Below are 57,671 nucleotides of genomic sequence, written 5' to 3' on the forward strand. Positions count from 1 at the left end.
AGAACATCAAGTATTGTTCTTAAAAAATCATCATCTCACCGCAGCATAATTTCAAACATCACTTTTTATAGTTAACTTTTCCATTGTTCGTGTTTTGATAATGGTTTGTTTGCTATACTAAAAAACCGATAATAATATTTCTTAAAAAAATTATTGACAAGACTTAGCTGGTCTTATCACCTTATTCAACAATTGGCACAAATTCTGAATATCGTTGATTTAATGCATAATCATCGATACAAAAACCTATAACAAAATCCTTGTTCGGTAAATCCATCAATTGAATTTGTGGTTTTTCTTTTATTATAAAAGGTTTTCCTTGGACATCTTCTGTTTCTTTTGTGTTTGTATTGTAGATTTTAAATAAAGGCTTAATCACATCCCCTTGATTTATAGGAATCGTCTCTTTTCTTACTGCCATGCTTTCTGGTATAACTCCGTGCCACGCTCCTATGATTTTGTATTCCTCTTCGTCTTCATACTTGGCTACTCTTATATTTGCATATTCTTCGTTGAGGATCACAGGAAGAGAATAGATAATATAATCCTCTTGAATATTTGTCGGACAAGTATATACTAAATGACCATTTAAGCTCATCCATTTATTATTAAAGTCTACCTCTAATTGTCCTATTTTTTCGTCGTATATTGTCTTAGGATTACCACCATATAATAAAATTTGTTCTTCGTCTATTTCTTCTCCTAATACTAGCACGGAATTGCTGACATTCCTTGCATCTTCTTCTTTTACTGCCAGACGATAATTTCCACCTCTATTTTGGATACTTTCACTTGCTAGCTCTACTCCTGTTTGGTCATTTGACGCTACTTCTGTATATCTGCTTAAGAATTGATTGTACTCTTCTGAAAAGCCTATGGTTTGATATATTGGTAGCTCATATACGAGGTTTTCTTTATTGTAATAAGGAAAATAGACCGATATCCCGCTACTATCCTGCTTAGATTTTCCCTTTACTTGATAAACCACCGCATCTCTTACGTCTTCAATAATACGTTCCTTATCCTCTGCATACTGAGAATCTAAGTTTTTTGCTAAGTCTCCTAAATCAATCATATTGCTATATCCCTCTTCAGGAGATTGTCCACCATAGGATTCAGATCTGCTTACACTATTGGAAATCTGATTGAAGGTCCCTAAATCGGTTATGGTTTCGCTGGCTTTGCCTATAAATTTTTCAAAGGACTTGGTTAATTCGTCTGTTTTTCTTAAGTCGATGATGGATAAAGTGACAAAGTCCCCTTGAGATCTGGCTTGAGCATCTTTATTAAATCCATCTGCAATGGCTTTACCAAGTTCAATTTTATCTATATTGCCTTTAGCGGCTTCTTTTAAAAAGGAGCTATATTCCCAACCCATAGCCGGCTCTAATTCCGTTGAAGCCACAAGATAATTAGAATAAGGCGCTGCCATATTAGCCGTTTCTAAAGAAGCCATCAGGCAAGCATCGAATCCGATAATCTCTAGTTTTTTATTTGTAGTCTTATACGCTTCATCTAGACCTCGTCTTAATTCTGCTAAAAGAAGTGTATCATAATTATACTTTTCATCGTATCCAAATCCCGATATTGCTCCACCACCATGATTCCATAAGATCAAGACATGTTTTTGTGCAGGATAATTTTCTACTCCCCAAGTGATAAAGTCTCTTAGGGTATCCCCATCGCCCATATTCTTTTGACCTAAGTCTGCCAAATGTGTCATATTGCTCTTTTGTACTAGCCATCTTTGATTTTGGCTAGGGTCTATATAGTAGTTATTCCACTTATTTGTGCCCCCTGTTTCAATAACGATGTTTATATTGTCATTTGAGCCTACTTTCATCATTTCATACAAGTCTTCAGTCCCTGCACTATATTCGCTCTCTAGGTCAGAGCCATTCATATAAATTAAAAAGGTGTATTCTTTTTCTTTATCACCTTGAGATTTTGTATTCCCTGATGCGCAAGCAGTGCAAAACAGCAAAACAAAAAGCAACAATCCCGTTATTTTCTTCAAATCCAAACCCTCTTTCTAAAGCATATGGTTTAGTATTTGCCAGTTTAGGAAAAAAATTTATGCTGTTACTAATATTGTTTTTTTAAGGTGGTCAGGTGGTCAGGCGGTCAAATATGCGACTTATGTCGCAGTGAACAATGAATATTGAACAGTGAATAATGAACAATTTAAAAGACTAATAAAACTCGCATATTTGTACTGTTCAATGTTCACTACTCATTCTTCATTGTTCATTAAAACTTAATTATTTAATACCAACCGTCCACTTTCCGCAAAAAGCAAGAAAAGGCCAGCCTTCGCTGACCTTTTCCATTGCACATAAAGATTATTATAGGGGGATAACCTTAGTGTTGATATGTAGTATTTTAAGGTATAATTCTTAAATAAAGCTTAAAAATAAAGGGTAAGGAGAATTGTTATGAAACTTTTTAAATATATGTACACAAATTATAAAGAAAATGACTTTGCTTATTTATCAGCTCAAACATCTTACTTTTTGCTATTGTCTTTTATCCCTCTTTTGATATTTATCTTTACTATCTTAGGGAGTTTTAACTTGCCTACGCAAGATCTCTACACCTATTTAAAATCGGTGCTGCCTAGTCCATCTTATACTACTGTTACCTCTATTCTCTCAGAGGTATTATCTGCTGAGCCTATTAATATTATGTCTCTATTACTTGCTCTGTACTTTGCATCAAAAGGTGTTCGTGCTTTAATCGTGGCATTAAACAAAGCCTATTGTGAGGATGAGTGTCGGAAATTTTTTCACTTATATACCTTGTCCCTGATTTTTACTCTTTTATTTGTACTTACCTTGGTGCTTATGCTTTTTTCTTTGGTATTTGGAAGGGTAATCGGTGAGATGGTGTTTGATTTTTTAGGAATTCATAGTAATTTTAATGTTATTTGGGTTTATATAAGATATATCATCACCATACTCTTTTCAGTGGTAACTTTTTCTTTTATTTATAAATACGCACCCAGCTGCAAAAGCTATAAGTTAAAATTTAAAGATGTCATTGGAGGCGCCATATTTACTACTGTCAGCTGGACAATAGCCTCTACATTATTTGCTTATTACGTAAACAACTACAATAATAGTTATTCTACTCTATATGGAAGTCTAGGCGGATTTTTTGCACTACTCGTTTGGCTGTATTTTTCGAGTACGATTATCATTTTAGGTGGCGAGGTGAATTCGTATTTTTTTAATCGCTAATTACGAGTCCATAGTCTCTAGTACCCAGTGATTCCTTTAAGGTCAAGACAATCTCTTCACGCGTTGAGCTGCCGTTGAACGATAATTAGCTGCTACTGCTGTAATGCAAGAAGAGCGCATTAGTCGCTAGTCATTAGTCTTTAGTTAGTCACTAGCATTTGGGTATTCCTTTTGGGTCAAGATCCTTCGCTTACGCTCAGGATGACTGAACTAGAAGTTAAGGTTAAAAGTAGAACTTTCCTAATATACAAGAAAGTGCCTCTGGCACTTTAGCCATCAGCAATCAGCTACCAGCCATCAGTGCTAGGGTCGAATCTCATAGGTCAAAGATTCAACTACACATAAAGATAGCTTATATAATAGTTAAATTTAAAAGTAGAACTTTCCTAGTACATAAAAACAAGCCACAAATAGTGGCTTATTACGGACGAACACTGTTCTCCCTATGTGCTGAGATATGAGAAGTAAGATGAGGGAAGTGCAACCTAACTCGCCTAAAGGCGAGAAAGGTTTCGCTGACCACCTGACCACCCGATCACCTGACCACCTTATTTCAAAATCAGCAGCGGCGCATAATCTGCAACTTGCTCTTCCCCGTCTAACTTATTATCCGTCAATAATTTATCTACTGTAGTGCTGTTTGCTTTAGCGATTTCCCATAGGCTTTCTTGTGGTTGCTTGTAGTGAGCTTTTATGCTGTAAAATTCGCCTATTTCTTCTACTACCTCTTCTTCTACTTCATTTACTGATTTCACTAAATTTAATTTAATTTTCTTAAAGAAGTTTCCTTTTACTATGATATTTGATTCTACTCCAATAGAATTACCTCTTAAAGTAGATTGTAGTTGATCTACAGCAATGTTAAAATCAAATAATTCCTGCTCATCACTCTTAATGTCTATACTGTAAGAGAATGGGATTTCCTGTTCTACTTTTTCAATCATTTCTATTTCAGATAGAAGAAAGGATGTTTTAAGTACTCCATCAATCTTCAATTGATTATCTGCTATTTCACTAGAGCTAACTAATATTTGGGCATCAGATAACAATATTTTTTCTACAGGCATTTCAGTTTCAAAGGTGATTTCGTCATTGATTGCTATATCACCTTGAAAATCTTCTGTTAAGCAATACGTCTTTATAACCTCTTTTTCAATATTGCTTTTAACTTCTGGGCTATATAAGTCCTGTATGTTTTCAATTTCTATACTTTCATAGAAAGTAATATCTGTGCTGACTACAAAGTCATAATTTAAAGATAGCAATTCTGTTTCTGGGTCTAATGCAAAGTCAATGTTCTGGCTTTTAATTTTGGGTGCATAGAAGAAATCATCAATATTTTCCACACCATATTTTTCAATAAATTGGCTAATATTCACACTATGGTGAATATTTTTATATTCTTTTCTTTCCTCTGTATCTTCTGAATATAAAGTATCAATATTTACTTTTCCTGTAATTAGCACTCCACTAGGAGATTTACTTGACTTCATTTCTGAAAATACAAATGAGCTGTCAATAACCTTTAATGACAATTCATCTTTTTCATCCATAGTAACGGATTCATTAAAGGATAGTTCTTCCATGTCCTTTAGTGCAGATACGGTAATGGTGATTTTGTCTTGTAATTTTTGAATATTGGCCATTTCTTTTACATCTGCTAAAAGAGGGAAATTGCTCTTTTTAATCATCTTGCCCTCAACCTGAATGATGCTTCGAATATTTACTTTACGGCTATTTGTAATTCGATAATCTACATGCTCAAGATTGGCTTTGATGAGACACTCTACGTCTCCTTCTAAATCGCTAAGTTCTGCTGAATACTCAAAAGGCGCCACAACTTCCGCACAATCTAAATAACCACCTTCTGCTACATAATACACTTTGTAATTTACGTCTCCCTCAATATTCAGTACATTTCCTTCAATGATTTGAGAAGATGGATCTACTTCTCCATTAATGTGGAGAATACTTCTCATATTAGGTTTAAAGTCCGGTATCTTTATAATTTCTTCTAAACTTGTCTGTGTATTAAAAGCATTTACTTCTTGATCTAGAGTAATGTATTCTCTAACCAATTCAAAAGGCATATTATTTCCCCCTTAATATTTTCACGATAATTTCTTTCTTAATATCTTTATTAAGGAAAGGGACAAAAAATGACCAAACAATAAAAATATTTATTATTTGGTCATTTTTAGCTGCCAGTCACTAGTCTCTAGTCACTAGATTTTGTCACCTTCGGTGACATATCGCTAGGGGCTAGCGTCTAAAGACTCCCTTTGATTGCTTCGCAATCAAAGGGTAGCTACCATGACTGCTTTAATGGTGTGCATGCGATTTTCTGCTTCGTCAAATACTTTTGAATGGTGGCTTCTAAACACTTCATCCGTTACTTCCATTTCTTTGATACCGTACTTTTCGTAAATATATTGTGCAAATTCTGTATTTAAGTCATGGAAGGAAGGAAGACAGTGTAAAAAAATCACGTCTTTATTTCCTGTTTTCTTTATAGTGTCCATTGTAATCTGATATGGAAGTAGTAATTTAATTCGCTCCTCTTCTTTTTTCTCTTCACCCATAGAAATCCAAACATCCGTATAAAGGACATCTGCGCCCTTTATACCTTCTTCTATATTGTCGGTTATTTCAATGGTTCCGCCAGTTTTAGCTGCTACTTTTTTCATATCTTTTAGAAGCGTTTTATCTGGATACAATTCCTTAGGAGCTACTTCTACAAACTTCATGCCCATCTTTGCCGCACCAACCATCAGCGAATTTGCCACATTATTTCGAGCGTCACCTATGTAAACAATTTTTACATCTTTTAATGGTTTATTGACATGTTCCTTTATTGTTAGAAAATCAGCTAATATTTGAGTAGGATGATATAAATCTGTTAAGCCATTCCATACTGGCACTCCTGAGTATTTACTTAATTTTTCAACGGTCTCTTGTTTAAATCCCCTAAACTGAATGCCATCATAAAATCGACCCAATACTCTAGCTGTATCTTCAAGAGATTCTTTTTTTCCCATTTGGCTATTACTCAAATACGTTACATTAGCACCTTCATCATAAGCTGCCACCTCAAAAGAACAACGGGTTCTTGTAGATGCCTTCTCAAAAATCAGCACGATGTTTTTTCCTGATAATCTCTTATCTTGTATACCTAATAACTTTTTCTTTTTAAGGCTTAATGCAAGATTTAATAAATAATTTATTTCATCTTGAGAATAATCTCTCAATGTTAGTAAACTCCTATTTTTTAAATGAACCGCCATATTGCTCCTCCCCCTTTTCAATGCATAATATACATCAATATTCATATTTAAAGCTTTAAACCCTGCTAAATATGAATAACTTTACATATTTTTTTATAATTATACACATTTCAGAAGAGAAATGCAAGAGTTTTGTTGTTCATTTAAGAAGAGCGCCTGCGGCGCATTAGTCGCTAGCAATTAGTCTTTAGTCACTAGCATTAGGGGATTCCCTCTGGGTCAAGATCCTTCGCTTGCGCTCAGGATGACTGAGCAGGAGCTAATGTTAAAAGTAGGATTTTCCTATTACACAAGGTAAAAAGAGCCACCAATGGTAGCTCTTTTAGGGTGAATAGGATCATTCGCAGGTGGGTATGAATTTTTAGCCGTTACCACTCATTCTGCAACCTTGGCAGCGATGAAACTGCTGCTAAGGTCGCGACATTCGTCAAATGAAAGCGTACGCTTTCATTTGCGTGTTTTTGTGCTTATACAAGCAAATTAGCAAGCTATTTGCTTGTATAAACAAAAAACACTAATAGAAACTTAGTGTTTTCGCTTGCCTCTTTGTTACACGAAAAAAACTGTATATTATACAGTTTTTATCCATATACTATATTCTGTTCGCTATCACATAATGTCAATTCTACATTACGGGTTAATAAGTCTGAATAACAAAATGACATTTTCCTTGGACTTTTGTTTTCTTCCTCAACTTCGATAACAAATATACTAGGATATGCTCCTTCTATTATTCCCTCTTTTATAACAACTCTTTTTCGACTTTTGCTTGCTTTTAACATTACTCTGTGACCTACATACGATGACAATCCTTCTTTAATTTCAGATATAGTCATATTTTTACTCATTCAATCACCTCTATTTTTAAATTATAACACATCAAATTGAATAAGTCAAATTAAAATATTATAACAGATTCATGCAAACCATGTCAATAACAAATTCTATTTATTATTTGCAGTTTTTTTACATTATATCCATAAAACATTTTATAAATACTTTTTTGTTCTATTTTAATATAAATCTGCACAATTTTTTTAATAATTATACGTCTATAATAAGACCAGTATAATATAGAGAAGCCCTTGCTGTGCATTAATCGCTAGTCTTTAGTTACTAGCATTGGGGTGTATTCCTTTTAGGTCAACATTCTTCACTAGGGCTCAGAATGACCCGCGTAGGAGCTACGTCTAAAAGTAGAACTTTCTTAGCTAAATAAAAACGCGAAAGCATTTTTACCTTCGCGTTTAAACAATTATCTAAATATGTTCTCTAATTTATTCCAATCTGCATTAAGAGTATCGCCTGTACCATTAATAAATTCTTCTATTCTATCTCGATCTTCCGTAAAGTACACTCTGGTAATACTTGGATCTTCTCTTTTTATTTCATTAGAAAGGGCTTCTTTTGTTTTTTCACTTAACTGATTATTATCTAAATCCAAACCTACGTAACAAGTATCATCATTGATTACAACAGTGGAATCCTGAACTTCATCTTTTCTATTACAAATTTCTTCGATACGATTTGTTAAAGCTGAATCCCCTAATGCAGAATTTCTATAGTTGTTGTTTGTTCCATTGTTATTTGTATTTCCATTATTGTTTGTGCGGTAATTATAATTACTAGCTCCGTTATTCCGCACCATATTATCTATACCATTAGAATTACCTAAGCCATCGTAATTGGTATTTGTATCATACTGATTTACAAATCCCCTCTGTCTGCCATTAGTACTAGAATCATCCACATTATACATACCCTCACCATAAGAATTGTTTCTTGTAGTATTATTTCTTGCAGCATCATCTCTATTCGTAGTACATCCAACACCTAATAAAGCTATTAAAGAAACGATTGTTACTACAGTAATAAACTTCTTTTTCATATTATTTATGTCCTCCTTCTTTTCAGTTGATAGTATTATTGTGATAAAATAGAGGACTAAATATGCTACCAATTTTTATTAATAATTTTTTTACAAAAAATTAAGGCGATAAGTTGGTAAGGTGATAAGGTAGTAAGCAAAACACATTAGCCACCGTTGATGGCTTTAATGAAGGAGAACATAGTTTTCTCCTATTATTTATTTTTACTTTTTAATATCAACTAGTCCTGTGACTGTTGTAGTCACAGGACTAGTTTTCTCTTGTTACATATTATTATGCATAATTTGCTTATTTAATGGCGGCTTTACTGGTCTTCTCGGAATGACAATCTTTCCTGTATGTACATCTACATAGAGTAGCCAATAACCCATGGGTTCGCTTTTTACTACATCTTCAGATTGCCAATACAAATATCCTGTACTGCCCCTAAAAGGTTGCTCTTGCATATAAAATCTTCCTGGTATGCCATACACAAAGTATTTTAGCAACTTTTTATCTCCTGAATCTTCTGTTACTACGCCAAAAATCCAGTCTCTTGAAATAGCATGAATATTTTTATAATTCATAAAGGGATAAATCATAGGCATTAAATAGCCATTGTACAAAATACAATAGTATTGAATATCTGTATCAAATTCCTTGACATACCACCATTTATGATTTTGAATACGTTGTTTAAATGGATCTGCTAGTTCAAGAATATTATCTAATTTATCTAAATTCTCCCATAGATAAAAAATAGTATTATTAAAAATCCCCCCTTTATTTTCTGTTTTATCGCATCCTTCCGTCTCAGATTTTGGAGTAGATTCATTTATTTTGTCCGCATATTTTTTTTCTATTGTTTCTTTTAATATTTCTCTATCTACCGTAGGATTTTCTTCCGTAGTTTCAGAAAAATTTAAATCAGGAGTAATGATCTCATCTTTATCCTCATTTTTAAGCTCATCAGTGGAACTTTCTTCTAAAGGCTCCTTAAGTTCTTCTACTTTAATTGGCTCTTTAACTTTAACTACTTCTGATTCGTTATTCTTAACTTCTTTTTTCCCTTCGATAGCCTTAGAGACATTCTTTTTTTCCGATACTTTTTGATTTCCTTTAAAGTAAACAATCTCTTTGATATTAATAGAATCTCTATTCACTAGATAGGCTACAAGGACAATGCTTCTAGGATCTCTTAAAGGATAGATTGCAATAGCTTCAATCTTTTCTAAGCTTTCTTCTACGGTAATAATGTAATCCACCTTATTTTGACCAGTAAAGTTGCCCACATTCTTTACTTTTTGCCCCTCTAAAAACACATCTATTCCGTATTCTTCAGACTTTATTCCCTCAATAAATACTTTAGCTGTCGTTTTACCTTTACTCTCATTTAATTGGATATGTCCCTTTAAACTCTTAGAATGAACTGCATATCCTGAATCTATTACTTCAAGAAAAATGAATTTTCTCTGTTGCATGTCTATACCCCTCTCATAACTTGTTTATTTATTATTATGAGGGGTGTGTATTTTTTAGAATAAACAAAGTATAAATTTCTAATTATCTTTTTATATTTTCTTAAATGCTCGTAAAGCCTTATTCTATGTGCTTTCGAGTATTTTTACTGTAGGAAGATACTTCACGTTTCTTTGCATATTTCCTCATGTCTTAGCTGTCAGAAGTGGTAAATAAGTAGTAAATTCATTTGTACTACTAAGCAACAAGACGCTCCTGTTGCTTCTCTTTATTCAAGCGTTTCATTTCTGCCATTGCAGAATCGAATGTTGCATGTGCGTAATAGTTCAGCGTCATGGCTATATTAGCATGTCCCATAATGTACTGTAATGCCTTTGGATTCATTCCTGCATTTGCATAGTTGGTACAGAATGTATGTCGCAAACTATGTGGAGTGATGTGTGGCAATTTATCCTCGTTATACTTATTGTATTTCTTAACAAGACCTTTCATCATGCCGTTGTAATCACTTGCCACTTTTGGATAGTTCTTTCTATTAAGAAAGAGGAAATCACTATATCCATCAATCTCAACACGCTTATCATTCTTTCGATTCGCTAACACTCGCTTAAATGCTTGATAGGCTTCTTCAACCATAGGAACTTGACGTTCGCCACTTTTGGTCTTTGGTGTTTCAATGTAGTACCCAATTTCAGTATCTCTCAATAGCTGATGGTCTATATTGACAAGACGATTCTCAAAATCTAAATCTGGAAGTGTCAAACCACCAAACTCTGAAATACGAAGACCTGTTTTTAAGAGTATCAGAATTTCATCATAATTTTTGCTGTAGGTTTTATCAGCTTTTGCAAAGGCTAACAGTTTTTCTTCCTGTTCTTCTGTTAGTACGGTCTTAGGGACAGTATCATCATCAAGAACTGCTTTCAGTTGAAAGTCAAATGGATTCTTCCGAACACAATCATCTTGTATAGCAATATAGAATGAAGCCTTTAAAGAACGTTTGTAGTTATTGATGGTTTGATAAGCATAACCATTTTCACTCATTCTAATAGCCCATTCTTTAGCGTCTGATGGCTTAATACTGTCAATACTTCTTACACCTAACTTGTCTTTCTTCAAAATATCCATAAGATATTTGCGTCCAGTTTCAGTGTTTTTTCTAACCTTTGGTCTTTGAGCGTTCTGTTTTGCGTAAAGCTGGCAGAGTGTCATTTTCTTTCCTACAACATCAATACCATCATGAATGTCTTTCTGTAACTCTGCGATTTTCTCTCTAAGTGAGATACAATCACGCTTTCCTGCTGGTACTCGGTCTGTAGCCACAAGTTTCCACGAGTAAACAAATTGCGGTTCTCCAAATGAATCTATATATTTGTATAAGTATCTTCCGTCTTTTCGTTGGCTCTCTCCAGTCTTTAAGATTCGACCTTTATTGTCACGTCTTTTTTCTGACATGGCATTTGCTCCTTTCCTTTATGGAAAGAGCCTTGATACGACTTAATACTATTTTATCATATACAAGACCCTTTGGCGACGCTAGATTGCGTCCAATGTATCTATAATTTTTTCAAATTGTTTTCGTTTAATCTGAATACGATTGCCATTCATAATCAGCCAATTTGCATTTTTATTTTCCTCTGCCAAGCGTCGTAGCTTGTTTTCGCCAATACGAAAATATTTTGACGCTTCTTCAATGGTTAGGGTATAACGTTCCCAAATAGGAATGTCAGTCTGCTTCATAAAATCCTCCTTTCCAAATCACTTATTTGGATTTCATAAAAGTTGTTTTACCAGCAATCGAACAGCTTTAGCAAAGCTCACGGGAGTTCCACCCCTGCATGGTTCTCATGTAGCCATACTCATTGCCTGCGACGGTTTTATCACGCTCGGACTATTGACTGTATGGGAGTATCATTATCACGATAAGAATGTCGTTGCAGGCAATCCTGCTAAAGATTGCTTCTCGGATCACTAACATGAATCGCTCGCTATCTTTATAAGATAGGTCATGGCGGTTAGTTCCGTTGGCTCTTTTCTTATCGAAACGTATTCGATTACTTTTATTCAGTTTTCAAAGAACAATGGCTCGTTAGCCTATCAAAACACATTGAAAGCTCAATATGCTTTGGTGGAATAACAAACCTCCCTGTTCGGGAAGCGTGGAATGGTTTAGCACGCTTCCACGAAAGGAGAGAGGATATTACTTAATTTCAAATGACAAAATCTTTGTAATCAGTCTGGTTTCCATTCTTCCACGTAAGACTTCATCAACGACCATACTTTGATTGCCATATTCATCTTTCATAAGTCGTAGGGAACGCTTCGTTATGTACCCTCTGTAATGATGTAGAATCTGGTTAATCGCTTCGGTATCGCCATCTGTTGCCTTTACAATGAGAGGAAAGGGAATCATAGGATATTGTGTTTTCATTCTTCAAATTCCTCCATAAACTTTTTAATTAAGGCTAGTCCACTGGTTCTATGCCGATAGACAGTAGAACGGTTCAATTTCAACAGGTCTGCAATTTCTGAATCGCTCATGTCCATAAAGTAAAACAGCAGTAGAATTTCACGTTTCTTGTCTGGCAACTCACGTAATGCTTCACTCAACAAATCATTTTCAACGCCTACTGATAACCCATTGAGTGTAAAAATCTGAAAGTCAGTTGAATAGTTATCTGTTGTCGCAAACTGGCTAACAAGATAATCGCCAACATCCGAAAAGGACACCTCACGCTTTGCAATCCTTGAAAGATAAAGCATATAATTCTTTCGCTCGTCTTCCATAGCACGTTTACAGATATAGTCAAACTGATTTTCTATTGTGGTCTGAAAAGAAGATGGTTTCATGTTTCTCACCCCCTTTCTGTCTAGGAAAGGAAGTGAGCCTTGCTCGTTTATCTCCTTTCACTCTTAGTCCCAATGTGAAAGGGGGATTTGTTGCATTACTGATAAATAAACTTTGTAAAAAAGTTCTGAATAGCCAAAAAAGCATATAAACAGATTTATTTCTCTGTTTACATGCTTCTGTTATTCTATCTATATGATTTATAAAACCACATTGGTGGACGTACTTATCTATTGCAGATAGACGACTTTTTTTGACAAGAACCCAATGTAAGGAAATTTATTGTATATGATGTACTTCATGGCGACGTTGACCTCCAACAAACCGCCATTTGGAAGTAATATACAATATTTTAACAGCGTAAATAGCACTACCATATAACGGTTTTTTTTATTGGCGTTTAGTAGTGCTTTTTATTAAATATAAACCTATAAACCATATAACACGTTTTTCTATACCTGTTTTTAATTCAGTAGGAACAATAAAATGTATAGAGGTGGTCTACTATGCGTAAAAAAGAAGATAAATATGATTTTAGAGCCTTTGGTTTAGCCATTAAAGAAGCTCGATTGAAACGAGGTTTAACTCGTGAACAAGTGGGAGCATTGATTGAAATTGACCCACGGTACTTAACTAATATTGAAAATAAAGGGCAACACCCCAGCATACAAGTTCTTTATGACCTTGTATCGTTACTTCATGTTTCCGTTGATGAATTTTTCTTACCTGCTAATAACTTGGTAAAAAGCACCCGACGATTACAGATAGAGAAATACATGGATAGCTTTACAGACAAAGAACTATCCTTAATGGAATCTTTAGCCAGCGGTATCAACGAAGCAAGAAACATCGAAGACTAATTAAAAGAATCCATACATAACGGAAAGAGCCGATAAAATGAGATTGTATTAATCTCATTTTATCGGCTCTGCGTCTTTGCGTCTGGCTCTGTAATCACAGTTACTTTGAACTGCTTTATTTCAATTAAATTTTCTTGTCTGCATTTCGGACAATAGAGGGGGAATTTTTTTAATTCAGTATCTTCCCTTATCTTTAATCGTGTTTTATTTCCACATACAGGACACAATATCCACTTGTAGTTTATAATAACTATCTCCTCCTTTACACTTTAATTCAAATCTTTATTAAAAAATATTTCATCTTATTTAACAAGAAACCATATTTATATAACAACATAAAATACACTAAGTTATTTTATTGAACATATATCGTACTTTATCTATCCGACTATTTGGACGACGGGGCTGGCAAACAGGTTCACCGGTAGTAACATGGTACCCTTTTAACTCTGTTAAACAAACACTACGTCCATTTGTAAAGAAAGTTAAATCACTACGATATTCTTGAATACACCGAGCAGGGATTTCTCCACTAAGAATGACCTCATTATTTTTCAATTGAGTGTCTACGATGTTCGCACAATATTTAGGAGCATCGTTGTATGCTCGTGAAAGATATTCCTGTGGCGCATAAATTTTAAAACTAAGATATGGCTCTAACAATTCTGTTCCAGCTTTTTTTAAGACTTGTTCCAATACAATAGGAGCAAGCATCCGAAAATCTGCTGGGGTACTAACAGGGCTATAGTATAAGCCATACTTAAAACAGATTTTACAGTCCGTCACATTCCAACCATACAATCCTTGTTCACAGCCATAGCGTATCCCCTCCATAACTGCATTTTGAAACGATTGATTTAAGTATCCAAGAGAAACCGAGCTCTCATACTGTACTCCGCTCCCTAATGGAAGCTGTGCTACAGATAGACCAATGGAAGCCCAGAAAGGATTCGGTGGAACTTCGATGTGAATGGTATACTCTGCTTTTTTTAACGGTCTTTCCATATAAATGACTGTAGGCTCTTTTATTTCTATCTCCACATGATACTTTTCTTGCAGCAGAGCACAAGTCACTTCCATTTGTACTTTCCCTAAGAAAGAAAGTATGATTTCATGTGTCGCAGAATCCACATAATATCGCAGAAGCGGGTCACTGTCGGAGATTTCTAAAAGTGCATCAAGTAACATTTCCCTTTGTTGAGGTTTGCTCGGTTCAACAGTCGTTTGCAGCAGAGGGAGGGGATTTTCAATTCTCTCTCTCTGTGGCAATAGCTTTGTATCTCCAAGAACACTATTTAACTTCAAAAACTCATTCTGCAAAATAACAATTTCCCCGGAATAAGCCTTATCGATTTTACATAATTCACCATTTATTGAAGTATACATTTCTGTAATTTTTATTTTTTCCTTTTCCGATATTCTAACCGAATCTCGCAAATGCAGTACGCCACTATAAAGACGTATATATGCAAGACGCTGTCTTTTTTCCGAATACTCAATTTTGAAAACTTTTCCGCAAAGTTCAGACTGACCTCGATGTGTTGATGAATAAAATTTATTCGTAATCACTTCTATAAGGTTATCAATCCCTATATTGTTTTTTGCACTTCCGTGATAAACAGGGAACAGGGAACAATTATGAAATCTTATGCTTTCCTCTTGTTCGAGTTCTAATGCTTCCAATAATTTCCCAGACGTATATTTCTCCAAAAGGTAATCATTTCCTTCTATTACCATATCCCATTGTTCAGATTCGGTAAAGTTCATTACACGCATATTAGGATGCAGTTCTACCTTCTGTTTGATTACAATTTCCGCAGAAAGTTTCTCTTTAATATCCTGATAAACCGTTGATAAATCAATTCCATTTTGGTCAATCTTATTGATAAAAAAGATTGTGGGAATACCTATTTTCCTAAGTGCATGAAACAATATACGAGTTTGTGCTTGTACGCCATCTTTTGCAGAAATCAGTAGAATTGCCCCATCTAATACTGATAATGAACGATATACTTCTGCTAAAAAATCCATATGTCCTGGCGTGTCTATGATGTTCATCTTAGTATTTTTCCACTGAAAAGAGGTTATCGCCGTCTGAATTGTAATTCCTCTCTGACGTTCTAAAAGCGTATTATCCGTTTTCGTTGTACCTCTGTCCACGCTTCCTAATTCTGTAATCGCTCCACTGTTATATAATAAGCTTTCTGTTAAGGTAGTTTTTCCCGCATCAACATGAGCTAAAACTCCAATATTAATAATTTTCATGTGATTTTCCTCCATTCAAAAGCCCAAAAGGGCATAAAAATCCCAGTGATAAATACTCTTATCACTGGGATTTTTATGCATAACCATAGGCATACAAAGCATACAGATATTCTCCGGATACTTTAGAATCACATGATAAAGGTATTCTTAAACTGGGTACAAAAAACTAAGCCCTCCTAAAAAAGGACATCCAATTATTTGTTCCCACTATCAAATTGACAGTTTATTTAAGAATACCTTGCCGCATATTTATTAACTCCTTTTAAATAGATACTTAAATAATAGCACGTAAGAGCATATTTGTAAAGGAATCTCCAATTTTTTATCAAAGAGAGTACGTGATTACAAAATAGCTGTAATAATGTACCAATATTTGTTATTCTATAATCTTCCAATTACTCCCGTTCTTTTCAAGTACCAAATCAAATTGAGATACCTGCGTTGCTTTGGTCTGCTGGTCGATATACTCCACTGTCAGCGATACCGTGACTTGATTATCCTTACGATTGTGAATAGGATTTACCAGTTCTTGAAAGATGTACTCTTTTCCGATTGGTTTTAATATCCCGTCATTCACATAGTAGGAAAGTTCACTGGCTGTCGCTGTAGGATAGAGCTTGAAGAACGTCGTTAAAAACTCATTGATTTCATTGGTTGTAATGGAATCAACCGTCCCCTCACTTTCAATGGCTTTTGGTTTATAACTTGATTTCTTAGGTATGTTGGTAATGGTCGGATTCTTAACCAGTACCATATTTCCAGAACCATCTACATAGACACTCACTATATAAGCAGAGTGGACGGTCTTTGTATTTTCTCCCTCTGTAATGAGCTGGTCTACACTGTAGGTTACATTAAACTCATTGTCGCCAGTTGGCTCTACCGTCCATATCTGAAATCCTCTTACAGAAGACGATACAGGAATATCTTTGCGTACTGTATCAACATTGAGAGCTTGAAGTTCATCTGTCAGATAGCCTTTTAGACTTTCCATTCGATTATCAATGGACTTATCGGATTGCTCCCATGAATAGTAGACTTTCGCAAAGTTCTCTACAAAATTTTCTACATGATGAGTATCAACGTATTCCTTTTCTATGATAGTTGTTTCGTGAATAGTATGAGTATCTATAGCTGTAAAGTGCTTGAATATCGCAAAGCTGAAACTAAGCCCTAAAAGTACCCACAAGGCAATCACAACCTTTTTATGAGGATTGACCTTATAGACACGAGGTTTCTTTTCCTTTGGTATCTGTTTTTCTTTATTCTGATTTTTTCTAAATTTCATCATTAAATCTTCCTTTCTCATTGTTTGATTCGTCCTGCTCCCACTAAATGCTGTTGCCAGTAGGGGCTTGTTAAGTCGGCATAACCGATTGGGTCGCCTGCATGAAACATACGGTTATTGCCAAGGTATATCCCAACATGAGTAATATAAGAGCCAGCGTTATAGGTAGAATGAAAGAAAACCAAATCGCCAGCTTGTGCTTCCGATAGTGGGATATGCTGGGTCACATCATATTGCTGTTGTGCGGTTCGTGGTAAGTTAATTCCAGCTTTTCCATACGTCCATTGTGTCAGTCCGCTACAATCAAAAGAAGTAGTCGGGGAAGCTCCACCGTAAACGTATCGCCAGCCCTCATATTTCAGTGCTTCGTCCATGATGGCTTGTACCGTATCATCATCAAACTCTGTTGTGACAAGATACTGCGTTACCAGTTGCACATAAAACATATTGCCATAGTTGTATCGCCAGCCCCCATTGATAGGTATGGCTATGGGATTGGGGTAAGACACTTTTTCGCCACCTGAATACTCTTTTGAGAAACTTTGAGCCAGTTCAAAGGTATATTTATTTCCACGATTAGCCACATACCCTAAGAAACCACCACCATAATTGTAGGACTGGATAACCGATTCTAAATCTACACTGAGCCTTTCGCTACTGGCTAATAATTCACTGAAATACTTCACACCTTGCTTAATGGATTCTTCTGTACTCAATGAATTAGGTGGAAGACCGAGGGATTCCGAGGACTGCATAACATCTTCCGCAGTACCGCCCGATTCCACCTGTATAATCGCAAGAAGTATGTTGACATATTCTTCAACGCCATATTCTTTGGCATATTTTTCTACCATAGGCTTATGAGCCAGCACTTCTGCGGAAACATTCACACCTCCATAATGAATATTGGAAATTCCGCTGTCCTGTTCATCTGAAAATAAAATGGCAACAAACAGAAGCAGTGAGAAGACCATCAAGAATAATCCAGAACCACCAATCACTAAAGTTTTCAACTTCATGGTTTCTTACCGACTTTCTTAATGGTGGCGGTTTTGATTGGTGGTCTACTTCTTGTATTTTGTAGTGGTACTCTTTGAACAGTAGACGGACGTTCTTTTGTGATTGGACGTTGTGAAGTTCTATCTGCTGTAGTGGTTGAAGTTGCTGGCTTTTGAACGGTTTTTTCTTGAACGGTATTGCCTTGGCGTTCCACTTTTGGACTTGAAAAATCGGACTTAACTGCTGGACGCTCTTGTTTGGCTTGTTGAGATTCCTTATATGAAGTCTGAATATTAGACTGTTTTGAGGTCTGTTCATCATGATATTGTTCTTGTCTTGTAGTCGGTCTTTCATGAACAGAAGAAGCAGGCTGTTTTTTCTGTTTGACCTGTTCCATTTCAGAGCGACGCTTCGCAATGGTTTTTCGCCTTTGTTCCTGCTGTTCCTTGCGTCCACTGGCTCTGTCCGCTTTGGTTTGAGAAATACTACTGGTTAAATCACGGACATTCTCTTTTACTTTGGATTTTCCTTGATATACTGCATATCTTGCATTGGTCGGCAAATCTTTAACCTGTTCTTTCAAACCACTAGCAGTGTCTACCATTCTGTCTTTGGTATCAGCTACTGTACCGATGGTTTGACCGATACGTTTTCCAAGTGTTGATTTTTCCTTTCCGTCTGGTCGGGAGTGATCTGCTTGTGTCCTTGCAGAACTCCCCGAACCCGACTGTCCTTTTTTACCTGTAACAATGGCAGACCCAGCCCCTAGAGTAGTCATGGAACGTCCAAGTTTCCGCTGTAGACGGTGCATGTGAGCGTGCATAAGCATACGAGGTTTTCTCATCACACGACTTCCCACACTTTGAGAATCGTTACTCTGTAGAGAAAACATACTCATTAAATCGCCCAGCTTGAAGTAGATTCCTGCAAAGGTCACAATCTGTAGAAAAGCAATCAAAAAGAACGGATAACCAGCCGATAAGGTATAGAGCATGGTTGAAATACTAAATGCTGTCGTAATAATCAATGTGATTCCAGCTCGTGTCAAAATGGTATTAAAGAGCTTTGTTATGGCTCGTTTTGACATACCATCAAATGATGGAATCATGCTTAAAATAAAGCTCACAGGCAGAAACATAGCATAGATGATAAAAAGTACCTGCGAGAAAATCATGATTCCTGTTAATAGGAATACAAATATGGAAATCCCAATATTGAAGACAAATAGGAAGAAGACTGTACCTAAACGGTTAATGGTCTTTGTAATGGTTAGATTGGTATTGCTTCTGTCTTCAATTTCTTCCGCAACAATTTTTTCTCTGTCTTCGCCATTGTTGGAATCTGGGCTGGTGGAGAGCAGGCTTTCCACACGGTCAATACCGATACTTTCAATGTCTGAACTGTTGTATTGAAGCAGTAGCCACGGTTGCTGAACCTGTATGGAAAACAGGCTATCTCTGATTAAGTCCACGCTGTCCTTGCCTTGACTATCGGAATGGGGCATGACAATCTTCGTGCCAAGTGATAAACTGGCATTACTGATGTCTGATGAAAAGTCATTGATTTTTTTAATGTAGTCGGGAGCGTAGGCAATAAAGGAAGCCGATAGGATAAACACCAGCACAAAATTCATAATGGCATGAATTGCCTTTGTGGTTTCTCTCTTTATCAGTCCCGTATAGGCAACATAAACCCCAAGAACCAAAATCAAGAGTAAGAGGAATCCAACATAGAAACCCTCTGTTGAAAATCCGTTTGCACTCACACCAGCTAAGGTCTGCATATTCTTACCAATGGAATCTGCTGTAGCGGAAATGAAGTCTAAGGAATAGGCTTCCTGTACTAAGTAACCTGTCGCATTGGAAACATACAAACTGATTGTCCAAATAAAATTGGTAATGGCATATAGTCCATACATGACCTGTTTTCCAATCCCGTCCGACCAGTTCCACGGAAGCCAGCCCCAGCTATTATCCACATAAAAATCCAGTTGATAGTTTTCAAGTGGGTATCGGCTGTATTCATTTGCCACATTGACCGTATCATCTACCAAGCCCGCAGCTTGAACCACCGTTCCCAGCATGGCTAAAAGAAAAATGGCAATCACAAGTGTGAAAGCCACTGTCATTGCCACTTTACCTAGACGTTTCAGCGTCCAGTTTGATTTTATTCTGTTTACTATTGATGGTTTCACATTTACACCTCTTTTCGCACAGGTGGTCTGGTATCAAAGGCATGGAGCAGTTCTTCAAATACAGGGTGGAACTGTATCACACCGACACGACCATATAAATCACTGATAAGGCATTGCCCGTTTTCCAAATCACGCAATCGCTTCTGATTGTTTTCGTCCTCTGGGTCTACACCAAAAAAGGCTAAGGTCTTTTTAATCTCGTTAAGGTCAGTGGAACGAAATGCAAATTTTAAGCCGAGGTTATTTTTCAGTTTTTCATCTAAGAGGTCGTCTGTATTTTGGGTCACGAAATATACCCCAGCGTTCATAGCACGACCAGCCCGAACCAGCTTCATAGATAGTGTTTTTCCTTGTGCTACCTGTAAAAAGCTCCATGCTTCGTCTAAATCTACAATCTTGAAAATGCTTCGGTCTGTATGGATAAAGTCTAAAGCAAAGGTACTAATGACAATCAGCATAGCAACGGATAAAAGCTCCATAGTGGTATATTCCTCAAAGGAAGTTTCCTTGTCGGGAAGTACCAAGTCCGCAACCTGTATAATGTTCAGTTGTTTTTCTAAGCTGATAGACTGCTCCACATAACCATTACTGAATAATAAATGTGCAAAGTCATAGTCTGTAAAACTTTCGATATGGTCGGCTATACTGGTACTTAGTGGCGTATTCTCAACCCGTAATTCCTCAATCACTTTCATCAACCCTCGTACTTCACTATTGGTTACTGCACGAATGGCTTTTCTAAGGATTGGGAAGCGTTCCCCATCACGAGAGGAAATCCCCGTAAGGAATGTCAGAATATCAATAGCCAGTGATTCAGAATCTTTGGGATTTTTCATAATCACATAAGGGTCAAGTAAGCCTTTGTTTTTCTCATCAGAAGTCAGAGTGACGATATTGATTTCATGGGAAATCTCTGGCAAGGTTTCTTTCCATCTGCCACGTTCTGCTTTTGGGTCTACAATCACTGCTTGTGCCCCATAAAGCACCGCATAATAGACGATAAGGTTATTCGCAAAGGATTTACCACCACCCAGCGAACCAACAAAAGCCGACGCTAACGCATTGGTTACTGAACCCTTAACCCCTTGACTGGCAAGAGCAGGTTTCAGATAGACATTGCGTCCAGTATCTAAGCTGTAGCCAACATAAATCCCCTCATTTTCCCCCAGCATTTGAGTAGCACCAAAACCTAAACCAGCGAGGAAATCAGAGGTCACGTATTGAATATAATCATTCATATAACGCTTGCTGGCAGGTAAAAATTCTTCATGTAAGCCGAGCATATCCCCAAATGGTCGTACCAGTTTTACGCTTAAATCGTCATAAAAATCTTTCACTTCATTACAACGACGTTTGAGTTCGTCAAGATCATTTGCTGATACCCTTACCACATAAGACAGCTTGTACATAGATTCCTTGCTTTGGTCTAAATTGGTTTCCAGCTCATTCACACTTTCCAGAGCTTCCGCCACATTGGAGCTGGTTTCATTATCACTTTGCCAAGCGTGGTTATCCAAGTCTTTCAGTTCTTTCTTTTTATTGCGGACAGTAGATAGGGCTTTACGATTCGCTACAATTTCCACATTCATTGACGTATCAATCGGGAATGTAAATTGCTGTTGCTGGTAGTAGAAGATTTCAGAGGACGGGAAGTCCAGTTCTCCGACAATGCTGTTAATGGTAAAGTAAGCTACATAGACGGTTTCATCTTCCTGCTGGATTTTCAAATATCGCTGTTTTTCTTCCACCAAACAGCGAGTAGGCTTAATCAAGTCATAGTATTTAATCAGCGTTTCATTATCCAGCTTTTTCTTTGATAGATGGTACTCATACTCTTCATAGGCAGTGCCTGTCTGTCCGTAAAGGTGTTCAATCAGATAGCCGAAGTCGTCCTTATCTAACCTGCGGATTTTGAAACGACGAGAGATTTTATTTTCTAAGAGCTTTTCCATCTTCTGAAAACGCAGGATTTCATCATTACTCATACTAACAAAATCGCCCATCAGCTTATGGTTCACATCATAGACAAAATCAGACAAAGCATTTTTTGCTTCAACGGTAAGACTTTTCATAGAAAACTCCTGATCGTTGAGAAGCAACTTAAAGCCGATAAAGAAACGGTAGTTCACTTGATTTTCGCCAATCATGGATATTAAAGCGTCTGTCTGTTGGTCGATTTTGTCATAGGCAACCGCTTTGAGCTTGCCAGTGACTTCATTTTTGGAACGCTCTTGTGCAGAACGTATGCTGGATTCTGTACTGATTTGTAAAGCATGAATTTTGCCATCACGATTTTGTGCGATAAGCTGTCTGAAAGAATCATGCACTTGTATTTTCTGTTCTGGACTTAGAAATGAGTAATTGTAAGGAACAAGCTCATAGTAAGCATAACATTCCCCGTCTTTATTCCAGACGAGATTGTTTTCAATGTATTTAATTGGATATGCCATAAAATTCACTCCTAACTGCTGTAATGGCTTCTTGTGGCTGGTTTCTGCCAAGCGTTACTTTTTTTCCTGCATAGGTCAGCTTTGGTCGCAGTGCATAAGCAATGACAGACTTCAAAAATCCATAAGGCTTTTTACCATCAAAAGTTTTTGTAGACATAAACCATGTGAAAGCCACAGGAATCCCAAAGTATTTGAGAAATGCTCCCTCTATCATGGAAAGAGGGGGCAAGTTGCCAAGTATCATCACTGCAAAGAGTGACACGACAAACCATGTCATTTGCGTAAAGGTTATGGGAAACGGAAGTCTAAAATCATTGATAGAATACAGTACCTTTTCCACAGACCAGATACTGGTATAGCTTCGTATTTTCTTCATGTAATCAATCCTTTCATAAAAAATAGGGGTAGCTGATTGAGCCACCCCGTAAAATAGAAAATCTGCCAGTAGTAATGTACCGACAGATTTAATAGACGATTTCAAAAATCCCATGATTGGTTGAGATAAACGTTCCTGAAAGGTCTAAATCCCGACCATAGGCTTGATAATCAATATAGTTTTGAAGACTAGCTGGTACTTCGCCTAAAGCACCCGTTTCTTCAATGTAGTAGCGTGCCACGTCATACATATCATCACAATCGGAATGAATGATAATATCCTCTTGATGTTCGCTTAGTTCTTCAATGCTTGAAAAATGAGTGAGCAGAGCAGATAGCTCCGATTGTAATTCTTCGGGTAATTCCGATACCATTTCCCATAGTCGATTGAGTTCGCCAATGGAAGTGTATTCGTCAACCGTAAAGGGTAACTCGTAGTCATGAATGGCGTATTCCTCATATTCATCATTCAAGCCGATTTTCTCTTTGACTTCCTCAAAGTCAATGGGAAAGGTAAACCACGCACCGACCAATTCGCCCTCATTGTATTTGCCTAAATTCGCAATATAGACTTGCATATCGTCCATATATTCACGTCCTTTCTTTGTAGAGATTCAAAAATCCCTACCGCACTTCGTTTGGTGTACCATTCCTTTGCGGAACATAAGAAAACCACTTATATTCCACAAAAGAACGGTTTTATTTAAGCACCAATAATGCGATTGAATAGCTCTAGTAAAATGTCTTTTACTCCAGCAGCGTTGAAGACTAAGCCAACCGCAATAATCGCAATAATTAAAAAGCCAATCAGTTTGCTAAACTCACGCTTGAAGCCAAGATACAAGCCAATCACAACGATTGCTAAAAGCACCAGTGATTGAGCGTTTGATAGAAACCAGTTATAAAGGTTTTGTCCAAAATTCATAAAAATGTTCTCCTCTCTATATTCAATGAATTTGTATTTGAGTTATTTTTTTGTTGTTATCACGTCCTGTTCTTTTACTGACTGTTGCTTCAAAATCTGCTTGTGTCGGTCTGTCAGTTTCGCATGGTCGAGAATGTCTTTTACAACCTGCGTCTGGTTGATTTCATCAAGTTTAATCGCAACCTTTAAGGTCGGGGCAACTTGATGAGATAGCCAGTTCAGCGTCCTTTGGAAGGAGTAAGGCTCTGGTTTTGTGGTTAGTTTTAATCGTTCACGATTGTTCCCAATAAACCAAGCCCATTCTTCATTCAGTTTCCAATCAGAACGAGGTTTGGAATCGTCTTTATCTACAAAACGGATATACCGATTGATAATTTTAAAGGCGGTATGCTCTGGATTGTCATAGACGAGTAAATCACGGACTGCATAATAGGCACGCTCATTTTTCAATCGAATCTCAAAACGGTTTTTTACTTCTGCGTCTTCAATGGGAATATCATTTTTCTTGTACTGCTCGTAGTCCTTTTCATAGATACAGAAATAAACTTCACTTTGTAATGAACCGATATAGAGGGTGTTTCCCATACATTCCTTTTCCTCTTTGCGTACCAGTTCGCCACTGCGATAGCTTTTAAAACTGCGGAAGACGGAGATACATTCTTCCTGTTGGCACTTTTCAGTGAGTACAGGGATATTTAAAATCCCTGTCTTATCGTTAATGGCAAGGTCAAGGCGTTTCATCACACCGCCAGCCACCAAAACGTCCATAAAGAACTCATACCAGCTTCTTTGTTGTGCCAGAAGATAGCTTTCAAATTGTCTGCACCCACGACCTTTCAATTCCACCAGAACTCCTTTGTCCAGTTCATGGGAGCAAAGGACGAATATGTCGCCTAAAGCATAATGCTCTGAATAAGAATAGAAACCATAGTCCTCATGAAGAAAATAGGACAGTTTCAGTTGTAAGATGTTTTCGACCACCTGCTGTACGTCTGTTGTCGGAAAGCGAATTCTTACATAATCAAACAGCATTTCAAGGGGAGCGTCGGGATTGAAGCGTTCCAGAGCTTCCCAAAGGGACTGCTGTAAATCCTCTGATGGCTTGACTTTTCCTGTTTCAATATCGCTTAGATACTGCCTTGTAATACCAGTCGCAACAGCTAAACGGTTTTGAGATAGTCCATAAGCCAAGCGTTTTTCTTTTAAATGCTGTAACCAAGTTTGTTCATTCAGTAAAAATCCCTCCAATCAAAAAGGCGTATGTCAACTTTTAAAGCCCATTTGACATACGCTGAAATTTTGTAAATCCCTTGTAACCAAAGGATTTTCTAATGTTTTTTTGACTGTTTCCTGTCGATTTGTACCCCCCTGTTAGATACGGGGGGTTAAGTGCTGGCGTGGCTATTGCCACACCAGCCAGCAAGATCAGTCCACACCTGCGACTTCCGCTTCGCACGTCGCCTGCGTGGACTGTCTGCTGTTGGATAACTTTTTAATTTCCTCCAAGAAATCATATCCTTTTGGTACAAGGGGAGTATAAAACTCTGATATGACACTTGTTCCTACATCAACATAGCCACGACCTTTGATTCGCTTTAAGAAGAAATCCTTTTGTACGTCACTGCCAAACATCATGCCATAGCCCATTTCAGACATACGACCTAAAGCCACTCTGAAATTAAACTGATCACGGATTCCGTCGCCTAAATATTTTGCGTCTGGACGTTGACAAGCCAGTATTAGAAAGAAGCCAGCTTGACGACCTAACATGACAATCTGTTTCAGCTTATTCATAACTGCGGTGTTTTCTTTTGTTCCCAGCATTTCCATGAAAGCGACGTATTCATCAAAGATTAAGAAGTGTGCCGGGAGACCTAAGTAAGCATAATTTTTGCCAGTCTTATAGTTCTTCATCTGCTTCATTTCCTCACTACGTTTCATCATTTCTTCATAGAATGTTTCAATGCAAGAAAGCAAGTCTTCTTTTCTATAGTAGACATTTGCCATCACAGAACCTAAGTCCGCAAGATCAGCATTTTTCGGGTCAAGAATATACAGTTTTGAATCTGTATGAAGCAAGGCTTCAATCAGTGTCAGTATAAAGTAAGTTTTACCGCCACCTGTACCACCAGCAATCAACATATGAGGGAGCTTATCATATTCCCACCATACGTTTTTCATTAAGCGAAGTTTACCATCTTTAGCTTCTACTTCATCAATAGAAATACGACTGGCTATGGTGTCATAGAGCAAAGTATATTCCACATAGGAATCCTTTAACTCTTTATCCGTCAGCTCACAGTACAAGCCACTCTCTAATTTCTTTTCCAAGTGTAAGAGTTGGTCTTGATATTTTCCCAGCGTGATTTCCACCCGTATCTGTATCAAGCCATTTTTAAGTCGATAATACATTTTAGGGAAGTAGGTTATCTTTTCCTTTGTACGACCAGCACTATCTTTAAAGAAACCCTCTGTTTTGACCTGTTCAGATTCATACCACTTGTTTTCAAGTATCATCTTTGCCAGTTTTTGACGGTGGTAAAGTTGTTTAACCGTATCATAGCGAACCCGTTTGAATACAAACGCTACCAGCAAGCAGATAAGAATTGCGACACTGAAACTGATAATTAAATAGGGAATGTCAATCTTATCTGCTTGTGATAGGTTAAAATCCTGCCAGTTGATCTGCTGGATTGTCTTCACATGAAACAGTCCGACAACCAGCAGGAAAACAGGCAGGAGTGACGCTATCGTAAAATGAAAGACTAAATCTTTACCAGATGGGCGAATCCTTTTACCACGCTGTTTCATGCGAAAAAGTCTCCTTTCTACCTAGCGACTATTTGTCTTGTGTCGGTTCTTTCTTTGCTTGTGGTTGAGCTTTGAATGAACTAGAATCCTTTGTCAGCACAATATCGTCTGCCTTGATATACCAGTCAACATCTGCTCCTTGATAGGTGGCAGTAGCAACGGTGTCCGCAATGGGATTGATAAGTTCCACCCGTGCGTTATAATCAAACTCTTTCAAAGGCACGCTGGCAGGAATACTTACTTGAATCATGCGTCCTTGTCCTTTGGATTTTAAGTCATAGGTACGTTCCTTGATTTCATCTGAAACCGACCCGTCTTCATTTTGGATTCTCACTTCACGACGTAGAGCAGAGAATTTCAATTCTCCAAAAGTCGTGTCTTTATCTAATACAATGCCATTTGCTAATCTCATCATTTTTCCTCTCTTTCTTTATTCTTTTATCATGTCGTCAGCATGTAAAAGGTAATTTGTAAAACCACGAGTGCCGATTTTGTAGCCCTCTGCGGTAATACGTGGATTGACTAACTTCACACGTTCCTCAAAGCCGAAATGTTTTTCGCCAGCTTCAGCAGGAAGCACCACCACAATATCATCTGCTCTTTGAACATCAGAATAGAGATTATAGCTTCTTGATAAGACAGTTAGCCGTCCGTTGATTCTTCGCTGAACGACTTTATCCTCGCCAGCAAATTCTAAATTGCCGAATGTTTTTTCCATGTTGGGAATCACAAATTTAAGTTCCATATTTTTACCTATCCTTTCTTTTTTATTGGCTGAATGAATGTTTGATGGTCTTAAAGAGTGGGGAACGACCTTTTGATTCTTGATTTTTTGTTTTCATAAGTTCACTTCCTTTCAAAATCGGGTAAAAAAATAGACACCTCATTTTTTGAAGTGTCTACCTATTAAATATTCAAATTTTATTGGAAGTATCTTTATATCTTCACTTTTCAAGGATAAATCGTCGTATCAAAGCTCATTCATAAGTAGTAAATTAGTAGTAAATTGAGTGGTTTTGACCTTGATAAAGTGTGATAAGTCCAGTTTTTATGCGGATAACTAGATTTTTATGCTATTTTTATTTATAAAAAAAAGCAGAATGCGGAATGCTGAAAGCTGAAATTTCTCACCCAAAGGCGAGCATTGCTTTCCGAAGCAACAAGACAACCCATAAGTTTTCCAACATTCCAACTTCGTAGTTTTCCGCTTTCTGCTTTCCGCAAAAAATCACGCCAAAGCGTGATTTTTTTTATATATTTCCTAATATAATTTGCGTCATCTCTTTTGTAGATAGAACTTTTTCATCTTTTGTAGCAATATCGGATGTTCTGTGGCCATCGTCTAATGCTTTTCTGACAGCTGTTTCTATATTTTCTGCTTCTTCACTTAAGTTAAAGGAGTACTTTAACATCATAGCTACAGACATGATAGTCGCGATTGGATTTGCTTTCCCTTGCCCTGCAATATCTGGTGCTGATCCATGAACAGGTTCGTACATACCTTTGTTATTTTCACCTAAGCTTGCAGATGGTAACATTCCAATAGAACCTGTTATCATACTAGCTTCATCTGACAAAATATCCCCAAACATATTTTCCGTTACGATAACATCAAATTGCTTTGGATTTCTTACCAATTGCATAGCCGCATTATCTACGTATAGATGATTTAAGCTTACATCTGGATATTCTTTTGCAATTCTCTCAACCGTTTTTCTCCAAAGTCTTGAACTTTCTAAGATGTTCGCCTTATCTACGCTTGTAAGTACTTTACCTCTTTTCTGAGCCATGTCAAAGGCAACTCGTGTAATTCTCTCGATTTCTTTTTCGGAATAAATAAGCACATCATAAGCTGCTTTTCCCATGTCTTCCGTTTCTTTATATCCTTTTTCACCGAAATAAAGGCCACCAGTTAGTTCTCGAACAACTAATACATCTAATCCCCCTTCGACAATTTCAGGTCTTAGTGGACATGCATCTGCCAAAGAATCAAAAAGGATAGCAGGTCGTAAATTAGCATATAAACCCAATCCCTTCCGTAAACCTAGTAGAGCGGCTTCTGGTCTTTGATCTCCAGGAAGGTCATCCCACTTAGGTCCGCCTACAGCCCCTAAAAGCACTGCGTCACTATTATTTGCCACTTCTAATGTCTTTTCTGGCAGTGTAGTTCCATAAGCATCGTAAGCAATACCACCTGCTAATACTTCTTCAAATTCAAATGTGTGATTGTATTTTTTCCCAATTGATTGAAGAACTTCAACAGCAGAATCTACAACCTCTGGGCCAATTCCATCGCCTTTTATTACGGCAATTTTATAATTCATATTGATGACAACCTCCTGTGTGAAAAATAATTTATTTTGATTTTATCTTCTGGTCTTTAATTAATTTATAATCTATAGAATCTACTAAAGCATTTACACTGGCTTCGATAATATTAGTAGATACCCCTACAGTAGTCCAATAGTCTTCTCCGTCTGTAGATTCAATTAATACCCGAACCTTTGCTCCAGTATTGGTTCCATCTAGAACTCGTACCTTGTAATCGGATAAATGAAATTCTTTAAGATTACTGTAAAATAAGCCAAGGACCTTTCGAATAGCTTTATCAATAGCATTTACTGGACCATTTCCTTCTGCTGCTGTCATTTCTGTTTTGTCATTAACAGAAACCTTTACCATAGCAGATGCCGTACAGTGTCCATTGGATTCCGTAGCCTCTTCAATAATCTTATAATACTCCAATTTAAAAAATGGTTTGTATAATCCTAGATGCTTCCTAATGACTAACTCAAAAGAAGCTTCTGCACCTTCAAATTGATAGCCATCTGCCTCTAACGTCTTTAATAATTCCACAATTTCAGCCGTTTCAGGAGACTCCTTTGTTATAGAATAATCTACCTTATTAATTCGATTAATGACTGTATTTTTACCTGAGACTTCAGACATAAGGAATCTTCTTGTATTTCCCACTACTTCAGGTTCTACGTGTTCAAAAGAGCCTTTTGCCTTCATGATGCCATCTATATGCATACCACCCTTATGTGCAAAGGCATTTGCTCCAACATAGGGCATAGAATGATCTAATGGAATATTTGAGATTTCGGCAATATATCTAGCTGAAGGGGTCAATTCGCTCACCTTGTCAGCGCTGATACATTCGTACCCCCACTTGATTTGCAAATTAGAAATAATAGTAGATAGATTTGCATTTCCGCATCTTTCACCTATTCCAAGAAAGGTACCTTGAACGTGGCTTGCTCCACCTTTTACAGCTAGCATGGAATTCGCTACTGCAACTCCACTATCATTATGACAGTGAATGCCTATAGGTACTTTTAATGTACTTACCAAATCTTTTACGATGGAATAAATCTCGTTAGGAAAGCAACCTCCATTTGTGTCACACAATACTAAATAGTCTGCTCCTGCCCTTTCTGCAGCTTTTAAGGATTCAAGGGCGTATTCTGGATTTGCCTTATATCCGTCAAAAAAATGTTCTGCATCGAAAATAACTTCTTTCCCTTTGTTTTTCAAGTAGGATATCGTATCATAAATCATATTTATATTTTCTTCTAAACTTGTACAAATAACATTTTTTACGTGATAGTCCCAGCTCTTTCCAAAAATACTAATGGCTTTTGTATCAGCGGATAACAAGTCGTGGACATTCTTATCCTCTTCTACCTGTATATTTTTTCTTCTAGTACTTCCAAACGCCACTAGGGTTGCATGTTTTAGCTCACATTGTCTCATAGCATCAAAGTACTCACGGTCCTTAATATTAGACCCTGGGTTTCCTGCTTCTATATAATCAATACCTAGTCGATCTAGCTCTTTTGTTATTTTTATTTTATCATCAAGAGAATAGGATATACCGCTTCCCTGGGCTCCATCCCGTAAGGATGAATCAAATATTTGAATCTTTTGCATCTATCTCACCCCTTTTACGCTATAAAAAACAACTCTTAATCCGCTTCTAAAATAAGCGCCTCTAATGATTGTCCTGCTGGTACGATTGGCAAAACATTATCGTCTTTACTAATTCGACATTCTAATAAAACTGGTTTTGTTAAATTTAAATGACTTAAAAAATCATTTAAACCTAACATATCATTTACCTGTCTACCTTCTATGCCATAAGCATCAGCTAATTTTATATAGTCTACTACGTCCGTATTGTCCGTTTCCATATATCTTTTTTTGCTAAACATCTTTTGCCATTGCCTTACCATTCCTAGGGCGTTGTTGTTCATAAGAACTATGAGAATAGGTAATTTAAACTTTGCAATAGTGAGAAGTTCGTTGCAGGTCATTCTAAATCCGCCATCTCCAACAAACAGGATTACAGGTTTTTCTGGAGCACCAATCTTAGCACCTGCTGAAGCACCTATACCAAAGCCCATGGTTCCCAAGCCTCCAGAAGTGACAAATTTAGTATCTTGATTAAATTTCCAATACTGCGCTGTCCACATTTGATGTTGCCCTACATCCGTAACGACAACTGCTTGTTCATTAAACTTTTCATTAATAGCCTCTATGATATTCTTTGCCACAAAATCTTTAGATGTGTAGTGGATTTTAACTTCAGTTTGTTGAATTTCCTTCAGCCAATCTTCTCGATTATTTTGCTCAACACTATCAACTATCATTTTAAGAGAATTTTTGACATCACATATGTATGATAGATGCGTTTCAACATTTTTGTCAATTTCCGTCTCATCAATATCTAAATGAATAATCTTTGCTTTTCGAGCAAACTTCTTTGGATCCCCAATAACCCGGTCACTAAATCGAGCTCCAATCGCAATAAACAAATCACATTTTGTCACAGCGATATTAGCTTCTTTAAAGCCATGCATACCTACAAGCCCCAAAGAAAGAGGTTCTGTTCTATCAATAGTAGATAGGCCCATTAGAGAATTTACTACAGGTATTCCTGCTTTTTTTGCTAATTCAACCATCTCACTTGATGCATTTGCTGTCTTTACACCTCCACCAGCGTAGATGATCGGTTTACTAGAAGAATTAATCAAATCTGCTATCTTTTCAGCATCCTCAGTACTAATGGTATCTGCAAACACAGAATCCTTTTCTTCAATATCTGTAGGTTCAAAATCTATTACAGTCGTGAACACATCCTTTGGGATATCAATTAATACTGGCCCTGGTCTATCAGAATTAGCAATAGCAAAGGCCTTTTTTACTGCCTCTTCTATTTCCTCAGCAGTCTTAATGAGAATATTATGCTTTGTAATTGGCATAGTTACTCCAGTAATATCGATTTCCTGAAAAGAATCTCTTCCCAATAGAGAATTGGCGACTTGACCTGTAATGACTACCATAGGTATAGAATCCATATAGGCTGTTGCAATTCCTGTGACGGTGTTCGTAGCGCCTGGTCCTGAAGTAACTATGCAAACACCTGTTTTACCTGTTACCCTAGCGTATCCATCTGCTCCATGAGCTGCCCCTTGCTCATGAGCTGGTCTGTATACTTTAAAATGATTTGTCTCATCATATAATGCATCAAATAAGGGTATTACAGCTCCCCCTGGATAACCAAAGATCGTATCTACATTTTGTCCTTTTAAACATTCTAATAGTATTTGAGATCCGCTCTTCTTTCCCATAATTTGACCTCCCTAAATCTTTTATTCGATTCGCTACTGCCTCTTTACAACTATTCATGCTACCATTTCTAAATCTTAAAAAATAATGATAAGTGGGGGATTACACCCTTACAAAATAAAGTCTCATTTTATAAAAAATGCTGAATAGATAATATCTCATTCAGCATCTTCAACATAGTTTAATTAAACTCTGCGTTTAATTATTTTTGCAACCATGACATCATAGATCTTAATTTTTTACCTACTTTTTCTACTAGATGTTCTTTTTCTATTGCTCTTGTAGCATTAAAATATGGTCTGTTTACAGTGTTTTCTTGTAACCAGTTTCTAGCAAATGTTCCATTTTGAATTTCTTCTAATACTTTCTTCATTTCTGCTCTAGATTCTTTGCCAATGATTCTTCTACCCGTTACATAATCGCCATATTCTGCAGTATCACTGATAGAGTGTCTCATTTTTTCAAATCCGCCTTCTACGATTAAGTCGACGATTAATTTCATTTCGTGAACACATTCAAAATATGCGCTTTCTGGCTCATATCCTGCTTCTACTAATGTTTCAAAACCAGCTTTCATAAGCTCTGTTACGCCACCACAAAGAACAGCTTGCTCTCCAAAAAGATCTGTTTCTGTTTCTTCTTTAAAAGTAGTCTCTAGAACACCCGCTCTAGCTCCACCAACACCTGCAGCATAAGCTAAGCCAAGATTGAAAGCATCGCCTGTTGCATCTTGGAACACAGCGATTAAGCAAGGAACACCTTTTCCTTCTTCGTATTGTCTTCTTACAATATGTCCTGGTCCTTTTGGTGCAATCATAAATACATTTACATCTGCTGGTGGTACAATTTGCTTGTAGTGAATATTAAACCCATGTGCAAACATTAAAGATTTTCCAGCAGTTAAATTAGGTAGAACATCGTTATTGTATATTATTGGTTGTTTCTCATCATTGACTAACATCATGATGATATCTGCTTCTTTTGCAGCTTCAAAAGTAGTTTTAACTGTTAAGCCAGCTTCTTCTGCTTTTGCTTTTGATTTGCTACCTTCGTATAATCCAACTACAACATCTACGCCGCTTTCCTTTAAGTTTAAAGCATGTGCATGTCCTTGGCTACCGTATCCAATAATCGCTACTTTTTTTCCTTTAAGATAATCTAAATTACAGTCTTGTTCATAGTACATTTTTGCCATTTATAATTCCTCCCAAATTTTGTTTTAGTATATATAGAATATATCCTATATATAATTTATAAAAGGGTGTCCTTGACGCAGTGGTACTGCCGGAGATCTTTTTGTGAGCTTTCTCGTTGTACAAAAAAGCCTCGCTCCTATAAGCATCTTAATACTCATAGGGACGAGGCATTTATAACATCGTGGTACCACCCTAGTTTACAGTTAAATAAAACTGACTCTTTTCAGGTCAAATCTTTTGATTGAACCCTTATTTATATATCGGTAAAAACCGCCTTAACCTACTCGCATTAACTTTCAGCAAGGTACTCAGAAGTGATCTATTACATACCTATCCAACGCTAATTTTCACCAAACATTAGCTCTCTAAATTTGAATTTATAGTACTTTTGTCTTCGTCATCGCATTCTTATATCAAATTATTAGTTCTATTTTAATCCCTTCTAAATTCTATGTCAAGGAATTTTTCAGAAAATTCCGATTAAGATTTTGTTAAGTGGAAAGTAGAATGTGGAATGCGGAAATGGAAACCTACTCGCGCGAAGGCGAGACAAGGTTTTTCTCGTCCAACCATCAAATAATTAGAGAGTTCCGCCTTCAGCATTCAGCTTTCCCGTTCTACTATTGTTTAACCATTGTTCGTGTCGCCAAAGCTCGTCTTATAAAGACTCCTGCCGTCTAAAGAGTAATTCTTTTCTGCAAAAGACCCGCCCTCAACATTAGATAATGCTTTATTCATGCCGTACATTCTAGCGTCGATTAAATCAATATAGTGAAGTAGTTCTGCCTCTGGAATCAGGGGCATTTTAGGGCTACCATACTCTGCATGATAATGATGAGATAAAATCATATGCTGAAGAACCATTTTTATTTCGTCATCTATTGAAAGTTCTCTACAAACTCTGTCTATTTCAGTGATGCCCTGAATAATATGACCTAGAAGCTTTCCCTCTGTAGAATAGTCTTCTACAATACCTAGCTCGTCTGCTATCATCTCTTCTGTTTTAGAGAGATCGTGTAATACAATCCCAGCGTAGAGCAAGTCTGTATTTATAAAGTCATAGATAGAACTAATCTTCTCACCTAAATCTAGCATGGTTCGAATATGATATAATAACCCGCCTTTTATATTGTGATGATGAGTTTTAGCTGCCGGATAATAGGATAATTTCACCTCTTTATCCTTAAATAAGGTCAAAGTAAGTTCCTTTATTTGAGGATGAATAATTTTATCAATAAAACTATAGATTTCATGAATCATTTGATTAGAAGATACAGGAGCAGCAGCAATATAATCCTCAAAATTAACATCGTCCGATTGTTCTACTAATCTAATTTTTTCAATATGCAATTGCATCTTATTATTAAACTTTTGAACTTGGCCTCGAACTTTAACTAAAATGCCAGATTTATATGCGTTTAAATCCATCCCTTGAGCATTCCATATCTTTCCATTAATTTCATCTTTATTTTGATCTGCAATATTTATATCGATATAGGTACCCCCATTTTTAGAGGTCCTCTCTTCTATTTTCTTAATCATATAATAACCTTGTATCTTTTGATTGTATTCAAAATCTTTTATATTCATTATTATCCCTCCACAAAAGCGCCTTCGGCGCTTTTCGTTCTAAGTTCTATGTTCTAAGTGAAATCAGCAGGTCGCTCCGCGACCACTGATTTCACCTGACCACCTGACCACCTTAATATTTTCCACTTTCAGCCAAAAAACAATCGCGACCGTCTCCAGTCGCTGATTATTAGTTTTTAATGCTATTTGACAGTCTTGAAATCTCTTCCTGACCCATTAATTTTACTGTTGCAGTGGAAGATTTTTGTCCTCTAGTGTACTTAACCTTAACGGTATCTCCCGGAAGTTTATTGTAGATAACTTCCCTCAGTTTTAACATCGTATTGACCTCAACTTCATCAATATGAGTAATGATATCACCTTTTTGTAACCCAGCTACATCTGCTCCGGAACCCTTTTGAACATCCATTATCAGTATTCCTGCATCAAGTTTAAGATCTTCATCGCCAACATAATATTTAGCAAATTCTCTGTCTGTACCGCTTATGCCAAGTAATGTAGGTGTAAATTTTCCATTTTGGATGATTTGTTCTACTATTGGTTTGACAATATTTATTGGTATCGCAAAGCCCATACCTTCACCGCTGTCTACTTTAGCCGTATTGATTCCAATGACCGTTCCTTCATTGTCTAGTAGGGGGCCGCCGCTGTTCCCGCTATTTATAGAAGCATCTGTTTGAATTAAATCCTCTGCTATATTGCTTTGGCTGATGGCAATACTTCTATTTAATCCACTGACAATACCAGATGTTACTGTTCGTTCAAAAGTTAAACCTAAAGGATTTCCTATAGCGATAGCCATCTCACCTACAGAAAGATGATCTGAATCTCCTAGTATGGCAACAGGTAGATTATTTGCATCTATTTTTATAACTGCCAGATCTAAGTTTTCATCGGACCACACTACAGAAGCCTCTAAAGACCTGCCATCCTTTAAAGATACTGTAATCTTGCTTGGATTATTTGTTACTACATGTTGATTGGTAACAATATAACCATTATCAGTTACAATAAATCCAGACCCTACTCCAGCCCTTTCATACTGTCTCATAAAGATATCCTGGGTCATTTCAACTGTAGTTATTCCCACAACTGCTGGCGTAACTAATTCTGCTACAGCTTCAACGGTAGTTGGTGGGTCGTCCTCAATGGTAAGAGATTCTACAAGACCGCTATTTGAGTTATTTGTAGAATTGTTTTGCACAATTGCATTGTCTATATTATTTATATATTGGATTGCTATGACTCCAATTACAAGTCCACCAATTAAGGCGCCTACTAAACCTACAGCTAAAATCTTTAAAAAACTGACTTTACCATAGTTTCCATCATCCATACTCTTTCCTCCTCTACTTAAAAGCTAAACACTGTGCTTGGAGTAAATCGTGATGCAACTTCTAAAGTTACATCCTTTTGTATTTTGATTTTATTTTTAGTAAGAAGAGAGCTTGTCGTTTCAAATGCTAATTCAGGAAAATTATTTTCATCACTTAAATGAGCTAGTAGTACTCTTCTAAGGCCTTTCTCTACTAATTCTAAAATAGCACTAGCCGCTACCTCATTTGATAAGTGCCCCTTATCGCCCAGTATACGTCTTTTTAAAGGGTATGGATAGGGTCCTGCTTTAAGCATATCTACATCATGATTTGATTCAATAACGGCTAAATCAGAATTTTCAATACGCTTCATTATACTGCCGTTGATCTCTCCAGTATCCGTCACAATGGAAATTTTGTTCTTACCATTAGTTATAGAAAAACCGACAGGTTCACCAGCATCGTGACTTATGGAAAAAGGTAGTATCGATAATCCATTTAGAATAAGCTCTTTATCTGATGCAAAAACCACTCTGTTTTCAGACCTGATTTTCCCTAGACAGGTGGATGCTGCATTCCATGTTCCACCATTAGCGTAAATAGGAATATTATAACGTCTAGATAGGACCCCTGCTCCTTTTGTATGATCAATGTGATCATGAGAAAGAAACAAACCAGTTAATTCCTGTGGATTGACTTGAATCTTTTTTAAATTCTCTTCTATTCGCTTTCCGCTTACTCCAGCATCAATTAATATCTTTGTATCTCCATCCTCTAAATATGAACAATTGCCACTGCTTCCACTATATAAGCTACAAAATTTCATTAAATTCTCCCTTTTTTTATTTTCACTTATATAATCATATCAGAGTTTATGATTATATAATAATGTAATTTTCTTAAAAATAACTTAAAAATCACTTCGCACTTTTGTTCTAAGTTCTAAGTGAAATCAGCAGGTCGCTCCGCGACCGCTGATTTCACCTGACCACCTGACCACCTGACCACCTGACCACCTTATTTGCTTTTACATAGAACTTGCATCTTACAACTTAGAACTAATAACAGCATACCAAAAAGCACTACATGTCTTATTTTAAAAAGAATATAGTGCTTTTAAATACGTCTCATACAACTAATCTACTACTTTTTTAATTTTTGCGCCTAGGCTTCTTAGTTTTCCTTCTAAGTTTTCGTAGCCTCTTTCAATATGTTTTAATTCTGTAACTTCTGTTATTCCATCTGCAGCCAGTCCAGCAATGACCATAGCAGCTCCAGCTCTTAGGTCTGTAGCTCTTAATGTTGCACCACTTAATTGCTTACCTCCACTAAAGATCGCCACTCGTCCATCCACAAGAATATCTGCTCCCATTCTTCGGAGCTCGTCTACATATTTAAATCGATTCTCAAAAATACTTTCTGTGATGGTACCTGTACCTTGGGTCAAACACATGAGCACTGCCATAGGCTGTTGTAAGTCTGTTGGAAAACCAGGGTAAGGTAGAGTCTTAACATTAATGGAATTTAAATCTTCTTTTCCAATCACTCGAATAGCATCGTCGTATTCAATGATTTCTGCGCCCATTTCTGTTAATTTGGCGGAGATAGACTCTAAATGTTTTGGTATGACATTTTTGATCAAAACATCTCCCTTTGTTGCTACAGCAGCCACCATATATGTACCTGCTTCAATTTGATCTGGAATAACCATATACTCGCAGCCTCTTAATTCCGTTACGCCATTGATTTTTATAATATCTGTGCCTGCGCCTTTAATATTTGCACCCATTAGATTTAAAAAGTTTGCCACATCTACTACATGTGGTTCTCTAGCAGCATTTTCAATAACCGTCATGCCTTCAGCCTTAACCGCTGCTAACATAATATTAATTGTAGCACCCACACTCACTACATCCATGTAAATTTGGGCTCCTATGAGCTTTTCTGCATACATATTAATAACACCATGTTCAATTTCTACTTTAACACCTAATGCTTCAAAACCCTTTATATGTTGGTCAATAGGTCTTACACCTATATCACATCCTCCTGGAAAAGGAATGGTAACCTTTTTAAATCTTCCTAATAGTGCTCCTAGTAGATAATAAGATGCTCTCATTTTACGAGTCTCATCGTCTAGCATTTCATATTGCTCAATATTTTGAGCATCAAAAGTAATTGTATTTTCATTTATTTGAGTTGTCTTAACGCCTAATTTTCGTAATATATTAATAAACCGGTTAACATCTTTAATATTGGGTATATTTTCTAATTTACATACACCTTCTGAAAGGATTGTAGCTGGTATTAAACCTAAAGCTGCATTCTTTGCACCAGCAATGCTTACTTCACCTTTTAAAGGAGTACCTCCCTCGATTACATATCGCTCCATAATAACTTCCCTTCATTATATTGTTCTATTCAACGGTTGATTATATCATATTTTTTTTCATTCTCAAAACATTATATTAACATTAAAGATATAATAATTGGAAACCTCGACCTTTACTAATATTATGTCTTTAATTTCATCTTGTATTAAACTGTTTTCAAAATAATATTATCTCTAATATATGGCAAGTACAAGCCATAAAGGCAAATCAATCGTATTTGTGATATAATCTTTATAATCGTTACTGTAATAAAGATGCAAAAACTTGTTCATAGATTGAGAGGTGTGATAATGAATAATTTTGAGTTATATATTAATAATGACGATTTGGGCGTTACTGTGTTAGAAAATATTTTTATCAATCATTATATGCCTACTGCCCCAGGAGACTATGTAAAAGTGTATCTATTAGGACTAAAGTATTGTAGCAATAAAAATCTCTCCTCTATTTCAAATAAGATTATTGGTAAAACTTTAGGTATATTGGAGAGCGATGTAAGAAAAGCATGGGAGTATTGGGAACAACAAGGCATACTGACTTGTGAGAGAAATGGAGACGACAATTATCATATAAAATATCTTCATATTTCATCCCTTATGCTTGAGGGTAATAATGTGCATACTGAGGAAGATCATTCAAATCAAAAAATAATAGAAGAATTATATAAGACAATAGAATTTATGTATGGTAGGCCTCTTAGCTATAAAGAGTTACAAATTATTGCCAGTTGGATGAATGATTTACTCTTCAACCCAGAAATGATTACGCTCTTAGTAGAATACTGCTTTAATTTAAATAAAAAAGACATTAACTATATCAACAAAGTGGCCTTAAATTGGTATGATAAGAAAATTAATACCTACGATGAAGCCATGGAGAATATTAATTCTTTTAGAGAAAAACGGGATATCTATTATAAGATTATGAATTACCTTGGCTTTAAACGTTCACCAACGAAAGCTGAAATTGGAATTATGGACAAATGGATATCTACCTACAATATGAGCATGGATCTAATCATTGAAGCTTGCAAAAAGACCCTTGCTATCGACAGGCCAAACTTTAAATATATAGACACCATACTTACAGAATGGCATAAGAAAAACTACACCAAACCAGAAGATATAGAAAAAGAAGAACTGCCTAAAAAGCAAAAATCAGAAACGAAGCCAACCCAATACAACCAAAACGGTTATGATTATGACTTACTTGAGAAAAAACTAGAAGAAAAAATGTGGAGAGAAAATAAATGAGGGATGATATATACAATGAAACCATTATTGAATTTGAAAAGAAGAGAACCTTAAAGGAAATCAATCAGAATAAGCGCAAACAGGAAATGTACAAGTCCTATCCTCGGTTAGAGGAGATTGCGAATCAATTAAACTACATGGGAATCGAATTAGCTAAATCCATCTCTACTGGTCCAAGTAATATGAATGGAATAAAAACTTTTGAGAAGAAGACACAAGAGCTGGTAGAAGAGAGAACACAAATCTTAGTAAATGCTGGTTATGCAAAAGATTATTTAGAAATAGAGTATGACTGCCCTGCTTGCCATGACATGGGAATAATTGAACAAAATACCTGCTCTTGTTTTACAAAAGCTTTAATTCGAAAATACTATCAACAATCTAATCTTGATAAGGTCTTGTCTATAGAAAATTTTGATACCTTTCGCTTGGATTGCTATGATGAGGACAAAAGTAAATTTGGTGTATCCCCTAGATTGAATATTCAAAACATTTATTTGATGGCCGTAAACTTTGTAGAAAAATTTGATTCTCAGTATGAAAATTTATACTTGTATGGAAACTCTGGCTTGGGAAAGACTTTCATATCTCATTGCATTGCAAAAGAACTTTTGGATAAGGGAAAATCTGTAATCTATCAAACGGCTACAGACTTAATTGACTCTATTAGAAGAAATAAATTCAATCAAAATATCCAAGTTAACACACTAAGTTATTTGTATCAATGTGACCTTTTAATCATCGATGACTTAGGCACAGAAAGCTTAACGGAATTTGCTAACAATGAGCTCTTTAATTTGCTAAATAGAAGATTAATGGATCAAAAGAGTACTGTAATCTCAACAAATTTATCTCTGAAGGAACTTCAAAAAAGGTATAGCACTCGACTAACCTCAAGAATTATAGGGAATTTTACATTTCTAAAGTTTATAGGAGACGATATTAGGTTAAAAAAAGCCAAGCTTTTATAAGAGCTTGGCTTTTTTTGTTCTACGTTCTAAGATGTAAGTTCTACGTAAAACCATTATTGCTACCAATGGTGGCTAAGTGTTTTTACATAGAACTTAGAACGTACAACTTACATCTGCAATAAAAAAACACCTTCGGGTGTTTTTTTATTGCAATACCTGTACTTGAAGACTTTTTCTTCCAAATCTTACACATTCTTCACGGGTATTGAAATAGATATCTATTTTATTTCCTGTAACAGCTCCACCTCGATCTTCTACAACATAGGTGTTTCCTAGAGCTGGAATATACATTTTTGTACCAAAGGAATAGCTACTAGATGCCGCTATGGTCCGATTTGCACTTGGTTTTGTTCCTGATGCCGTTCTATCGCCTACATAGTAAGCTGTAGCTTCTACGGTTATAGTCTTTACAGATGTTTGACTTCCTCTAGAAGCTGGCACACTTTTATTTGAACTAGTAATTGTTTTCTTCACAGGTACTTTTGTTCCAATTTCTTTGATTTCATCAACTGGTTTTTTAACATTTTCTGAAATTACTTCTCTACTTACTTCTGTACCATCTTCTAAGACGACTTTTTCTTCTATTGTTTTTAGACCAGTACTTCCTCTTTGGACTAAATTGGTCTTACCTTGTAACAAATTGCTATTCTTCTTTTCGATTTTTTTATAATCTAATGACGTTTCTTTTACTTCAATCTTTTCCTCTACGCGAACAATTTTTATGCTATTGTTTTCTTTATTAATTGTAGATGATAGACTAGGCTCTACCTTATCATCTTCATCAACTTGTAGCTCTAATTGTCCTAAAACATCTTCTACTTTATTAAGAGTAGTATTGATTTTGTGCTCTGTTCCATCGGCTACTACTGTAATAGGTATAGCTCGTTGAATTTTGATAATATCTCCATCTTCAAGCTCTGTATGAAGTGCTGGCTCTATCTTATCTTCTTTTTTTAGACTAATATTTTGATTTTTTAATACTTCTTCTACCGTTTGAGTACCTCTAAAAGATGTAGATACCTCTTCGTGATCTATCTTTACGATGATATGATTTTTGTCAAATAATATAAATAGCGTCATTGTCAGTAAAAAGAATATTATGCCTATGATAAGTTTCTTCTCGTGCATTAAGCCCTTGATTTTACTTAGACTCATCTCTTCTACCTCCTCTGTTTTCAGAAGTCATACGTCCTTTTTGCATAAAAGTATAATATAACCACTGAGTTATTAAATTTCATATAAATAGATGAATGTATAAATGAAATTCAATCTATTATTTGTCGCTATAATACACTATATTGATAAATTTGTCAAATTTTCTAGTGACAATCGTTACAATTTGTATACATATCCAGAGTATGTACACAAATTGTAACATTTATATTTTGAAATTTATGTCTAATTGAGGATATAGAGTTAAATAATATATCTAATTTTTCAAAGGCATTTTAAGCAAATCACAAACCTATTTACATTTCTATTTTAGTAAATAAGGCTAAAGTGTTCTCTTTTATCTGTAGAAGCAGTTCTTCAAACTCAATATTTCGTAATCTACAGATTTCTTCAGCTACATATCTTACATAAGCTGGATTGTTGACCTTGCCTCTATAGGGCGCAGGAGTTAGATAAGGACTATCTGTCTCTATTAATATTCGGTCTAAGGGGACTTTTTCCGCTACTTCTGGCAGTTTATGAGCATTCTTAAAGGTAATAGGACCCGATATGGATAAATAAAAACCTAAATCTAAGTATCTCTTAGCCATTTCCCAGCTTCCACTATAGCTGTGAAGTACTCCCGCCAATCCTTCTTTATTTCTTTCTAATATGTCAAAGGTATCTTGATGGGCTTCTCTACTATGAATAATTATAGGGAGCTTTTGTCTTTTCGCTATATCGATTTGCTTTTCATAGATTTCCTGCTGGATTTCTCTAGGCGAAAAATCATAATGATAATCTAAGCCAATTTCTCCAATAGCCACTACTTTAGGATGAGTGCTTAGCTTTTCTATCTCCTTTAAATCCTCTTCACTAGCATGACGTGCCTCATGGGGGTGATACCCCACTGCCGCAAATATAAAATTCCACGATTCTGCCAATTGGATTCCCTTTCTAGATGTATCTAAATCTACTGCAGGATTTATTAAAATCTCCATCCTATTATTTTGTAAACCCTCAATGATTTCGGAGCGATTTTCTTCGTACTTTTCATCTATCAAATGAGCATGTGTATCAATTAACATAATTACCTCCTATAAAATCAGCCACCAAAGGTGGCTGATGTAGTTCTACGTTTTAAGTTGTAAGTTCTAAGTAAAACCTTTAGTCACTACGTGCGCTTTGCGCACAATTGAGAATTGGGGATTTAAAATTATTAAAAACTCAATTAATATATAGTATATTCTCAATAGTTAGCAAGTAGGGATCCTTCGGCTAAAGCCTCAGGATGACATATGCAGTAGCTAGGGTCAAAACATTGTACCTACGACACTTAAATACCCAAGATTAGCTACCCCCGTCATCCTGAGCGCAAGCGAAGGATCTTATGCCTTTACCCAAACTCGCTCAAATCGAGTATTGCCTTTCCCGTCCAACGAACCAACCATCCAACCAATAGCATTCTAACTAAAAAGTTTCAGCTTTCAACCCTCCGCTAGATCAGCTTACCGTATTTCCTGCTTCCATATCTCCATCTATCGTAACTAAATTTAATTCCTTTTTATTCGCTGCAGCTAAGACCATACCTTGAGATTCTACGCCTCTAAGTTTTACTGGTTTTAAATTGCAAACTACTACTACTTTCTTTCCTACTAATTGATCTGGACTATAATATTTTGCAATTCCCGACACAATTTGTCTTGTCTCATGCCCTATCTTAATCTGTAAAACCAAAAGCTTATCTGCATCTGGATGAGCTTTGGCTTCTATGATTTCACCAGTTTTAAGCTGTACTTTTGCAAAATCATCGATGGTGATTTCCTCTATCTCAGGATTTTTTTCTTTTCCTTTGTTCTTTTCTTTCTTTTTTTCAACTTGCTTTTCTTCTTTTTTCTCTTCTTCTTTTATATCAATTCTTGGGAAAAGTTGTTGACCTTTTTTGACTTTTGTTTCTTCTGGGTAAAGGCCAAATTCACTTAAACTATCCCATGTAGCAAGATCTTTATTAACATTGATTTGCTCTAGGAGTTTCTCGGATGTATGAGGCATAAATGGAATAATCATGATGCCAACCATTCTAAGGATTTCACTTAAATTGTAAAGGACTTGTGCAAGTCTTGGTGCCTTTTCTGGATCTTTACCTAGAATCCAAGGTGTCGTCTCATCAATGTATTTATTTGCTCTAGAGACAAGTTTCCATATACTAGTTAAAGCATTGCTAAACTCTAATTTGTCCATATACTTTTCAACTTCTTTTGAAGTCTTTAGGGCCAATTGGGAGATTTCTTTATCTAAGTCATCTCCCTCCCTTGTAGAAGGTATTACCCCATCAAAATATTTTTCCGTCATACTTACTGTACGACTTAACAAATTACCCAAATCATTTGCTAAATCGGAATTCGTACGACTAATCAAAGATTCTTCATTATAGCTCCCATCAGATCCAAATGGCATTTCTCGAAGGACATAATATCTCAGCGCATCTACACCGTATTTTTCAACTAATTGCACAGGGTCAATGACATTCCCCTTAGATTTAGACATTTTCCCACCCTTGAGCAATATCCAGCCATGTCCAAAAACTTGTTTAGGTAGTGGTAAATCAAGAGCCATAAGCATAATAGGCCAGTAAATCGTGTGAAATCTCAGTATATCTTTACCGATAAGCTGAACATCAGCAGGCCAGTATTTTTCCATTAACTGAGGTCTTGAGTTTAGATATCCTAAAGCTGTAATATAATTAGATAAAGCATCAATCCACACGTATACTACGTGACCTGGAGCAAATTCCACAGGGATTCCCCAATCAAATGTAGTACGTGAAACGCATAAATCCTGTAGACCTGGTCTTAAAAAATTATTAAGCATCTCGTTTTTTCGAGACTCTGGTTGAATAAATTCTGGATGACTTTCGATGTATTCAATAAGGCGACCAGCATATTTTGACATTTTAAAGAAATATGCTTCTTCTCTCTCTTGGCTCACGTCTCTACCGCAATCAGGACATTTACCATCTTCTAATTGAGACTCTGTCCAAAAGGATTCACAAGGCGTACAATACCATCCTTCATAATAGGATTTATATATATCTCCTTGATCATATAGTCTTTTGAATATTTTCTGTACAGATTCTATATGATAAGGATCTGTTGTTCGGATAAAGTGATTATAATCAATATTCATCACTTCCCATAATTTTTTAATATCAGCTACAATAGGGTCTACATATTCTTTAGGTGTAATCCCACTTTCTTCAGCCCTTTGCTGAATCTTTTGACCGTGTTCATCCGTTCCCGTCAAAAAGAACACATCATACCCCATTAACTTCTTATACCTACTCATAGCATCAGCCGCTACTGTAGTATAAGTGTGCCCTATGTGAAGCTTGTCACTTGGATAATAAATTGGCGTGGTAATATAAAAGTTTTTGCTCATTGTTAATCTCCTCTACTTGCTATTAATTTATTTTTGTTTTTGTAGTTAAGCTCATTAATTTCGATAGAAAGTGGATTGCTGAAAGCTGAATGCGGAAAGCGGAACTCAATACAAAATCTTCAATGAACAATGAAAAACGAACGTTGAACATTGAACAGTACAAATATGCGACGCTTGTTACTCTTCTAAATTGTTCATTATTCATTGTTCCATATTCATTGCGACGCAAGTCGCATATTTGCTGACCACCTTACAGCTGACCACCTGACCACCTGCTTTTATAAAAAAAATCTCCCATCCTACAAAGGACGAAAGATTTGCTTTCGTGGTACCACCTTATTTTACAAATACATTGCTGTATTTGCCTCAATTGTGCATTCACATGACTTAACGCTGCCGGCGGTATGGGCTTAAAATTGGTAAAATATTCTCACCCAAACAGTTCAGGGGCCATCTTCTATTATTCATCGATTATCAGCTTTCACCTAACCTGACTCTCTTTGTATCGATTCCTAATATACTCTTCCCATCATTACTTTTATACAATATATCTCTATTCTATACCAAATCCTATCTTTCATTCAAGTAGATTGTATTATTTATTCATATCATGCAATTTTTTTATGAATAGCCTTACTAAAAGGCTTTTATTCTTGCCTTAATGCTTCTAATACACTAATCTTTGCTGCACGATTGGCTGGATACAATCCAGCTAGTATTCCAACGACAACGGAAAAGATAATTGCAAACAGAGCAAGGCCTGGTGAGATATAAGCAATGCTTATGGTTTCTGTCGTTCCTGCCTGGGCACTTATGGCTATTCCTGCAATAAGATTAATAAGATTTGCGACAAGATAACTTATTATAAGCCCAGCTACTCCGCCCATAAGTCCAATGAAAGAAGCCTCATACAAAAATTGAGTTCTTATATCATTAACGGATGCGCCAATAACCTTATTTACGCCGATTTCTTTTGTCCTTTCGTAAATAGACATAATCATAGTATTCGTGATTCCAATTGCTGCTACAAGTAAGGCAATGCTTCCTACACCACCTAAGAATATTTGCAAATACTTGAATACAGAGCCAATGGATTCTAGCATATCCTTAGTAGAATAAGCCATGTAGCCCATTTCGTTAATCTCCTTACTCAGACTATCTACAACCTCTGTATCCTCTGCTATTACTCGAATAGAAGAGTAACCTTGGGTTTCTATAATTTGGCTACTACCCGTCATTTTTATAAGCGCCTCTATATCCATAATAGCTGAATAATCTTCGGTGCCACCAGAAGCTGTTAAAATACCTGAGATTTTTGTTCTGTTCTTATTTTCTACCATTTCTGTAGGACTCTGTTCTGACTGAAAATCAAGACTTTCCTCTGCGTCTTCATCTTGAGCTATTTCGTCTGCCTTAACTTCTTCCTCTTCTAGAGATTCTTGTATCATATTCATGGTAATGATTGTAGCAGGTTTTCGTACCATATTTTTATCACCAATAGTCTTTTCGATCTCTTCTAATAATGCACTACCTATTAAAATCTCATTATTTCGAGGGAATCTTCCATCCTCTAATTTATATCCTAAATCATCAGCTTGATGCATATCTACTCCAACGAGCTGTATGCCAATTCGATCCCTGCCTACACTTAGCTCCCCACTTGTCATATACAGGGGTGTGACTGCTTTTACACCATCTAATTTTTCTAAATCTGCTACATCTTTTTTCTTTAATTCCTTTATCTGATTTTCACCAGAAGTACCTGCCATATCGTAAGGGGGATATACTTCAATACTGGTCATATTAATTTCTTCAAGCTCACCAGTGACGCTTCTCTCAAGACCTACACCTAATGAAATCATAATGACAATTCCAGCAGTCCCAATCATGATTCCAACCATAGTGAGGATTGTTCGCAGTTTTCTCCTCCACAAACTCATCCAAGCTAATTTTACGATATCTTTATCAAACATGCCTCTCATCTAAGATAAACCAAATATTCCTTTTATAAATTTTACAAACCCATTGTCTTGAGAATCGGCACCTTCTGTACTATTTCCATCTTCATTAGAAAGTACATTATAAGTAATTTCTTTTTCTACAGTTGTCAATTTATTGAGGCTATTGTAATATTTTACACCAACTTTAACAGTATGCTTACCAGGTTCCTGTCCTATAATAGTAAAGCCATAGTTATCATAATCTCCACTATTAAAGTTTCCTAAGTATTCCATTGGCGTATCGGTATCTTTTCCTTGGACAGAAACGCTAATCCCCTTTACCTCTGCAACACCATTGTTAACGATTTGTACTTCTGCCTCTAATGGTTCGCCAATCAAAAGATCTCCAAGATCTTCATTTGCCAATACTTGTACACTATCTTTTTCTGTTACTAAAAGGCCAATGGTCTGTATTTCTTCATAAGCTGTTCCATTAGAATCCATATAGGTGATTTTTACTATAATATTGTAATTTCCTGGAACCACTTTAGGCGATACGAACATATTATATGTAATTTCTGCGGTTTTCCCCGCTTTTACCATATCTATATACTGAATATTGCTTTGGTTTAAGGGTGAAAAATTGCCTAAGTTTTCTTGCCCTTGTTCGTTATTTAAAGACACTTCTACTTTTCGTCCATGGAATTCGCCATAATTCTTTAGGTTTAAAGTGATTTTGAAGGTACTTCCAGGCGTAATAGCCTCTTGGTCTACGCTATATGTAGTGATCGCTACATTTGGGCTCTTAGGCGCTGCGCTGACCACCCCACAAGAAAGCATCATCGCTATTATGAATAGTACTGTGGTGATTTTTTTCTTCATTTTAATTCCTCTCATCCTTACATATTTTTCCGTCTTGAATCCAAATCCTTCTCTGACATTGATTCGCTACATTACTATCGTGGGTCACGATAATAAAGGTAATTTGATGAATTCGGTTCATTTCTTTAATGAGCTCTAGTATTTCCTTACCTGTCTTTGAATCTAAGTTCCCCGTAGGCTCATCGCATAAGATAATCTTTGGCTTATTGACAATTGCTCTAGCTACACTTACCCTTTGCTGCTGTCCACCAGAAAGCTGTCCTGGTTTGTGATCTTTGCGGTCTTTTAGCCCCACTAAGTCTAGTGCCTCACTTGCCATTTTCTCTCGGTCTTTATTTGGTATTCTAGAAAAGATAAGGGGCATAGTGACATTTTCGAGGGCAGTTAATGTAGAATTTAAATTAAAAGACTGAAAGATAAAGCCAATATGATCTCTTCGAAAGAAGCACATTTGATCTTCCGTATAATGCGTCACATTGGTATTGTAAATAAAAACTTCCCCTTCTGTAGGCTTAGTAAGTCCCCCCACTACATTGAGCAAGGTAGACTTACCAGATCCAGAGGGACCTACAAGAGCCGTAAGCTCCTTAGCGTAGATATCTAAATTAATATGAGATAAGGCTCGAACAATAGAATCCCCCATTTTAAAGTGCTGGGATACATCCTTTAGCTGAATTATTTCTTCCATTTAATCACCTGTTCTCTAGTATTGTAGAGAGGCAACTGCATTATTGAGAGAAAAGCTTCCTACTGCAAAAATCACTCCAATAACGAATAAGACGATGAAAATTGTGGCACTTTTTTTCTTAGACATATTAAATAGTACAGCTGTTCCCGTAATGAGCAAAAATAATTGCCATAAAGTAAATAGATTGACTGATTTTGTTATGGTATTGAATAAACTCAACTCAAGGTTTGCAGGAAAAAAGCTCTTTATGAAGGCCTGTAATTTAATAGGATAGGAAGCCAATAACACAACAATCATCATATGATTGAATTTACCTTCTCCCTTGAAGATCTTAGCGATGATTATGTAATAGATAAAAGCCCCTACATAGTAACCGATTAAACTCGTGATAATCGCTGCAAGCACAATAGCAATAGGTGACGTCATAAATCCTAAAACATTATTAAATAATTCTGCTTCAGCTCCAGTTAAAGAATCCGTTGCCCCATCAAGCACTTGCTTGTTCACATTGATACTAATTAATCCTGAAACTACTGTAATAACAATAAGTGCAATTAAGTGAAACAAGTACTTTGGGTTTTCCCTATACTTTTCAAAGAATGCGGATGGTTTAATAATATACCGTTTCATTCTTTCAAAAATACTTTGTTTTTCTTCGATGTTATCTTGCTTTTCTTCGATGATACCTTGATTTTCTTCCATTGACACAACACTCCTTTTTATATAACTTTTTATATATGCATATCAAATACAATTTCTATTATATAATAAAAGATATAGTATTTGTTTCCATTTAAACACTTTTTTCTATTTATAAAAGTATTTATATTATAAATAAAAAACATTTATGCATGATTATCAAAACCAGTACTTCTTTTTCTGAAATCTACAGAATATCTTCTCTCCTTTGATATTTTCACCTGCAAAGCTTTGGTTGGCTCTAGTATAAGTAAAGCCCCAGTGAAATCCTTATAGAAATCATCCATCCCTATCCGTAGGAGATCCTGTGCAGGATCTGCTACGGATAGGGATGGATCTTGCGATTTCTCACTTTTTAGTATAGCTAAATATTATAAAGAAACAAGGGAGATGTGGCATTTGACACTATTTTTTGAAAAAGACGCTATTACTGGACTCTGACAGCAGCCCCTTTTAATGAGCTTATTCTTGGTTTTCTTTATTGAAATGTATAGATTTAGTTAAATGCCAAATATAGTATTATAGCAGTTATGCACATTCCTACAAAAAGTGCAAGTTTTATCATTAAAATTCTCATTCTATATTCATCCGTATTTTTATTCTCAACGTTCTTACCTATATCCTTTAATCCCCAAATAAACATAGATAACGCTAGAATAATGCAAAGTATATTAATACTTAATGCCGTATTACTATTTGAAATAAATAGTTTGCTTTTTCCTCCTATCCAAAGTAAAAAAATCCAATAATATCTTTTATAAAATAAGTATATTGATTGCTTTTTAATATCATGAAATATTTTCCATTTCTTATTATTCGTATTGTTACTTTAAAAATAATATAATTTCTTAGGCAATTCAACAGAATATCAGTAATCGTCAATCAAAAAATTTTAACAAACGGATTCTTTCATTACCAAGCCCTATTTAGAGCCTTGTGCATCGGATAGCATGCCACCGCACAATCTATTACATCATGTTGTTTTACAAATATGTATTTCATGCTGTCACTCCATCTTATCTAACGAATATAGTATTTTTTCTCTATACCCACGATTTGTTACTTTTAGTATAACTAACTACTACTTAAAAACAAGGTGCATGTGGCATTTGGTCGTTTTGACGTGGCATTTTGACACTTTTTTTGAAAAAGGAGCTGTCACTGAATTTTGACAACAGCCCCTTTTAATGAGTTTATTCTTGGTTTTCTTTATTGAATAGATAATATGTTGTTACGACCTGGCTAAGAATAGCAATTGTTATGGGAATACCATCTGGTAAGGATCTTTCAAACATGCCATTTAAAATTATTAGAATAATTAAGATACTGAAACCTACTGATGCAGAAATTAATGCATATTTAAAATATATTTGTCTCATAATTTCCTTCATCTCCCTCATTCAAATACCTAGTTTATAATATGATATCTCAAACTACTCTTTTTCACTGGACAATATTATACTTTCTATTAACTGTCGTAATTTTATAGCTGCTGTAATTACTACTGCAAAAGTAATATACCTTATTAATCCTGTAGTAATATATCCAGAAGTCGCTATATCTACGAAACTAAATACAGCCATTACGATTAAGAATGAAAGGATAGGACTTATAGCTGATGGTACTTTCTTGTTTGATATTAAATGACACATAGCTAACTATTTCCTTTCTTTAAATACATGTTTTTTTAAACCTATTAAACTATGCTTTTATAATATATAATTTGAGTAATATAATATTTAGCCTTATTATAAAATTCTAATTCTGCTAATTTGTTTTCATTAGATAAGTTTAGCCTTTGAAATTTTAAACTATGTGTCATCTCCCTTAATTATTTTAATATTAAGTACTTATTACTTAGCACTATATTTTTTATAATTGACATACACTATAAACATAACCAGCAAATAATATGAATATAGCATAAATACCTCATATAAATTATCAGCTACTACTGCGATAATAATAATAGTTGGCCAAATTGCAGTTCCCCAAATTTTTGTAGTTAATTTATTGCTATGAGTTCCCTCTGAAATCTCAGATGATGTATTTATATTCTTATTGTGATTTAAGAATAGGCTCATACAAATGTTAAATATGAGTAGTACACATATTGCAATAATTATACTCTGCATACTGTGTTATGCCCTCCCTGCTTGAATACCTGTAGGTATTTGTTGTAACTTTGCCACCATTTAAACACATCATCTCCTCTTTATTAATCACGACAAATTTACTTGGCATCACCAATGCACCATCATAACACATTTCTATTTTCTTTCCTCTAAATCATTTGTATTTTCTCGTTTAACATAAAGACACAATTAATTTATTCTTTAAATAATCTTTGAAATCCTAAATACGGAATAATAAAATTTATTACCCACAAAAAAACGATATCATAAATTGTTCCTTTCATCTTTATTAGAATAAGTGATGTTAAAATCAAAGTATTTATAAGTATAGATGTTATTATTGAACGTTTTATATCTGTTGTGCTACTCACTTCATATTTCTGTTTTTTAGACCCGAAATACGTTAATAATAAGAGAACCAACATAATTAATAAAAGTAATAAGTATTCCATATAATGTATGCTCCTTCAATCTTTTCATTTGCAGCTGCAAGTCAACCAATCTCCCTACGGGATCCATAAAATATCCGGATAGTGTCATAAATGCCATAAACGTCCCTAAGGTAATTTCATTGTCGATGACCTGCATGACGCCAAAGTAGGTGAGGACAAAATTCCCAACGGTCTGTATCAGACCTGATATGGAGCCTTGTGCATTGGAGAGCATTCCTTCTTTTAGAGAAATTCGAAGAGATTTGATATACTCTCTTTCGATATTTTCAAGTTCTGTTTCTTCATTGGCATTTCCCTTGATAGTTTCTACAGCTCTTAGTCCCTCGATAATTTGAGAATTGAGTACGGAAGCTTGCTCCATCTGTTCTTCGTTAATTTTTTTATAAGGTTGTTTGAATATAAAGACCAAACCGATGCTTACGATCGTCAAAAATAATATGATGACAAACAAGGTAGGATTCATGCGAAATAAAATCACGCCAGTAATCAATGCCATGGCAATATCCATAATCAGAGTCAGTGCAATATTGGTAAAGATGTCCTTAATGGTAAAGGCATCGCTAAATCTGGTAATAATATCGCCCGTTTTTCTTGCTGCAAAGAAATTCATAGGTAGTTTGTAAATATGCTCAAAATACCCCAGTAATAATGGAATATCAATCTTTTGAGACAGATAAAGCATCATCCACTGGCGGATGTATCCGATTATAATTTGGGTGATGGAAATCACTGTAAACACAATCAAAACCGCCAATAGCATATTTTTTAATTTGTAAGGCAGTATCTCATCCATCAATATCTTGTTAAATAAAGATGATACAATACCAATTATCGTTAGTATAATTGAGGCTAGAATAGAATAAATGAAGAGTTTCTTTTGAGGGAGCAAGAGTTTCACAAATCTGGAGAATATCTTTTCTCCTTTGACTTTTCCGCCTACAAATTCTTGGTTGGGCTTTAGTATGAGTAGGGTTCCAGTGAAATCCTTATAGAACTCATCAATCTCTATCCTGAGGAAATCCTTTGCAGGATCTCCTAGTATTACGTGGGTTTTTGTTATTTTAAATATGACTACAAAATGACTGAGACCTTCTTTAGTAATAACATTTGCAATACAGGGCAATGTAAATTTACTTAAGAACCCCTCCTTATCCACCCTCACTGCTTGGGAAGAAAATCCTAGCTCATCAGCACATTTACTCAAACCGATAAGATTTGTACCTTTTAAATCAGTCCCCATCATATCTCTAAGTTTCGTTATTGTAGTTTCTTTTTTATAATACAGACACACCATTGCCAAACATGCTGCCGCACAATCTGTCGTATCATGTTGTTTTACAAATATGTATTTCATGCTGTCACTCCATTTTATCTAACAATATTGTATTGTTCGCGCTATATTCATAATTTCTTTCTAGTATAACTAAATATTGTTAAAAAACAAGGGGGATGTGGCATTTGGTCGTTTTGACGTGGTATTTTTACAGTTTTTACAGTTTTTTCAAAAAAGGTACATCCACGAGAGATATACCTTTTTATAGGGGGAGGTTATTTTGTTAATCTTTTAAGATGAATTTTATAGAATGATGATAGTAAAACCTTTGTATTTATCTACTACCTTTGGCATTATTTTCAATAGTTGTCATAATATAAAAGAAAACAGCTGTTTTAATTTATTCTTTCATCATGTTTGTAATAATCATCATTGTTAACATGATGTGTATATAAAAGAATCCAAGTGAAAAAGTATATATTTGCTTATTCAAATAATCCTCTAATACTTGAATTTCAGTACCAAATGAAAGTAATGCTAAAAAATAAAAGCAATATGGAACCAATAATAAACCAACTAATTTTTGTTTTTTCCGTTTAAATAGAGTCCAAGTGACAATCATTAGTAAAGTTGCAAGAATCATTACTAATAATAAACCTATTTTATACATCCCTTACCCCCCTCCTATTCAAGTTAAATACTACGGTATTAGCACTGTATATATTTTTATTACATAATTCTCTATGCATTTATTTCAATATCCAATAACCTTTTAACTTATTCTGCCCGCTGAGAGCTAACTGACTTAAAGGTGACAATCCAATCGTAAATCTCTGGTGTGCACATTATGAGTGAAATATTATCATTGACCCTGTCTAAGAGGCAAAGAATATAGCCCTCTTTTTCATTATCCTCTATCTTCCACATTGTTGTGTTCTCATATAATGTAGTACATTCTCCGTATTCTATTGAGAGATCTTTTACTAATTTATTATAGATCTGTGCCGACTCTTTTTCCTTAGGAATAAAAATAATACTCGAATGTATTAACTCTCCATCCCTGTCGAATGTATAACTTGTTTCTCCACTTAAGCTATTGTATTTTATATCCTTATATACGATGTAATCCTCTTCTGATATTTGCGGATCTTTTAAGCCTTTATTTCGTTCCATAATTTCGTTTCGTGACATACCTATGTGTATATCTTCAAAATATGACATTTCTTTTTGACAAGATGTCATACTAAATAGAAGTACAATACATAAAAAAATAAGTATTTGCTTACTAATACTTACACTTTTATTCATTAATCCATCTCCTTAAGTCGTTCGTTGTTCTATAGTACCACTTACTATTTTCAGTATAATAAACTATCACTAAAATACAAGAGGCATGTGGTATTTAGCCTTTTTAACGTGGTGTTTTGACTCTTTTATGGAAAAAAAAGTATATCCAAAAAAGGATATACTTTTTACTGATGAGTTTATTTTAGATTTTTTAAGGTAATCTTTATTTTAAATTCATCATCTGTGATGGTAATATTCTTATCCCCTTCATATTTATCTACAACAATTTGGATGTTTTTCAGACCAACACCATGATATAAAGTATCTTTTTTTGTAGTTTGCAATTGATTGGCTTTGTACTTTATCTCTTTAGGATTTAACGTGTTAATGCAATCTATATAAAAGTAGTTTCTTTTGCTCCCTAAAGACAGCTCTATTCTTTTTTCTTGTGTCGCTACTTGCTCACAAGATTCAATAGCATTGTCTAGTATATTTCCCAACAGTATAGTAAGGTCTATATCTTCTATCAAGATTTCACCTTGCAAATCAATCTTTGTTATAAAAATAATTTCGTTCTTTTCTGCAAGCATGGTTTTTACGTATAAAACGGATGCTATCACTGGGTGGCTTATATTAAGCAGATTGTTAATCGATTCTATAGGCTCTGCGATCTTTTCAATGTATTGTATGGCTTTTTCGTTTTCTCTACATTGAATATAGGCACTAATTGCAAATAAATGATTTGATATATCATGTTTGATTGCCCTGACACTATCTACTGTCACTGCTATTTCTTGATTGTATTTGTATTCTGCTTCCTTTTGTTGCAATAGTAGCCTTAATTTTATTTGATTCTCTGATTCCTTTATAAGTTCCTCGTAAATATTTACAGATAAAAAGCAAATAGTTGCACAGCTTAGTAGCAATAAATAGATGTGATCATTGATTTCTATAGGATTTGTTTTATAGATATTCAAGACAAGAAATAAAATAAAATTTATTATCAAAACAAACCCAACTATCTTTATAATCATTGACTTATTTGTTAATACAGATATAGGATGTAGTTTATTCTTTTTTCTATGAGTAAGATACGTGATGACTAATAACAATATTATTTTTGAAATGACAATGGCCTCAAGACTTATGAAACTAATTTCTATAATTTCTGTCATAGATATGTCAAATTTGCTGATAAATAGAAGTATCACTATAATCTCAATGGCCATATTTAGAAGTAAAAAAGTGCCAAGGGTCACAAGCTTTTCTTGAATTGTATTAAGATATGAAAAATAAATGAGAATAAATATACCTATATGAAAGATAGGCGTTCCCACTGTGCCAATTTGCCTAAGTAAAAAGCCCATTAAAGCAATGATGCCAGCATATAATGGGCTAAATTCGTACCTATATTTTGATGTGAGCTGTGCTTTTATATACTTCATAAGAATTATGGCTTCCATGAGGAAAAGAAGAAAACTCATAATTTCTTCTGAGATAATCATAACATTGTTTACCTCCTTAATAAATCTAAAAAAATATCCTTAATTGCCTTAATATAAGGTCTACTTACCGAAAGGGTATATTTGTCATTAAGGATTACTATCTTATTATTTTTAAATTCAGTGATTTTGTCTTTATGTATTATAATGCTCTGATGACATTGTACAAAAGGGCCTTCATTTAGCATCTCTTTTAATTCTCGTAGTGTAAGATAGGGTGCGTATTCCTGTTCTTCACAGATAATGCGGACCTTATTTTTATACTTTTCAAAATAAATAATATCTTTGTAAAATACTTTTGTGTATCTCTCTCCCTCCTGTATGTTAATAAACTCCTGTTCCTCTCTATTTATTTTGCTTAATATACGATGGCACTTGCGCAAAAGCACCCTTAGTTTATCTTTTTTGGCAGGCTTTAACATATACTGAAAAGCATCTGCCTCAAATGCTTTTAGTGCATACTTATCATGAGCAGTTACAAAAATAATGAGAACTTCTTCATTTACCTCTTTTATTCTCTTTCCTGTTTCTATTCCGTTAATCTCAGGCATATCTACATCTAGAAATATTAGATCGTATCTTTCAGGATGTTTTTGGATTTGATTTAATAATTTCATAGGATTTTCATAGGATTCTATTAGAACTTGTATTTGCTCTTCTTGGCAAATTTCGTGTATATATTTTTTTAAAACACTTCGTATAATCTCTTCATCATCGCATATAGCCAATCGATATGTCATAATAAATTCCCCCTGTGCCTACTTTTCGGTCATTTTAGATCTCTATGCCTCTATCAATACACAAATATTTTATTATATGTATTTTATTCTAATTTAGGTCAATCATTTTGTCAATCATTTCCAATACACCTGCGCGATTTTTAGCTATCAGAGTTTAGAGTCAAGACCCATCAATCAAAACTTCTATCTTTACATATAAAGATAAATTAAATAGTAGCTAAGCAGAAAAAGTAGGACTTTCCTATTGT

Annotated in this window: 50 protein-coding genes, 1 pseudogene and 2 other annotated features; of the genes and pseudogenes, 4 read left to right on the forward strand and 47 right to left on the reverse strand. The window is 35.5% G+C overall.

Annotated elements, in window-relative coordinates:
- Nucleotides 1-181: 181 nt before the first annotated feature.
- On the reverse strand, nucleotides 182-2,017 hold the full coding sequence (locus tag DES36_RS09475) for a clostripain-related cysteine peptidase (protein WP_113920985.1): 1,836 nt from the start codon (nucleotides 2,015-2,017) through the stop codon (nucleotides 182-184).
- Between the two features lie 418 nt (nucleotides 2,018-2,435).
- On the opposite strand from DES36_RS09475, the gene DES36_RS09480 reads away from it, so the two are divergent.
- Nucleotides 2,436-3,239: a YihY/virulence factor BrkB family protein gene (locus DES36_RS09480; protein WP_113920986.1), complete on the forward strand. Its 804-nt coding sequence runs from the start codon at nucleotides 2,436-2,438 to the stop codon at nucleotides 3,237-3,239.
- A gap of 548 nt (nucleotides 3,240-3,787) precedes the next feature.
- On the opposite strand, the gene DES36_RS09485 is transcribed toward DES36_RS09480, so the two are convergent.
- The 9 genes from DES36_RS09485 to DES36_RS09530 form a co-directional block, all read right to left on the reverse strand.
- Entirely contained in the window at nucleotides 3,788-5,329 is a 1,542-nt protein-coding gene (locus DES36_RS09485; RefSeq protein ID WP_113920987.1) for a DUF3794 domain-containing protein, read from the reverse strand.
- Nucleotides 5,330-5,536: 207 nt separating this feature from the next.
- Nucleotides 5,537-6,523 (reverse strand): ornithine carbamoyltransferase, encoded by a 987-nt coding sequence (gene argF, locus DES36_RS09490; protein WP_113920988.1) that lies wholly within the window; start codon nucleotides 6,521-6,523, stop codon nucleotides 5,537-5,539.
- A gap of 581 nt (nucleotides 6,524-7,104) precedes the next feature.
- A complete protein-coding gene (locus tag DES36_RS09495) occupies nucleotides 7,105-7,371 on the reverse strand; it encodes a Veg family protein (protein ID WP_113920989.1) in 267 nt (88 codons plus the stop codon).
- Nucleotides 7,372-7,778: 407 nt separating this feature from the next.
- Nucleotides 7,779-8,411, reverse strand: a complete 633-nt coding sequence (locus DES36_RS09500; protein WP_113920990.1) for a YhcN/YlaJ family sporulation lipoprotein — start codon at nucleotides 8,409-8,411, stop codon at nucleotides 7,779-7,781.
- A 264-nt stretch (nucleotides 8,412-8,675) separates the two neighbouring features.
- Entirely contained in the window at nucleotides 8,676-9,872 is a 1,197-nt protein-coding gene (locus tag DES36_RS09505) for a hypothetical protein (protein WP_113920991.1), read from the reverse strand.
- A gap of 235 nt (nucleotides 9,873-10,107) precedes the next feature.
- Nucleotides 10,108-11,325 (reverse strand): tyrosine-type recombinase/integrase, encoded by a 1,218-nt coding sequence (locus tag DES36_RS09510; protein ID WP_001291561.1) that lies wholly within the window; start codon nucleotides 11,323-11,325, stop codon nucleotides 10,108-10,110.
- Between the two features lie 81 nt (nucleotides 11,326-11,406).
- Nucleotides 11,407-11,610 carry an excisionase gene (locus tag DES36_RS09515; protein WP_000814511.1) on the reverse strand — a complete coding sequence of 68 codons (204 nt, stop codon included), beginning with the start codon at nucleotides 11,608-11,610 and terminating at the stop codon, nucleotides 11,407-11,409.
- Nucleotides 11,611-12,070: 460 nt separating this feature from the next.
- The gene (locus DES36_RS09525; RefSeq protein WP_000857133.1) at nucleotides 12,071-12,301 is read right to left on the reverse strand and encodes a helix-turn-helix domain-containing protein; all 231 of its coding nucleotides are present in this window, start codon (nucleotides 12,299-12,301) and stop codon (nucleotides 12,071-12,073) included.
- Nucleotides 12,298-12,720, reverse strand: a complete 423-nt coding sequence (locus tag DES36_RS09530; protein WP_000804885.1) for a sigma-70 family RNA polymerase sigma factor — start codon at nucleotides 12,718-12,720, stop codon at nucleotides 12,298-12,300. Before DES36_RS09530 ends, DES36_RS09525 begins: the two co-directional genes overlap by 4 nt.
- Nucleotides 12,721-13,224: 504 nt before the next feature.
- Between DES36_RS09530 and DES36_RS09540 the strand changes: the two genes are divergently transcribed.
- Nucleotides 13,225-13,578: a helix-turn-helix transcriptional regulator gene (locus DES36_RS09540; protein ID WP_001227347.1), complete on the forward strand. Its 354-nt coding sequence runs from the start codon at nucleotides 13,225-13,227 to the stop codon at nucleotides 13,576-13,578.
- 59 nt (nucleotides 13,579-13,637) lie between these two features.
- On the opposite strand, the gene DES36_RS09545 is transcribed toward DES36_RS09540, so the two are convergent.
- The 22 genes and pseudogenes from DES36_RS09545 to DES36_RS09660 all read right to left on the reverse strand — a co-directional run bounded on the left by DES36_RS09545 (nucleotide 13,638) and on the right by DES36_RS09660 (nucleotide 39,010).
- The gene (locus DES36_RS09545) at nucleotides 13,638-13,826 is read right to left on the reverse strand and encodes a cysteine-rich KTR domain-containing protein (protein ID WP_012962334.1); all 189 of its coding nucleotides are present in this window, start codon (nucleotides 13,824-13,826) and stop codon (nucleotides 13,638-13,640) included.
- Nucleotides 13,827-13,923: 97 nt separating this feature from the next.
- On the reverse strand, nucleotides 13,924-15,843 hold the full coding sequence (tet(M), locus tag DES36_RS09550; protein WP_026389858.1) for a tetracycline resistance ribosomal protection protein Tet(M): 1,920 nt from the start codon (nucleotides 15,841-15,843) through the stop codon (nucleotides 13,924-13,926).
- Nucleotides 15,844-15,858: 15 nt separating this feature from the next.
- Nucleotides 15,859-15,906, reverse strand: a pseudogene (locus DES36_RS15490) (hypothetical protein); the annotation flags it as partial.
- Between the two features lie 313 nt (nucleotides 15,907-16,219).
- Entirely contained in the window at nucleotides 16,220-17,152 is a 933-nt protein-coding gene (locus DES36_RS09560) for a conjugal transfer protein (RefSeq protein ID WP_001224318.1), read from the reverse strand.
- Nucleotides 17,149-18,150 (reverse strand): bifunctional lytic transglycosylase/C40 family peptidase, encoded by a 1,002-nt coding sequence (locus tag DES36_RS09565; RefSeq protein WP_000769868.1) that lies wholly within the window; start codon nucleotides 18,148-18,150, stop codon nucleotides 17,149-17,151. Before DES36_RS09565 ends, DES36_RS09560 begins: the two co-directional genes overlap by 4 nt.
- A complete protein-coding gene (locus DES36_RS09570) occupies nucleotides 18,147-20,312 on the reverse strand; it encodes a CD3337/EF1877 family mobilome membrane protein (RefSeq protein ID WP_430516984.1) in 2,166 nt (721 codons plus the stop codon). Before DES36_RS09570 ends, DES36_RS09565 begins: the two co-directional genes overlap by 4 nt.
- A gap of 14 nt (nucleotides 20,313-20,326) precedes the next feature.
- Entirely contained in the window at nucleotides 20,327-22,774 is a 2,448-nt protein-coding gene (gene tcpF / locus DES36_RS09575) for a conjugal transfer ATPase TcpF (protein ID WP_000331160.1), read from the reverse strand.
- Nucleotides 22,758-23,150: a conjugal transfer protein gene (locus DES36_RS09580; RefSeq protein ID WP_000723888.1), complete on the reverse strand. Its 393-nt coding sequence runs from the start codon at nucleotides 23,148-23,150 to the stop codon at nucleotides 22,758-22,760. Before DES36_RS09580 ends, tcpF begins: the two co-directional genes overlap by 17 nt.
- A gap of 88 nt (nucleotides 23,151-23,238) precedes the next feature.
- Entirely contained in the window at nucleotides 23,239-23,736 is a 498-nt protein-coding gene (locus tag DES36_RS09585) for an antirestriction protein ArdA (RefSeq protein WP_000342539.1), read from the reverse strand.
- 116 nt (nucleotides 23,737-23,852) lie between these two features.
- A complete protein-coding gene (locus DES36_RS09590) occupies nucleotides 23,853-24,074 on the reverse strand; it encodes a hypothetical protein (RefSeq protein WP_001009056.1) in 222 nt (73 codons plus the stop codon).
- Nucleotides 24,075-24,116: 42 nt separating this feature from the next.
- The gene (gene mobT, locus DES36_RS09595) at nucleotides 24,117-25,307 is read right to left on the reverse strand and encodes a MobT family relaxase (protein ID WP_191619837.1); all 1,191 of its coding nucleotides are present in this window, start codon (nucleotides 25,305-25,307) and stop codon (nucleotides 24,117-24,119) included.
- Between the two features lie 192 nt (nucleotides 25,308-25,499).
- Nucleotides 25,500-26,885 carry an FtsK/SpoIIIE domain-containing protein gene (locus DES36_RS09605; RefSeq protein ID WP_000813488.1) on the reverse strand — a complete coding sequence of 462 codons (1,386 nt, stop codon included), beginning with the start codon at nucleotides 26,883-26,885 and terminating at the stop codon, nucleotides 25,500-25,502.
- A gap of 28 nt (nucleotides 26,886-26,913) precedes the next feature.
- Entirely contained in the window at nucleotides 26,914-27,297 is a 384-nt protein-coding gene (locus DES36_RS09610) for a YdcP family protein (RefSeq protein ID WP_001234286.1), read from the reverse strand.
- A gap of 18 nt (nucleotides 27,298-27,315) precedes the next feature.
- Nucleotides 27,316-27,630 (reverse strand): YdcP family protein, encoded by a 315-nt coding sequence (locus DES36_RS09615; protein WP_000420682.1) that lies wholly within the window; start codon nucleotides 27,628-27,630, stop codon nucleotides 27,316-27,318.
- Between the two features lie 505 nt (nucleotides 27,631-28,135).
- The gene (gene leuB, locus DES36_RS09625; protein WP_113920992.1) at nucleotides 28,136-29,209 is read right to left on the reverse strand and encodes a 3-isopropylmalate dehydrogenase; all 1,074 of its coding nucleotides are present in this window, start codon (nucleotides 29,207-29,209) and stop codon (nucleotides 28,136-28,138) included.
- 31 nt (nucleotides 29,210-29,240) lie between these two features.
- Nucleotides 29,241-30,818 (reverse strand): citramalate synthase, encoded by a 1,578-nt coding sequence (cimA, locus tag DES36_RS09630; protein ID WP_113920993.1) that lies wholly within the window; start codon nucleotides 30,816-30,818, stop codon nucleotides 29,241-29,243.
- A 35-nt stretch (nucleotides 30,819-30,853) separates the two neighbouring features.
- Complete coding sequence (ilvB, locus tag DES36_RS09635; protein WP_113920994.1) at nucleotides 30,854-32,518, reverse strand: biosynthetic-type acetolactate synthase large subunit; 1,665 nt, start codon at nucleotides 32,516-32,518, stop codon at nucleotides 30,854-30,856.
- Between the two features lie 200 nt (nucleotides 32,519-32,718).
- The gene (ilvC, locus tag DES36_RS09640) at nucleotides 32,719-33,711 is read right to left on the reverse strand and encodes a ketol-acid reductoisomerase (protein WP_113920995.1); all 993 of its coding nucleotides are present in this window, start codon (nucleotides 33,709-33,711) and stop codon (nucleotides 32,719-32,721) included.
- A gap of 156 nt (nucleotides 33,712-33,867) precedes the next feature.
- Nucleotides 33,868-34,122, reverse strand: a binding site (T-box leader).
- A 217-nt stretch (nucleotides 34,123-34,339) separates the two neighbouring features.
- Nucleotides 34,340-35,302 carry a 3'-5' exoribonuclease YhaM family protein gene (locus tag DES36_RS09645; protein WP_113920996.1) on the reverse strand — a complete coding sequence of 321 codons (963 nt, stop codon included), beginning with the start codon at nucleotides 35,300-35,302 and terminating at the stop codon, nucleotides 34,340-34,342.
- A 169-nt stretch (nucleotides 35,303-35,471) separates the two neighbouring features.
- Nucleotides 35,472-36,638, reverse strand: a complete 1,167-nt coding sequence (locus DES36_RS09650; protein ID WP_113920997.1) for a S1C family serine protease — start codon at nucleotides 36,636-36,638, stop codon at nucleotides 35,472-35,474.
- 17 nt (nucleotides 36,639-36,655) lie between these two features.
- Entirely contained in the window at nucleotides 36,656-37,444 is a 789-nt protein-coding gene (locus DES36_RS09655) for an MBL fold metallo-hydrolase (RefSeq protein WP_113920998.1), read from the reverse strand.
- A gap of 309 nt (nucleotides 37,445-37,753) precedes the next feature.
- Nucleotides 37,754-39,010, reverse strand: coding sequence for a UDP-N-acetylglucosamine 1-carboxyvinyltransferase (locus tag DES36_RS09660; protein ID WP_113920999.1), 1,257 nt, complete (start codon nucleotides 39,008-39,010; stop codon nucleotides 37,754-37,756).
- A 291-nt stretch (nucleotides 39,011-39,301) separates the two neighbouring features.
- On the opposite strand from DES36_RS09660, the gene DES36_RS09665 reads away from it, so the two are divergent.
- Together DES36_RS09665 and DES36_RS09670 are read left to right on the forward strand one after the other, a co-directional pair.
- Nucleotides 39,302-40,264: a DnaD domain protein gene (locus tag DES36_RS09665; RefSeq protein WP_170128258.1), complete on the forward strand. Its 963-nt coding sequence runs from the start codon at nucleotides 39,302-39,304 to the stop codon at nucleotides 40,262-40,264.
- Nucleotides 40,261-41,235, forward strand: coding sequence for an ATP-binding protein (locus DES36_RS09670; protein ID WP_113921001.1), 975 nt, complete (start codon nucleotides 40,261-40,263; stop codon nucleotides 41,233-41,235). Before DES36_RS09665 ends, DES36_RS09670 begins: the two co-directional genes overlap by 4 nt.
- A 144-nt stretch (nucleotides 41,236-41,379) precedes the next feature.
- On the opposite strand, the gene DES36_RS09675 is transcribed toward DES36_RS09670, so the two are convergent.
- The 15 genes from DES36_RS09675 to DES36_RS09745 form a co-directional block, all read right to left on the reverse strand.
- On the reverse strand, nucleotides 41,380-42,390 hold the full coding sequence (locus tag DES36_RS09675; protein ID WP_113921002.1) for a 3D domain-containing protein: 1,011 nt from the start codon (nucleotides 42,388-42,390) through the stop codon (nucleotides 41,380-41,382).
- A 314-nt stretch (nucleotides 42,391-42,704) separates the two neighbouring features.
- On the reverse strand, nucleotides 42,705-43,475 hold the full coding sequence (locus DES36_RS09680) for a TatD family hydrolase (RefSeq protein WP_113921003.1): 771 nt from the start codon (nucleotides 43,473-43,475) through the stop codon (nucleotides 42,705-42,707).
- A gap of 415 nt (nucleotides 43,476-43,890) precedes the next feature.
- Complete coding sequence (gene metG / locus DES36_RS09685; RefSeq protein ID WP_113921004.1) at nucleotides 43,891-45,825, reverse strand: methionine--tRNA ligase; 1,935 nt, start codon at nucleotides 45,823-45,825, stop codon at nucleotides 43,891-43,893.
- Between the two features lie 301 nt (nucleotides 45,826-46,126).
- Nucleotides 46,127-46,367 (reverse strand) — a binding site (T-box leader).
- Between the two features lie 105 nt (nucleotides 46,368-46,472).
- Entirely contained in the window at nucleotides 46,473-47,798 is a 1,326-nt protein-coding gene (locus DES36_RS09690; protein WP_170128259.1) for an ABC transporter permease, read from the reverse strand.
- A 9-nt stretch (nucleotides 47,799-47,807) separates the two neighbouring features.
- The gene (locus DES36_RS09695; protein ID WP_113921006.1) at nucleotides 47,808-48,647 is read right to left on the reverse strand and encodes a COG1361 family protein; all 840 of its coding nucleotides are present in this window, start codon (nucleotides 48,645-48,647) and stop codon (nucleotides 47,808-47,810) included.
- 1 nt (nucleotide 48,648) lies between these two features.
- On the reverse strand, nucleotides 48,649-49,335 hold the full coding sequence (locus tag DES36_RS09700) for an ABC transporter ATP-binding protein (RefSeq protein WP_113921007.1): 687 nt from the start codon (nucleotides 49,333-49,335) through the stop codon (nucleotides 48,649-48,651).
- Nucleotides 49,336-49,350: 15 nt separating this feature from the next.
- Nucleotides 49,351-50,037 (reverse strand): Yip1 family protein, encoded by a 687-nt coding sequence (locus DES36_RS09705; protein WP_113921008.1) that lies wholly within the window; start codon nucleotides 50,035-50,037, stop codon nucleotides 49,351-49,353.
- 1,190 nt (nucleotides 50,038-51,227) lie between these two features.
- A complete protein-coding gene (locus DES36_RS09710) occupies nucleotides 51,228-51,413 on the reverse strand; it encodes a hypothetical protein (protein ID WP_146953632.1) in 186 nt (61 codons plus the stop codon).
- A gap of 54 nt (nucleotides 51,414-51,467) precedes the next feature.
- Nucleotides 51,468-51,686 carry a hypothetical protein gene (locus DES36_RS09715; protein ID WP_113921010.1) on the reverse strand — a complete coding sequence of 73 codons (219 nt, stop codon included), beginning with the start codon at nucleotides 51,684-51,686 and terminating at the stop codon, nucleotides 51,468-51,470.
- 201 nt (nucleotides 51,687-51,887) lie between these two features.
- Complete coding sequence (locus DES36_RS09720) at nucleotides 51,888-52,169, reverse strand: hypothetical protein (protein ID WP_113921011.1); 282 nt, start codon at nucleotides 52,167-52,169, stop codon at nucleotides 51,888-51,890.
- 387 nt (nucleotides 52,170-52,556) lie between these two features.
- Nucleotides 52,557-53,975: a peptidase domain-containing ABC transporter gene (locus tag DES36_RS09725; protein ID WP_113921012.1), complete on the reverse strand. Its 1,419-nt coding sequence runs from the start codon at nucleotides 53,973-53,975 to the stop codon at nucleotides 52,557-52,559.
- A gap of 319 nt (nucleotides 53,976-54,294) precedes the next feature.
- Nucleotides 54,295-54,564: a hypothetical protein gene (locus DES36_RS09730; RefSeq protein ID WP_113921013.1), complete on the reverse strand. Its 270-nt coding sequence runs from the start codon at nucleotides 54,562-54,564 to the stop codon at nucleotides 54,295-54,297.
- A gap of 107 nt (nucleotides 54,565-54,671) precedes the next feature.
- The gene (locus tag DES36_RS09735; protein ID WP_113921014.1) at nucleotides 54,672-55,202 is read right to left on the reverse strand and encodes a hypothetical protein; all 531 of its coding nucleotides are present in this window, start codon (nucleotides 55,200-55,202) and stop codon (nucleotides 54,672-54,674) included.
- 176 nt (nucleotides 55,203-55,378) lie between these two features.
- Entirely contained in the window at nucleotides 55,379-56,686 is a 1,308-nt protein-coding gene (locus DES36_RS09740) for a sensor histidine kinase (protein WP_113921015.1), read from the reverse strand.
- Nucleotides 56,687-56,694: 8 nt separating this feature from the next.
- On the reverse strand, nucleotides 56,695-57,423 hold the full coding sequence (locus DES36_RS09745; protein ID WP_113921016.1) for a LytR/AlgR family response regulator transcription factor: 729 nt from the start codon (nucleotides 57,421-57,423) through the stop codon (nucleotides 56,695-56,697).
- Nucleotides 57,424-57,671 lie beyond the last annotated feature (248 nt).

The sequence above is a fragment of the Alkalibaculum bacchi genome, assembly GCF_003317055.1.
Taxonomy (GTDB): domain Bacteria; phylum Bacillota; class Clostridia; order Eubacteriales; family Alkalibacteraceae; genus Alkalibaculum; species Alkalibaculum bacchi.

Coding starts and splice junctions, on each gene's coding strand:
- DES36_RS09480 (WP_113920986.1), top strand. CDS start 2,436: ATGAAACTTTTTAAATATATGTACACAAATTATAAAGAAAATGACTTT.
- DES36_RS09485 (WP_113920987.1), bottom strand. CDS start 5,329: ATGCCTTTTGAATTGGTTAGAGAATACATTACTCTAGATCAAGAAGTA.
- argF (WP_113920988.1), bottom strand. CDS start 6,523: ATGGCGGTTCATTTAAAAAATAGGAGTTTACTAACATTGAGAGATTAT.
- DES36_RS09495 (WP_113920989.1), bottom strand. CDS start 7,371: ATGAGTAAAAATATGACTATATCTGAAATTAAAGAAGGATTGTCATCG.
- DES36_RS09500 (WP_113920990.1), bottom strand. CDS start 8,411: ATGAAAAAGAAGTTTATTACTGTAGTAACAATCGTTTCTTTAATAGCT.
- DES36_RS09505 (WP_113920991.1), bottom strand. CDS start 9,872: ATGCAACAGAGAAAATTCATTTTTCTTGAAGTAATAGATTCAGGATAT.
- DES36_RS09510 (WP_001291561.1), bottom strand. CDS start 11,325: ATGTCAGAAAAAAGACGTGACAATAAAGGTCGAATCTTAAAGACTGGA.
- DES36_RS09515 (WP_000814511.1), bottom strand. CDS start 11,610: ATGAAGCAGACTGACATTCCTATTTGGGAACGTTATACCCTAACCATT.
- DES36_RS09525 (WP_000857133.1), bottom strand. CDS start 12,301: ATGAAAACACAATATCCTATGATTCCCTTTCCTCTCATTGTAAAGGCA.
- DES36_RS09530 (WP_000804885.1), bottom strand. CDS start 12,720: ATGAAACCATCTTCTTTTCAGACCACAATAGAAAATCAGTTTGACTAT.
- DES36_RS09540 (WP_001227347.1), top strand. CDS start 13,225: ATGCGTAAAAAAGAAGATAAATATGATTTTAGAGCCTTTGGTTTAGCC.
- DES36_RS09560 (WP_001224318.1), bottom strand. CDS start 17,152: ATGAGAAAGGAAGATTTAATGATGAAATTTAGAAAAAATCAGAATAAA.
- DES36_RS09565 (WP_000769868.1), bottom strand. CDS start 18,150: ATGAAGTTGAAAACTTTAGTGATTGGTGGTTCTGGATTATTCTTGATG.
- tcpF (WP_000331160.1), bottom strand. CDS start 22,774: ATGGCATATCCAATTAAATACATTGAAAACAATCTCGTCTGGAATAAA.
- DES36_RS09580 (WP_000723888.1), bottom strand. CDS start 23,150: ATGAAGAAAATACGAAGCTATACCAGTATCTGGTCTGTGGAAAAGGTA.
- DES36_RS09585 (WP_000342539.1), bottom strand. CDS start 23,736: ATGGACGATATGCAAGTCTATATTGCGAATTTAGGCAAATACAATGAG.
- DES36_RS09590 (WP_001009056.1), bottom strand. CDS start 24,074: ATGAATTTTGGACAAAACCTTTATAACTGGTTTCTATCAAACGCTCAA.
- DES36_RS09605 (WP_000813488.1), bottom strand. CDS start 26,885: ATGAAACAGCGTGGTAAAAGGATTCGCCCATCTGGTAAAGATTTAGTC.
- DES36_RS09610 (WP_001234286.1), bottom strand. CDS start 27,297: ATGAGATTAGCAAATGGCATTGTATTAGATAAAGACACGACTTTTGGA.
- DES36_RS09615 (WP_000420682.1), bottom strand. CDS start 27,630: ATGGAACTTAAATTTGTGATTCCCAACATGGAAAAAACATTCGGCAAT.
- leuB (WP_113920992.1), bottom strand. CDS start 29,209: ATGAATTATAAAATTGCCGTAATAAAAGGCGATGGAATTGGCCCAGAG.
- cimA (WP_113920993.1), bottom strand. CDS start 30,818: ATGCAAAAGATTCAAATATTTGATTCATCCTTACGGGATGGAGCCCAG.
- ilvB (WP_113920994.1), bottom strand. CDS start 32,518: ATGGGAAAGAAGAGCGGATCTCAAATACTATTAGAATGTTTAAAAGGA.
- ilvC (WP_113920995.1), bottom strand. CDS start 33,711: ATGGCAAAAATGTACTATGAACAAGACTGTAATTTAGATTATCTTAAA.
- DES36_RS09645 (WP_113920996.1), bottom strand. CDS start 35,302: ATGAATATAAAAGATTTTGAATACAATCAAAAGATACAAGGTTATTAT.
- DES36_RS09650 (WP_113920997.1), bottom strand. CDS start 36,638: ATGGATGATGGAAACTATGGTAAAGTCAGTTTTTTAAAGATTTTAGCT.
- DES36_RS09655 (WP_113920998.1), bottom strand. CDS start 37,444: ATGAAATTTTGTAGCTTATATAGTGGAAGCAGTGGCAATTGTTCATAT.
- DES36_RS09660 (WP_113920999.1), bottom strand. CDS start 39,010: ATGGAGCGATATGTAATCGAGGGAGGTACTCCTTTAAAAGGTGAAGTA.
- DES36_RS09665 (WP_170128258.1), top strand. CDS start 39,302: ATGAATAATTTTGAGTTATATATTAATAATGACGATTTGGGCGTTACT.
- DES36_RS09670 (WP_113921001.1), top strand. CDS start 40,261: ATGAGGGATGATATATACAATGAAACCATTATTGAATTTGAAAAGAAG.
- DES36_RS09675 (WP_113921002.1), bottom strand. CDS start 42,390: ATGAGTCTAAGTAAAATCAAGGGCTTAATGCACGAGAAGAAACTTATC.
- DES36_RS09680 (WP_113921003.1), bottom strand. CDS start 43,475: ATGTTAATTGATACACATGCTCATTTGATAGATGAAAAGTACGAAGAA.
- metG (WP_113921004.1), bottom strand. CDS start 45,825: ATGAGCAAAAACTTTTATATTACCACGCCAATTTATTATCCAAGTGAC.
- DES36_RS09690 (WP_170128259.1), bottom strand. CDS start 47,798: ATGTTTGATAAAGATATCGTAAAATTAGCTTGGATGAGTTTGTGGAGG.
- DES36_RS09695 (WP_113921006.1), bottom strand. CDS start 48,647: ATGAAGAAAAAAATCACCACAGTACTATTCATAATAGCGATGATGCTT.
- DES36_RS09700 (WP_113921007.1), bottom strand. CDS start 49,335: ATGGAAGAAATAATTCAGCTAAAGGATGTATCCCAGCACTTTAAAATG.
- DES36_RS09705 (WP_113921008.1), bottom strand. CDS start 50,037: ATGGAAGAAAATCAAGGTATCATCGAAGAAAAGCAAGATAACATCGAA.
- DES36_RS09710 (WP_146953632.1), bottom strand. CDS start 51,413: ATGAGACAAATATATTTTAAATATGCATTAATTTCTGCATCAGTAGGT.
- DES36_RS09715 (WP_113921010.1), bottom strand. CDS start 51,686: ATGTGTCATTTAATATCAAACAAGAAAGTACCATCAGCTATAAGTCCT.
- DES36_RS09720 (WP_113921011.1), bottom strand. CDS start 52,169: ATGCAGAGTATAATTATTGCAATATGTGTACTACTCATATTTAACATT.
- DES36_RS09725 (WP_113921012.1), bottom strand. CDS start 53,975: ATGAAATACATATTTGTAAAACAACATGATACGACAGATTGTGCGGCA.
- DES36_RS09730 (WP_113921013.1), bottom strand. CDS start 54,564: ATGTATAAAATAGGTTTATTATTAGTAATGATTCTTGCAACTTTACTA.
- DES36_RS09735 (WP_113921014.1), bottom strand. CDS start 55,202: ATGAATAAAAGTGTAAGTATTAGTAAGCAAATACTTATTTTTTTATGT.
- DES36_RS09740 (WP_113921015.1), bottom strand. CDS start 56,686: ATGATTATCTCAGAAGAAATTATGAGTTTTCTTCTTTTCCTCATGGAA.
- DES36_RS09745 (WP_113921016.1), bottom strand. CDS start 57,423: ATGACATATCGATTGGCTATATGCGATGATGAAGAGATTATACGAAGT.